This window comes from Pseudomonas sp. NFX98, assembly GCF_047784845.1.
Classification (GTDB): domain Bacteria; phylum Pseudomonadota; class Gammaproteobacteria; order Pseudomonadales; family Pseudomonadaceae; genus Aquipseudomonas.
In genome coordinates, this window is the sequence record NZ_JBLNNF010000006.1 from 1 (window position 1) to 57,671 (window position 57,671).

General features: G+C 59.2%; 51 protein-coding genes (1 of these 51 running past the window's edge). 26 read left to right on the top strand and 25 right to left on the bottom strand.

What is annotated here, in order from left to right:
* Nucleotides 1-507: 507 nt before the first annotated feature.
* Nucleotides 508-1,707, bottom strand: coding sequence for a tyrosine--tRNA ligase (gene tyrS, locus ACM110_RS09195; protein ID WP_416127735.1), 1,200 nt, complete (start codon nt 1,705-1,707; stop codon nt 508-510).
* Nucleotides 1,708-1,920: 213 nt separating this feature from the next.
* Between tyrS and ACM110_RS09200 the strand changes: the two genes are divergently transcribed.
* On the top strand, nt 1,921-3,339 hold the full coding sequence (locus ACM110_RS09200; protein ID WP_416127523.1) for an OapA family protein: 1,419 nt from the start codon (nt 1,921-1,923) through the stop codon (nt 3,337-3,339).
* 3 nt (nt 3,340-3,342) lie between these two features.
* Nucleotides 3,343-4,434 (top strand): anhydro-N-acetylmuramic acid kinase, encoded by a 1,092-nt coding sequence (locus ACM110_RS09205; protein WP_416127524.1) that lies wholly within the window; start codon nt 3,343-3,345, stop codon nt 4,432-4,434.
* A 68-nt stretch (nt 4,435-4,502) separates the two neighbouring features.
* Here the strand turns inward: ACM110_RS09205 and erpA are convergent, their stop codons facing one another.
* Both erpA and argC read right to left on the bottom strand, forming a co-directional pair.
* Complete coding sequence (erpA, locus tag ACM110_RS09210; protein ID WP_007906865.1) at nt 4,503-4,853, bottom strand: iron-sulfur cluster insertion protein ErpA; 351 nt, start codon at nt 4,851-4,853, stop codon at nt 4,503-4,505.
* Nucleotides 4,854-5,020: 167 nt separating this feature from the next.
* Nucleotides 5,021-6,055 carry an N-acetyl-gamma-glutamyl-phosphate reductase gene (argC, locus tag ACM110_RS09215; RefSeq protein ID WP_416127525.1) on the bottom strand — a complete coding sequence of 345 codons (1,035 nt, stop codon included), beginning with the start codon at nt 6,053-6,055 and terminating at the stop codon, nt 5,021-5,023.
* A 135-nt stretch (nt 6,056-6,190) separates the two neighbouring features.
* Here argC and hemJ point away from each other — a divergent pair, with 135 nt between their 5' ends.
* The 6 genes from hemJ to coq7 all read left to right on the top strand — a co-directional run bounded on the left by hemJ (nt 6,191) and on the right by coq7 (nt 10,712).
* On the top strand, nt 6,191-6,619 hold the full coding sequence (gene hemJ / locus ACM110_RS09220) for a protoporphyrinogen oxidase HemJ (protein WP_416127526.1): 429 nt from the start codon (nt 6,191-6,193) through the stop codon (nt 6,617-6,619).
* Nucleotides 6,620-6,652: 33 nt separating this feature from the next.
* Nucleotides 6,653-7,621 (top strand): NAD(P)H-dependent flavin oxidoreductase, encoded by a 969-nt coding sequence (locus ACM110_RS09225; protein WP_416127527.1) that lies wholly within the window; start codon nt 6,653-6,655, stop codon nt 7,619-7,621.
* A gap of 72 nt (nt 7,622-7,693) precedes the next feature.
* Nucleotides 7,694-8,650 carry a DUF805 domain-containing protein gene (locus ACM110_RS09230; RefSeq protein ID WP_416127528.1) on the top strand — a complete coding sequence of 319 codons (957 nt, stop codon included), beginning with the start codon at nt 7,694-7,696 and terminating at the stop codon, nt 8,648-8,650.
* Nucleotides 8,651-8,711: 61 nt separating this feature from the next.
* Nucleotides 8,712-9,500: an SDR family NAD(P)-dependent oxidoreductase gene (locus tag ACM110_RS09235; RefSeq protein WP_416127529.1), complete on the top strand. Its 789-nt coding sequence runs from the start codon at nt 8,712-8,714 to the stop codon at nt 9,498-9,500.
* Nucleotides 9,501-9,578: 78 nt separating this feature from the next.
* Complete coding sequence (locus ACM110_RS09240; protein ID WP_008027110.1) at nt 9,579-9,917, top strand: histidine triad nucleotide-binding protein; 339 nt, start codon at nt 9,579-9,581, stop codon at nt 9,915-9,917.
* 147 nt (nt 9,918-10,064) lie between these two features.
* Complete coding sequence (coq7, locus tag ACM110_RS09245; protein WP_416127530.1) at nt 10,065-10,712, top strand: 2-polyprenyl-3-methyl-6-methoxy-1,4-benzoquinone monooxygenase; 648 nt, start codon at nt 10,065-10,067, stop codon at nt 10,710-10,712.
* 142 nt (nt 10,713-10,854) lie between these two features.
* Here coq7 and speD read toward each other — a convergent pair whose 3' ends face one another.
* Nucleotides 10,855-11,649 carry an adenosylmethionine decarboxylase gene (gene speD / locus ACM110_RS09250; RefSeq protein ID WP_416127531.1) on the bottom strand — a complete coding sequence of 265 codons (795 nt, stop codon included), beginning with the start codon at nt 11,647-11,649 and terminating at the stop codon, nt 10,855-10,857.
* Between the two features lie 238 nt (nt 11,650-11,887).
* Complete coding sequence (locus tag ACM110_RS09255) at nt 11,888-12,310, bottom strand: OsmC family protein (RefSeq protein WP_008061600.1); 423 nt, start codon at nt 12,308-12,310, stop codon at nt 11,888-11,890.
* 231 nt (nt 12,311-12,541) lie between these two features.
* On the opposite strand from ACM110_RS09255, the gene crp reads away from it, so the two are divergent.
* The gene (gene crp / locus ACM110_RS09260) at nt 12,542-13,186 is read left to right on the top strand and encodes a cAMP-activated global transcriptional regulator CRP (RefSeq protein ID WP_416127532.1); all 645 of its coding nucleotides are present in this window, start codon (nt 12,542-12,544) and stop codon (nt 13,184-13,186) included.
* Between the two features lie 9 nt (nt 13,187-13,195).
* Here the strand turns inward: crp and ACM110_RS09265 are convergent, their stop codons facing one another.
* The 14 genes from ACM110_RS09265 to ACM110_RS09330 all read right to left on the bottom strand — a co-directional run bounded on the left by ACM110_RS09265 (nt 13,196) and on the right by ACM110_RS09330 (nt 28,896).
* Nucleotides 13,196-13,897, bottom strand: coding sequence for a biotin/lipoate A/B protein ligase family protein (locus ACM110_RS09265; RefSeq protein ID WP_416127533.1), 702 nt, complete (start codon nt 13,895-13,897; stop codon nt 13,196-13,198).
* Between the two features lie 99 nt (nt 13,898-13,996).
* On the bottom strand, nt 13,997-14,833 hold the full coding sequence (gene trpC, locus ACM110_RS09270; RefSeq protein ID WP_416127534.1) for an indole-3-glycerol phosphate synthase TrpC: 837 nt from the start codon (nt 14,831-14,833) through the stop codon (nt 13,997-13,999).
* Complete coding sequence (gene trpD / locus ACM110_RS09275; RefSeq protein ID WP_416127535.1) at nt 14,830-15,879, bottom strand: anthranilate phosphoribosyltransferase; 1,050 nt, start codon at nt 15,877-15,879, stop codon at nt 14,830-14,832. The genes trpC and trpD overlap by 4 nt, the downstream gene beginning before the upstream one ends.
* A 9-nt stretch (nt 15,880-15,888) precedes the next feature.
* Entirely contained in the window at nt 15,889-16,482 is a 594-nt protein-coding gene (locus tag ACM110_RS09280) for an aminodeoxychorismate/anthranilate synthase component II (protein ID WP_096514722.1), read from the bottom strand.
* Nucleotides 16,483-16,596: 114 nt separating this feature from the next.
* Nucleotides 16,597-18,078, bottom strand: a complete 1,482-nt coding sequence (gene trpE / locus ACM110_RS09285) for an anthranilate synthase component I (protein WP_338583460.1) — start codon at nt 18,076-18,078, stop codon at nt 16,597-16,599.
* A 70-nt stretch (nt 18,079-18,148) separates the two neighbouring features.
* Nucleotides 18,149-18,967 carry a phosphoglycolate phosphatase gene (locus tag ACM110_RS09290; RefSeq protein WP_338583461.1) on the bottom strand — a complete coding sequence of 273 codons (819 nt, stop codon included), beginning with the start codon at nt 18,965-18,967 and terminating at the stop codon, nt 18,149-18,151.
* A complete protein-coding gene (gene rpe / locus ACM110_RS09295) occupies nt 18,964-19,638 on the bottom strand; it encodes a ribulose-phosphate 3-epimerase (RefSeq protein ID WP_053162900.1) in 675 nt (224 codons plus the stop codon). Before rpe ends, ACM110_RS09290 begins: the two co-directional genes overlap by 4 nt.
* An 80-nt stretch (nt 19,639-19,718) precedes the next feature.
* Nucleotides 19,719-20,867, bottom strand: coding sequence for an iron-containing alcohol dehydrogenase (locus ACM110_RS09300; RefSeq protein ID WP_416127536.1), 1,149 nt, complete (start codon nt 20,865-20,867; stop codon nt 19,719-19,721).
* Between the two features lie 215 nt (nt 20,868-21,082).
* Nucleotides 21,083-21,907, bottom strand: a complete 825-nt coding sequence (locus ACM110_RS09305; RefSeq protein ID WP_008084123.1) for an ABC transporter permease — start codon at nt 21,905-21,907, stop codon at nt 21,083-21,085.
* 12 nt (nt 21,908-21,919) lie between these two features.
* Nucleotides 21,920-23,167, bottom strand: coding sequence for an ABC transporter permease (locus ACM110_RS09310; RefSeq protein WP_056853527.1), 1,248 nt, complete (start codon nt 23,165-23,167; stop codon nt 21,920-21,922).
* A gap of 167 nt (nt 23,168-23,334) precedes the next feature.
* The gene (locus ACM110_RS09315; RefSeq protein WP_338583464.1) at nt 23,335-24,378 is read right to left on the bottom strand and encodes an ABC transporter substrate-binding protein; all 1,044 of its coding nucleotides are present in this window, start codon (nt 24,376-24,378) and stop codon (nt 23,335-23,337) included.
* A gap of 44 nt (nt 24,379-24,422) precedes the next feature.
* Nucleotides 24,423-25,547: an ABC transporter ATP-binding protein gene (locus tag ACM110_RS09320; protein ID WP_338583465.1), complete on the bottom strand. Its 1,125-nt coding sequence runs from the start codon at nt 25,545-25,547 to the stop codon at nt 24,423-24,425.
* Nucleotides 25,548-25,866: 319 nt separating this feature from the next.
* Nucleotides 25,867-26,496 (bottom strand): response regulator transcription factor, encoded by a 630-nt coding sequence (locus ACM110_RS09325; RefSeq protein WP_020798801.1) that lies wholly within the window; start codon nt 26,494-26,496, stop codon nt 25,867-25,869.
* The gene (locus tag ACM110_RS09330; RefSeq protein ID WP_416127537.1) at nt 26,497-28,896 is read right to left on the bottom strand and encodes a PAS domain S-box protein; all 2,400 of its coding nucleotides are present in this window, start codon (nt 28,894-28,896) and stop codon (nt 26,497-26,499) included. It lies immediately after the preceding gene.
* A 73-nt stretch (nt 28,897-28,969) separates the two neighbouring features.
* Between ACM110_RS09330 and ACM110_RS09335 the strand changes: the two genes are divergently transcribed.
* Nucleotides 28,970-29,962, top strand: a complete 993-nt coding sequence (locus ACM110_RS09335) for an alpha/beta hydrolase family protein (protein ID WP_416127538.1) — start codon at nt 28,970-28,972, stop codon at nt 29,960-29,962.
* Between the two features lie 111 nt (nt 29,963-30,073).
* On the opposite strand, the gene ACM110_RS09340 is transcribed toward ACM110_RS09335, so the two are convergent.
* From ACM110_RS09340 to ACM110_RS09350, 3 genes are read right to left on the bottom strand one after another with little or no spacing between them, the layout of a single operon-like run.
* The gene (locus tag ACM110_RS09340; protein ID WP_416127539.1) at nt 30,074-30,841 is read right to left on the bottom strand and encodes a TerB family tellurite resistance protein; all 768 of its coding nucleotides are present in this window, start codon (nt 30,839-30,841) and stop codon (nt 30,074-30,076) included.
* Nucleotide 30,842: 1 nt separating this feature from the next.
* Nucleotides 30,843-31,514: an N-acetylmuramate alpha-1-phosphate uridylyltransferase MurU gene (gene murU, locus ACM110_RS09345; protein ID WP_416127540.1), complete on the bottom strand. Its 672-nt coding sequence runs from the start codon at nt 31,512-31,514 to the stop codon at nt 30,843-30,845.
* Entirely contained in the window at nt 31,511-32,530 is a 1,020-nt protein-coding gene (locus tag ACM110_RS09350; RefSeq protein WP_416127541.1) for an aminoglycoside phosphotransferase family protein, read from the bottom strand. Before ACM110_RS09350 ends, murU begins: the two co-directional genes overlap by 4 nt.
* Nucleotides 32,531-32,660: 130 nt before the next feature.
* Between ACM110_RS09350 and ACM110_RS09355 the strand changes: the two genes are divergently transcribed.
* The 11 genes from ACM110_RS09355 (at nt 32,661) to ACM110_RS09405 (ending at nt 46,786) form a co-directional block, all read left to right on the top strand.
* Nucleotides 32,661-35,459: an LPS-assembly protein LptD gene (locus ACM110_RS09355; RefSeq protein WP_416127542.1), complete on the top strand. Its 2,799-nt coding sequence runs from the start codon at nt 32,661-32,663 to the stop codon at nt 35,457-35,459.
* A complete protein-coding gene (gene surA, locus ACM110_RS09360) occupies nt 35,434-36,756 on the top strand; it encodes a peptidylprolyl isomerase SurA (protein WP_416127543.1) in 1,323 nt (440 codons plus the stop codon). Before ACM110_RS09355 ends, surA begins: the two co-directional genes overlap by 26 nt.
* Nucleotides 36,753-37,742 carry a 4-hydroxythreonine-4-phosphate dehydrogenase PdxA gene (gene pdxA, locus ACM110_RS09365; protein WP_416127544.1) on the top strand — a complete coding sequence of 330 codons (990 nt, stop codon included), beginning with the start codon at nt 36,753-36,755 and terminating at the stop codon, nt 37,740-37,742. Before surA ends, pdxA begins: the two co-directional genes overlap by 4 nt.
* Nucleotides 37,739-38,557 (top strand): 16S rRNA (adenine(1518)-N(6)/adenine(1519)-N(6))-dimethyltransferase RsmA, encoded by an 819-nt coding sequence (gene rsmA, locus ACM110_RS09370; protein WP_338583479.1) that lies wholly within the window; start codon nt 37,739-37,741, stop codon nt 38,555-38,557. Before pdxA ends, rsmA begins: the two co-directional genes overlap by 4 nt.
* A 123-nt stretch (nt 38,558-38,680) precedes the next feature.
* Nucleotides 38,681-39,061 (top strand): Co2+/Mg2+ efflux protein ApaG, encoded by a 381-nt coding sequence (gene apaG, locus ACM110_RS09375; protein ID WP_416127545.1) that lies wholly within the window; start codon nt 38,681-38,683, stop codon nt 39,059-39,061.
* The gene (locus ACM110_RS09380) at nt 39,061-39,945 is read left to right on the top strand and encodes a symmetrical bis(5'-nucleosyl)-tetraphosphatase (RefSeq protein WP_416127546.1); all 885 of its coding nucleotides are present in this window, start codon (nt 39,061-39,063) and stop codon (nt 39,943-39,945) included. Before apaG ends, ACM110_RS09380 begins: the two co-directional genes overlap by 1 nt.
* A 33-nt stretch (nt 39,946-39,978) precedes the next feature.
* Entirely contained in the window at nt 39,979-40,308 is a 330-nt protein-coding gene (gene glpE, locus ACM110_RS09385) for a thiosulfate sulfurtransferase GlpE (protein WP_416127547.1), read from the top strand.
* Nucleotides 40,309-40,605: 297 nt separating this feature from the next.
* On the top strand, nt 40,606-42,528 hold the full coding sequence (locus ACM110_RS09390) for a PrkA family serine protein kinase (RefSeq protein ID WP_045059965.1): 1,923 nt from the start codon (nt 40,606-40,608) through the stop codon (nt 42,526-42,528).
* 140 nt (nt 42,529-42,668) lie between these two features.
* Nucleotides 42,669-43,940, top strand: a complete 1,272-nt coding sequence (locus ACM110_RS09395) for a YeaH/YhbH family protein (RefSeq protein ID WP_110754831.1) — start codon at nt 42,669-42,671, stop codon at nt 43,938-43,940.
* Nucleotides 43,937-45,499 carry a SpoVR family protein gene (locus tag ACM110_RS09400; RefSeq protein WP_338583489.1) on the top strand — a complete coding sequence of 521 codons (1,563 nt, stop codon included), beginning with the start codon at nt 43,937-43,939 and terminating at the stop codon, nt 45,497-45,499. The genes ACM110_RS09395 and ACM110_RS09400 overlap by 4 nt, the downstream gene beginning before the upstream one ends.
* Nucleotides 45,500-45,562: 63 nt before the next feature.
* Entirely contained in the window at nt 45,563-46,786 is a 1,224-nt protein-coding gene (locus ACM110_RS09405) for a multifunctional CCA addition/repair protein (protein ID WP_416127548.1), read from the top strand.
* A gap of 87 nt (nt 46,787-46,873) precedes the next feature.
* Here the strand turns inward: ACM110_RS09405 and folK are convergent, their stop codons facing one another.
* Nucleotides 46,874-47,392: a 2-amino-4-hydroxy-6-hydroxymethyldihydropteridine diphosphokinase gene (folK, locus tag ACM110_RS09410; protein ID WP_416127549.1), complete on the bottom strand. Its 519-nt coding sequence runs from the start codon at nt 47,390-47,392 to the stop codon at nt 46,874-46,876.
* Nucleotides 47,383-47,739: a dihydroneopterin aldolase gene (gene folB, locus ACM110_RS09415; protein ID WP_416127550.1), complete on the bottom strand. Its 357-nt coding sequence runs from the start codon at nt 47,737-47,739 to the stop codon at nt 47,383-47,385. The genes folK and folB overlap by 10 nt, the downstream gene beginning before the upstream one ends.
* A gap of 74 nt (nt 47,740-47,813) precedes the next feature.
* On the opposite strand from folB, the gene plsY reads away from it, so the two are divergent.
* On the top strand, nt 47,814-48,383 hold the full coding sequence (gene plsY / locus ACM110_RS09420) for a glycerol-3-phosphate 1-O-acyltransferase PlsY (RefSeq protein WP_416127551.1): 570 nt from the start codon (nt 47,814-47,816) through the stop codon (nt 48,381-48,383).
* A 23-nt stretch (nt 48,384-48,406) separates the two neighbouring features.
* On the opposite strand, the gene tsaD is transcribed toward plsY, so the two are convergent.
* Nucleotides 48,407-49,432, bottom strand: a complete 1,026-nt coding sequence (gene tsaD / locus ACM110_RS09425; protein ID WP_416127552.1) for a tRNA (adenosine(37)-N6)-threonylcarbamoyltransferase complex transferase subunit TsaD — start codon at nt 49,430-49,432, stop codon at nt 48,407-48,409.
* Between the two features lie 199 nt (nt 49,433-49,631).
* Between tsaD and rpsU the strand changes: the two genes are divergently transcribed.
* The 4 genes from rpsU to ACM110_RS09445 form a co-directional block, all read left to right on the top strand.
* Nucleotides 49,632-49,847 (top strand): 30S ribosomal protein S21, encoded by a 216-nt coding sequence (gene rpsU / locus ACM110_RS09430; RefSeq protein WP_002551877.1) that lies wholly within the window; start codon nt 49,632-49,634, stop codon nt 49,845-49,847.
* 480 nt (nt 49,848-50,327) lie between these two features.
* A complete protein-coding gene (gene dnaG / locus ACM110_RS09435; protein ID WP_338583500.1) occupies nt 50,328-52,298 on the top strand; it encodes a DNA primase in 1,971 nt (656 codons plus the stop codon).
* A gap of 67 nt (nt 52,299-52,365) precedes the next feature.
* Entirely contained in the window at nt 52,366-54,213 is a 1,848-nt protein-coding gene (rpoD, locus tag ACM110_RS09440; protein ID WP_416127553.1) for an RNA polymerase sigma factor RpoD, read from the top strand.
* 124 nt (nt 54,214-54,337) lie between these two features.
* On the top strand, nt 54,338-57,671 hold the 5' portion of the coding sequence (locus ACM110_RS09445) for a bifunctional diguanylate cyclase/phosphodiesterase (protein ID WP_416127554.1). Its footprint extends 413 nt past the window's final position; 3,334 of the gene's 3,747 nt are visible here — the first part of the coding sequence; it begins with the start codon at nt 54,338-54,340; its stop codon lies off the right edge, out of view.

Here is a 57,671-nt window from a genome sequence, read left to right on the forward strand (position 1 = left end):
ACTCTTCAGTTCAAACATCTTTGGGTTTTGAGAAAACCCTAAACTTGGCTCAGCAATCGTTGGTTACATCTTTGATTTCTCGCGGAGTAACTTGTGATGCTGATAATCTGTTGACTAGCAGTCTGACTCCACAAGCACCCACACGAATTGCTTGATTCAGTTGTTAAAGAGCGGTTGGTTAAGATCTTTCGTCTCAACCGAGGCGCGCATTCTACAGCAGCCTCATTTGCTGTCAAGTGATTATTTTCAGAAGCTTTCAAGGAATTCCTCAACAACTTCAACCACTTGCGCTTCAGATCTCTCATCAGCGGGAGGCGAATTCTACAGCGTTACACGCTGCTGTCAACACCTCTTTTTCAACTTCCTTTTGGCTTCGATGACCTGAAGCAACCTGCTGCCGAAAACTGCGTAACTCGTTGTTTACCAAGGAGTTTTCCGTTTCGACTGCGCCGGAAGTGGGGCGAATTATAGGCTTCTAAAATTCGCCGTCAACCCTTAATTTCAGGTTTATTCGGATTTGAGCGTAATACGCGCAAATGCCTTCTTGCCGGCCTGGCAAACATGGGTCGCGCCCAGTGCATATATAAAGGTGCGGTCGACAACCTCACCATCTATACGTACACCTCCGGAACCGAGGAGATCCCGCGCAACAGCAGAGTTCTTCACCAGGCCTGCCTTATTAAGGACAGCAGCAATCGGCATGCCCTCGGCAGCAGTCAACTCGATCTCCGGCAGATCATCCGGTAGCTCGCCATCCTTCATACGGTTACCCGCCGCACGATGAGCATTGGCCGCAGCCTCTTCACCATGAAAACGCGCAACAATCTCTTCGGCCAGCTTGATCTTGATGTCACGCGGATTAGCGCCCGCCTCTACATCAGCACGGAAAGCATTGATCTCATCCATGGAGCGGAAGCTGAGCAATTCGAAGTAGCGCCACATCAGCGCATCCGGAATGGAAACCAGCTTGCCGTACATCACGCCCGGCGCTTCCTGGATACCCACGTAGTTGCCCAAGGACTTGGACATCTTCTTCACGCCATCCAGACCTTCCAGCAATGGCATTGTCAGAATGCACTGTGCCTCCTGGCCATAACCACGCTGCAGCTCACGCCCCATCAGCAAGTTGAACTTCTGATCGGTGCCGCCCAGCTCGACATCAGCACGCAAGGCAACAGAGTCGTAACCCTGGACCAGCGGATAGAGGAACTCGTGAATGGCGATCGGCTGATTGGTCGTGTAACGCTTGTCGAAGTCATCGCGCTCAAGCATGCGCGCCACGGTGTACTGCGATGTCAGGCGAATGAAGTCGGCCGGCCCCATCTGATCCATCCAGGTGGAGTTGAAGGCTACTTCGGTTTTCGCCGGATCAAGAATCTTGAAGACCTGAGTCTTGTAGGTCTCGGCGTTTTCCAGAACCTGCTCGCGGGTCAGCGGAGGGCGAGTTGCACTCTTGCCGCTCGGATCGCCAATCATCCCGGTGAAGTCACCAATCAGGAAGATCACCTGGTGACCCAACTCCTGGAACTGGCGCAGCTTATTAATAAGCACGGTATGACCCAGGTGCAAATCCGGCGCGGTCGGATCGAAGCCTGCCTTAATACGCAGCGGCTGGCCGCGCTTGAGCTTTTCAACAAGCTCAGACTCGACCAACAGTTCTTCTGCACCACGTTTGATCAGCGCTAGCTGCTCTTCAACCGACTTCATAACAGACCCGCAAGGCTCAGATTCAAAGGGGACCAACCATACAAGATCGCACGTCAAATACAAGGTTTGCCCGGCGCACGGACGCCAAACCACGGACATAACATCCGTAGACTTGCTTCAGAGATGATTTGGTTATATTTTATACAGTTATTTCATCTTCATCATGTCATTCATCTTTTCCAATTCATCTTTTTCAAAGTCAAAACACTACTTATGACCAAAGAATCGTCTAAAGCGCCACCGCTTTACCCGAAGACCCACCTGCTCGCAGCAAGCGGTATCGCCGCCCTCCTGAGCCTGGCGCTTCTGGTATTCCCTTCCAGTGATGTTGAAGCCAAAAAGACAACCTTGAGTCTTGAACTGGAAAGCCCTGCTGAACAACTGACACAAGAACAAGACGCTGCTGAGGCCATCCAAGCCACAAATGAGCCAGCAGCTTCTCCTTTCGCGCAGATCGATAACAGCGCTGAAGACACCCAGGAAACCGCTCAAACCGAACCAGCACCGGTTGCCGAAGAAAAGAAGGCGCCAAACCACAGGGAAGTGACAGTCGCCAAGGGCGATACTCTCTCCACACTGTTCGAGAAGGTGGGTCTGCCGGCAACGGCGGTGCATGAAGTGCTGGCCAGCGATAAGCAAGCCAAGCAGTTCAGCCAGCTCAAGCACGGGCAGAAACTTGAATTCGAATTGAGCCCCGAAGGCCAGTTGACCAGCCTGCACAGCAAGGTCAGCGACCTCGAAACCATCACCCTGAGCAAGAACGAAAAGGGTTATACGTTCAATCGCATTACCGCCAAGCCAACCGTGCGCTCCGCCTATGTCCACGGCGTGATCAACAGTTCGCTGTCGCAGTCCGCCGCACGTGCGGGCCTGTCCCACAGCCTGACCATGGACATGGCCAGCGTGTTTGGTTATGACGTCGATTTCGCCCAGGACATTCGCCAGGGAGATGAATTCGATGTGATCTACGAGCAGAAAGTGGTCAACGGCAAAGCCGTCGGCAATGGCCCGATCCTGTCTGCGCGATTCACCAACCGCGGCAAGACCTACACCGCCGTGCGTTACACCAACAAACAAGGCAATAGCAGCTACTACACCGCTGACGGCAACAGCATGCGCAAGGCGTTCATCCGTACCCCGGTAGACTTCGCCCGCATCAGCTCGAAATTTTCCATGGGTCGCAAGCACCCGATCCTGAACAAGATCCGCGCCCACAAAGGCGTCGACTACGCAGCCCCACGCGGTACGCCAATCAAGGCCGCTGGCGATGGCAAAGTATTGCTGGCCGGGCGTCGCGGTGGTTACGGCAACACCGTGATCATCCAGCACGGCAACACTTACCGCACGCTGTACGGCCACATGCAGGGCTTTGCCAAGGGCGTTCAGACCGGCAGCAACGTCAAACAGGGTCAGGTCATCGGCTACATCGGCACCACTGGCCTGTCGACCGGCCCGCACTTGCACTATGAGTTCCAGGTCAACGGCGTGCACGTTGATCCGTTGGGGCAGAAAGTGGCAATGGCCGATCCGATCTCCAAAGCCGAACGTGCGCGCTTCCTCGCACAAAGCCAGCCGCTGATGGCGCGCATGGACCAAGAGAAATCCACGCAACTGGCTTCGAGTAAACGTTAAGCCATGGCGCTCTATATAGGTGTGATGTCCGGGACCAGCCTTGATGGCCTGGACATTGCGCTGATCGAGCAGTCACCGGCGATCAGGCTGATCGCCACGCATTACATCCCTATGCCTGAATCCCTGCGCGCTGAGCTGCTTGGCTTGTGCGCAAGTGGTCCGGACGAGATCGCCCGCTCCGCCATCGCCCAGCAGAACTGGGTGAAACTCGCAGCTCAGGGCATTAACGCCCTCCTTGCCCAACAGCAACTCAAACCTGAAGACATTCGCGCGATTGGCAGCCACGGGCAGACCATCCGCCATGAGCCCGCGCGCGGCTTCACGGTGCAGATCGGTAACCCGGCCCTGCTGACCGAGCTCACTGGCATCACCGTGGTCAGCGACTTCCGCAGCCGCGACGTCGCTGCCGGTGGCCAAGGCGCGCCGCTGGTTCCAGCCTTCCACGAAGCCCTGTTTGAAGAACGCGCTGGCAACCGCGCCGTACTGAACATCGGCGGCTTCAGCAATCTCAGCCTGATCGAACCTGGCAAGCCAGTCGCCGGCTTCGATTGCGGCCCGGGGAATGTATTGCTGGATGCCTGGATTCACCAGCAACGCGGTGACAACTACGACGGTGACGGCCAATGGGCCGCCAGTGGCAAGGTCGAACCGACTCTATTGAAGGCGCTGCTCAGCGATCCATTCTTCGTGACCCAAGGTCCGAAGAGCACCGGCCGGGAAGTGTTCAACTTGCCATGGTTGATGCAGCACCTCGCACAATTGCCTGCCTTCCCCGCCGAGAATGTACAGGCAACGCTGCTTGAGCTGACAGCACTGACCATCGTTGAATCACTGCAAAGTGCCCAGACAGACACTCAAGAGGTGCTGGTCTGCGGTGGTGGCGCGCACAACTCGACGCTGATGAATCGCCTGGCCAGCCTGTTACCGAAGGCGAAAGTCAGCAGTACTTCCGCATACGGAGTAGACCCGGACTGGGTCGAAGCCATGGCCTTTGCCTGGCTGGCCCACTGCTGTCTCGAAGGCATCGCCGCCAATCGCCCAAGTGTCACCGGCGCTCGCGGCTTGCGCGTATTGGGCGCCATCTACCCGGCATAAAACCCCGGACAGCAAAACGCCGCAATGCCGTGAGGCCATGCGGCGTTTTGATGAAACTGGCGTTCTGATCAGATCGAGAACGAAGAGCCACAGCCACACGTGGTGGTCGCATTCGGGTTCTTGATGACGAAACGCGAACCTTCAAGACCTTCCTGGTAATCCACCTCGGCACCTGCCAGGTATTGGAAGCTCATCGGATCGACCACCAGACTGACACCCTCGCGCTCGACGATGGTGTCGTCATCGGCCACTTCCTCATCGAAAGTGAAGCCGTACTGAAAACCTGAACAACCGCCGCCCGTAACGAATACGCGCAGCTTCAAGCGATCATTCCCCTCTTCATCGACCAGGCTCTTCACCTTGTGCGCGGCACCGTGGGTGAATTGCAAAGCCGTGGGGGTGAAGGATTCGACGCTCATGCTGACTATCTCCCGGCGTTACGCCGTCATATTGCGTGATGACGCGCATTATCCGCTTCTCCTAGAAAAGCGGTCAACTATTGTTATGGTATATCAACCAATCCAATCGCCAGCCCAAAATGCAAAAAGGCCCGTTCAACGGGCCTTTTTACTGTGCGCAATCAACGTTACGGCAACATGCCCGCGTGGGACAGACCCAGACGTTCATCCAGACCGAACAGGATGTTCATGTTCTGTACCGCCTGACCGGACGCGCCTTTGACCAGGTTGTCGATCACCGACAACACGACCACCAGATCACCATCCTGCGGACGATGCACCGCGATACGGCAAACGTTGGCACCGCGCACGCTGCGGGTTTCCGGATGGCTGCCAGCAGGCATGACGTCGACGAACGGTTCGTTGGCATAACGCTTTTCGAACAGCGCCTGCAAATCCACGGAGCGGTCCACGACAGTTGCGTAGAGCGTCGAGTGAATCCCGCGGATCATCGGCGTCAGGTGCGGAACGAAGGTCAAGCCAACGTCCTCGCCTGCTGCACGACGCAGCCCCTGGCGGATTTCCGGCAAATGACGGTGCCCTTTGACGGCATAGGCCTTCATGCTTTCCGACGTTTCGGAGTACAGCGAGCCTACGGAAGCGCCACGGCCAGCACCGCTGACGCCGGATTTGCAGTCGGCGATCAGGTGCGCAGCATCGGCCAGACCCGCTTCGAGCAATGGCAGGAAACCCAATTGCGTAGCGGTCGGATAGCAACCCGGCACAGCAATCAGGCGCGCTTTCTTGATTTGTTCACGATTGACTTCCGGCAGGCCGTAGACCGCTTCGTCCAGCAACTCCGGCGCACCGTGCGGCTGGCCGTACCACTTGGCCCACTCATCCGCATCCTGCAGACGGAAGTCGGCCGACAGGTCGATGACCTTGGTTCCGGCTGCCAGCAACTCACCTGCCAAGGCATGCGCAACACCGTGCGGCGTAGCGAAGAACACCACGTCGCAAGCGCCCAGGGTCTTGATGTCCGGAACGCTGAACGCCAGGCCGTCGTAGTGGCCTCGCAGGTTCGGGTACATGTCGGCGACGGCCAGGCCGGCCTCGGATCGGGAAGTGATGACAACCACTTCAGCTTGCGGATGTTGCGCCAACAGGCGCAGCAGTTCGACACCGGTGTAACCCGTGCCGCCGACGATACCGACCTTGACCATAAACCTGCCCTCAACGAACCCACTGGAAAGCCGTCGATAATAGGGCCCGTATCGTCCTGCGACAACCGGCAAGGTGACGTGCGGACGCTCAAGCCTCTACTATCCCGGCTACCGTGAACCTGGGAATAACTAAAAATGCTTTATCTATGGCTCAAAGCTTTTCACATCATCAGCGTTGTGTGCTGGTTTGCCGGACTGTTCTACCTGCCGCGCCTGTTCGTTTATCACGCACAAAGTGAAGACTCGATCAGCAAGGAACGCTTCAGCGTCATGGAGCGCAAGCTGTACCGGGGCATCATGGGCCCGGCGATGATTGCCACGCTGATCTTCGGCGGTTGGCTCATCTACCTCAATCCCGGCATCTTCAGCCAGGGTGGCTGGATACACGCCAAACTGACCCTGGTCGTGTTGCTGATCGGCTACCACCACATGTGCGGCGCACAGGTGAAACGTTTTGCCCGTGGCGAGAACACCCGCAGCCATGTCTTTTTTCGCTGGTTCAATGAAGTGCCGGTTCTGATATTGCTGGCAATTGTAATTCTGGTTGTCGTTCGACCGTTCTAACTCCAGGAAACATAACTCATCGGGGTACTTCCAATGTCGCTGCCCGCTCTGCTCGACCAACGTTTGCGTCTGCCCGTGGTGGCGGCGCCGATGTTCCTGATTTCCAATCCGCAACTGGTGCTCGCCTGCTGCCGCAATGGCGTGGTGGGCAGTTTTCCGGCCCTGAACCAACGCGAGAGCAGCGGGTTCAGGGCCTGGCTGGAAGAGATCGAAGCCGGATTGGCGACGCTGGAAAACCCCGCGCCGTACGCGGTAAACCTGATCGTTCACAACAGCAACCCACGGCTGCAAGCTGACCTGGAGATTTGCATCGAGCACAAAGTGCCGATCGTGATCACCAGCCTCGGAGCGGTGAAGGAACTGGTCGATGCGGTCCACAGTTATGGCGGCCTGGTTTTCCATGACGTGACGACTCGCCGCCATGCCGAGAAGGCCGCCGAGGCTGGCGTGGATGGTTTGATTGCTGTCGCTGCGGGCGCTGGCGGGCATGCCGGGACCTGGAGTCCATTCTCGCTGATTGCTGAAATCCGCCAGTTCTTCGACAAGACCCTGCTGCTTGCCGGCTGTCTGAACCACGGCCATGAAATTCTCGCCGCGCAATTGCTCGGTGCGGATTTGGCCTACTTCGGCACGCGATTTATCGGCACTACTGAAAGTCATGCGCCTGAAGCCTATAAAGAGATGCTGCTGACTGCCAGAGCCGCAGACATCGTCCATACTCCAGCGGTGTCAGGTGTGCCGGCGAGCTTCATGCGCCAGAGCCTGGAGGCTGCCGGTTTCGACATGGCCGCGCTGCAAAACAAGGGTGAGGTCAATTTCGGCTCCAAGCTCAAGCCAATCAGCGATGAAGCAAAGGCTTGGAAAACCGTGTGGTCTGCGGGTCAGGGTGTTGGTGAAATCGACGATTTGCCGAGCGTCGATCAACTGGTCGCGCGCCTCGACGCCGAATACCGCAAGGCACTCGAGCAGGCCGAACAACTGCATAAGCGCTGGCCACGTTGAAAATCCGGGCCAGCCACACCAGGCTGGCCTTACACTCCGAATTCATACACTCGCGACAAGGATGCCTCGGCAATGAGCGAAAACCGTTTCAAGATCGTATTCGACGGCACGCTACTGCCGGGTGTTGAGCTCTCCACCGCCAAGCTCAATCTCGCCGCGCTGTACAAGAGCGAAGTCGCCGCCGTCGAACGTCTGTTCAGCGGTCAACCGGTCACACTCAAACGTGAACTGTCGCAGGCCGATGCACAGACATATCTGCAAGCCCTGAAGAACACTGGCATCGACGCCCGTATCGAATCCGAAACCTCGGTTGAGCTGAATCTGGCCGACGTTCAGCATCACGCCCCTGCGGCCGCCCCGTCAGAACCCGAATCCCCTTACGCGCCGCCGCAAGCCCGTGTCGGCGAAAGCTTGCCCGAATTCGCCACGCTCAAGCCCTTCGGTGTTGAAGGCCGCATCGGACGCCTGCGTTTTCTCGCGTGGTCGATGGTGTTGAGCCTGATTACGATTGCAGTCGTCGCCGTATTTGCCCTCGTCGGCCTGGCCCTGGTCAGCAGCGATTCGACTGCCGGCCTGATCGTCGGCGGCATCCTCGCCTTCTTCCTATGCCTCGGGTTTCTGATCGTCAGCATCATGATCAGCGTTCAGCGCTTGCATGACATCGGCTGGTCAGGCTGGTTGTGGCTGCTGAACCTGGTGCCGTTCGTAGGCAGCTTCTTTCCGCTGGTGATGCTGGCGATGCCGGGCACCAACGTCGCCAACCGCTACGGCGCGCCACCGCCGCCCAATAGCACGGCGGTCAAGGTGTTGTCGTCGTTGTGGGTGGTGTTGATCGCGCTGATGATCGTCGGCGCACTGGCGGGCGGGATCTCGGCCATTCAGGACGAATACGAAAACACTCTCGAAAGCAGCTACCAGAGCGGTTCGGTGACCACCGAAGAAATCGACGTCGAGACCGAATCACCGGCAAATTCCGCCGACGATGCAGCCGAAGAAGCCCAGCCCCCTGTAGACTCTGCGCAAGAATGAACAGCGCTCCCCGCCCGCGACACCTGCGTCGCGGTGTGGAGCTGTTGCGATGGAGAACTGCATGACCCGTTACGCTCTGATCACCGGCGCTTCCAGCGGCATTGGCCTGGCCATGGCCGAAGCGCTGGCCCGCCGTGGCCGCAGCCTGATACTGGTGGCCCGACAGCGTGATCAGCTGGAAAGTATTGCGATTGAACTGACTCAACGGTTTGGCGTGGAAGTGTTGTTCCGTGCCTGCGACCTGGGCGAGCCGTTGCGGCTGTCCGGATTCCTGCTGGAGCTGGAAGAAGGTGACCGGCAGATCGATCTGCTGGTGAACTGCGCCGGCATTGGCACCTGTGGCCCGTTCCTGGCTCAGGACTGGATGACCGAACAAGACCTGATCGAAGTGAACATTCTGGCCCTTACTCGCCTGTGCCATGCAATCGGTAACAGCATGGCGCTGCAAGGTGGCGGGCAGATTCTTAACGTTGCCTCGGTCGCGGCTTTCCACCCTGGCCCATGGATGAGCACGTATTACGCGAGCAAGGCGTATGTGCTGCACTTTTCCGAAGGCCTGCGTGTCGAGTTGAAAAAGTGTGCGGTCAAGGTCTCAGTGCTTTGTCCCGGTCCGACCCGCACCGCATTTTTCCGCACCGCGCAGTTGAACAACGACAAACTGGCAAACAGCAATTTGCTGATGAGCCCGGAAGAAGTTGCGCTCTACACCGTGCGCGCGCTGGAGAAAAATCGCGCAATCATTATTCCGGGACGGCGCAACCGCTGGTTCGCCGCCCTGCCCCGGTTCGGCTCGCGCTGGCTGATCCGGACAATCACTGGCATGGTCATCAAGGCGCACTGCCCGCGCTGAACGTTTACAGGTAAAGGCTGGGCTCGGGAACAACCCATGAGTACACTCAGGCCAGCCCAAACAACGGAGAAAACAGCTGTGGATACTCTGTTCACCAAGATCATCAACCGGGAAATCCCGGCCAAGATCATCTACGAGGACGACCAGGTACTGGCCTTCCACGACATCGCCCCACAGGCACCGGTGCATTTCCTGGTAATTCCAAAGAAACCGGTGCGCACCCTCAACGACCTCACTGAGGACGACAAGGCATTGGCCGGGCACATTCTGTTCACTGCCCAGCGCCTGGCCCTGGAGCTGGGTTGCGAAAAAGGCTTCCGCGTTGTCATGAACTGCAATGAAGAAGGTGGGCAGACGGTCTATCACATTCATATGCACGTGCTGGGTCAGCGTCAGATGCACTGGCCACCGGGCTGATTGCAGCAAGCCCGATGGGAACGGCGCAGCGTCGTTCCCATTGGGGTATCACAGCATTGTCATGACAACTGCATCACAATGACCCAGCGCAAACCTTCCCCGGCCGATTGCGTTAAACTGGCCGCCGAGATTCCTCCGGAGGTCAGCATGACTACCCAACGTCACTACTCGCCGATTGACCGTCTTCTGCTGCAAGCCGATGCCGCGATGCGTACCTTGCTGCCCTCCAGTGGCCAACCGTACCGTCCGTCGCCCGCCATCGTGCAGCCGGATGTGAAGATGAGCGACGAAGACACCCGCCACGTCGCCGGTCTGATGCGCATCAACCATACCGGTGAAGTCTGCGCCCAGGCGCTGTATCAAGGTCAGGCCCTGACCGCCAAGCTGCCGCAAGTGCGCGCCGCCATGGAACATGCCGCCGAAGAAGAAATCGACCATCTGGTCTGGTGCGAGCAACGCATCCATCAGTTGGGCAGCCACACCAGCATTCTCAACCCGCTGTTCTACGGCATGTCATTCGGGATTGGCGCCGTTGCGGGACTGATCAGCGATAAGGTCAGCCTGGGTTTTGTCGCGGCGACGGAAGATCAGGTCTGCAAGCACCTGAATGAACACCTGGAGCAACTGCCGGCCGAGGATGAAAAGTCCCGGGCGATTCTTGAGCAGATGCGCATCGATGAAGAGCAGCATGCCGAAAGCGCGTTGGACGCCGGTGGTTTCCGTTTTCCGGCGCCGGTGAAGTTCGGAATGAGCTTGATGGCCAAGGTGATGACCAAGAGTACTTATCGGATCTGAGCACTGCGGATTTTTGTAGGAGCATGGCTTGCCCGCGATGACGGTCTCAAGGACGCTATCGCGGGCAAGCCATGCTCCTACAAAGATTTGCGGCGGACATGAAAAAGGCGACCGAGGTCGCCTTTTTTTGTGCTCGAGATTCTTAGTTCGGCATGTTGCGTGCGTAGAAGATTTCAAGCATTTCGTGCTTCACACGATCGGTCACCTGGGCACGCTGCTCAGACGACAGACTGCTGGTGGCGTCGCCGAACAGGTAGTTATCCAGTTCGAAGTTCTTCAGCAGCATTTTGGTGTGGAACAGGTTTTCCTGGTACACGTTCACGTCGGTCATCTGGTACGCGTCGCGGGTGTCTTCGGAGAGGTAGTTCTGGATCGAGTTGATCTCGTGGTCGATGAAGTGTTTCTTGCCTTCAACGTCACGGGTGAAGCCGCGCACACGGTAATCCACGGTCACGATGTCCGAATCGAACTGGTGAATCAGGAAGTTGAGCGCTTTAAGCGGTGAAATGACCCCGCACGTCGACACATCGATATCCACACGGAAGGTCGCAATACCGTCGTCCGGATGGATTTCCGGGTAGGTGTGCACCGTGATGTGGCTCTTGTCGAGGTGGGCCAGGATGATTTCGGGCAATGGGCCCGGGGATTCTTCGATCTGGCTTTCAGTCGGGGTCACCGGCTCTTCCGAGATCAGAATCGTGACGCTGGCGCCCTGTGGCTCATAGTCCTGACTGGCAATGTTCAGGATGTTGGCACCAATGATATCGACAACTTCTGTGAGGATCTGCGTCAGGCGCTTGGCGTTGTACTCTTTATTGATGTACTCGACGTAAGCCTGTTGGTCTTGCGGGGTTTCCGCGTAGCAGATGTCATAGATGTTGAAGCTCAAGGTCTTTGTCAGGTTATTGAACCCGTGGAGCTTGAGTTTGCTTTTCACCGTTAAAAACTCTCTATGTATTGCGGCCCGGCCGCGTGATCAAGCATGCCCGTCAGATGCGAACGACGCACCTGCGTAGGACGGTTAACACCTCTTCGCGATGGCGATTTTGGTTGTCTGTTCGGGTGTGCGGCCTGTCGGCTGACGGGCCACCACCCTGAAAAAAGTGGCGCATTATGCAGACGTCAGCTGGGGATCGCCAGAGTCTGCACTGCTTTTATGATAGTTGAATGTCGATTCAACCGAGTTCGATGATTTCGTAGTCGTGGGTAATCTCGACACCGGCCGCGCCCAGCATGATCGAGGCCGAGCAATACTTCTCGGCGGACAGCTCGATAGCGCGCTTGACCTGGGCTTCTTTCAAGCCACGGCCCTTGACCACGAAGTGCATGTGGATCTTGGTGAACACCTTTGGATCTTCGGTCGCGCGCTCGGCTTCGAGGAAGGCTTCGCAGCTCTCGACCGCCTGACGGGACTTCTTGAGGATGCTGACCACGTCGAAATTGCTGCAACCGCCAACACCCAGCAGGAGCATTTCCATCGGACGGACACCCAGGTTACGACCGCCGGCATCGGGCGGACCGTCCATGACCACGACATGACCGCTGCCGGATTCGCCGAGGAACATGGCTTCGCCAGCCCATTGGATGCGTGCCTTCATCGCCAAGACTCCACTGTATAAAAAAGGGTCGCCAGCTTAGCACAGGCCCCTTGATTGACAGCGTTTGCCTTCCTAGGACATAACCATCCGCCTTGTAGGTAATTTCTCGAATATTGCAGGAAGTGTCTGGTAAGCTGACGCCAATTCGCTGGCGCATAGCCAGCGTTGCCGCATCTTCCGAAACTCATAAAAAAATCCAAACACACCGTGCAGTCTTTTCGGGATACAACCATGGTTGCTATTACCCCCACACCCAAGATCAAGAACCTCGACAAGTTGCTGATGCATTGCCAGCGCCGTCGCTATCAGGCCAAGAGCAATATCATTTGTGCCGGCGACCGCTCGGAAACGTTGTTCTTCATCATCAAGGGTTCGGTCACGATCCTGATCGAAGATGATGACGGTCGGGAAATGATCATCGCCTACTTGAATGCCGGGGACTTCTTTGGCGAGTTGGGGCTTTTCGAGCAGGCAGGTCTGGAACAGGAACGCAGCGCCTGGGTGCGGGCCAAGATCGAATGCGAAGTCGCAGAGATCAGCTACGCGAAATTCCGTGAATTGTCGCAGCAAGATCCAGACATTCTTTACGTGCTCAGCGGACAAATCGCACAGCGCTTGCGCAACACCACCCGCAAGGTCGGTGACCTGGCATTCTTTGACGTGACCGGTCGCGTCGCGCGCTGCCTGCTGGAACTGTGCAAGCAACCTGACGCAATGACCCACCCCGATGGCATGCAGATCAAGGTGACCCGTCAGGAAATCGGACGGATTGTCGGGTGTTCGCGGGAGATGGTCGGTCGCGTGCTCAAGGATCTGGAGGAACGCAACCTGGTGAACGTCAAAGGCAAGACCATGGTGGTTTTCGGTACGCGATAAGCTCGAAACCTAGCCGCTGAACATTTGCGCCAGCATCAACCGGTAGAGTTCATCCAGACGCGCCAACGCATGTGGCGCTGTGAACTTCTCATGCAGGGCGATGTGGCTTTCAGCACGCACTCGCTGCTCCAGCCCGCAAGCCTCGTTGAAGCGATTGACCGCCGCGACCATCGACTCACGCTCGTCATCGATCAACATTGCACCGTGCACCAGCCCAACCGGGCGCGAGCCGCCCTGGCTCTGGCGCCAGCGCTGGGCAGTGCCGACCATCTTGCGCCCGTCGAGATTGACGTTGAAGCGGCCATCGCAGAATGCGCCATCGATTTCGCCCAGCGACGAAGTACCACCCAACTCGTCCAGCAACTGGCAGATCGGATCACATAGACGCCGATAACCGGATTCGATGCGATTCAGGTCGCCTTCGCTGCGCGGCGGTGCGTACACCAGTGCGATGTTGATGGTTGTGGCTGATTGGGGCACCGGTTCGCCGCCGGTATCGCGCAACAATACGGGCCAACCCGCCGCAGCCGAGACTTCACAGGCGGATTCAAAGCCTGGCAGGCGATTCAAGCGACGCGGCATCACTAATGCCTGGTCATTCGGTTGCCAGAACAACAGGCCGAACTCGGCGTCGCCGGCACAGACCGAGGCCAGCAGATCCTGTTCGGCTTGCAGGCCGGCTTCGATGGTCATAGAGATTGGCAGCGACATAGACGACTCCGGCAGATATGAAGTCTTTAGGGAATTTGAGGGCCTCATCGCGGGCAAGCCCGCTCCCACAGGGAACCGGGTTGCCTGCAATGGTAGGGGTCAGTCGAGGGTCGAGCCGCTGACGGGAATACCGCGCTCAGGGAAGAACAGGCGCTGCAACTCGGTGCCCGGGCTTTCGGCGCGCATGAATGCTTCGCCGACCAGGAACGCGTAGACGTCGCTGATTTCCATCAGTTCGACATCGGCGCGATTGAGGATGCCGCTCTCGGTGATCACCAGTCGATCGCGCGGGATACGCGGCAACAGGTCGAGGGTGGTTTCCAGGCTGACATCGAAGGTGTGCAGGTTGCGGTTGTTCACTCCAACCAGCGGAGTGTCCAGGGTTTTCAAGGCCCGCTCCAACTCGTCGCCATCGTGGACTTCCACCAGCACATCGAGGTTGACGCTTTTGGCCACGGCCGCCAACTCGGCCATCTTCACGTCATCCAGTGCGGAGACGATCAACAGCACGCAGTCAGCACCGAGGGCCCGGGCTTCGACGATCTGATAGGGATCGATCATGAAGTCCTTGCGGATCACCGGTAGCTGGCACGCCGAGCGGGCCTGTTGCAGGTACGCATCGGCACCCTGGAAATAGTCGATGTCAGTGAGTACCGACAGGCAGGTCGCGCCGCCCTTCTCGTAGCTCTTGGCGATGTCGGCGGGAACGAAGTTCTCGCGGATCACGCCTTTGCTCGGCGAGGCTTTCTTGATTTCAGCGATGACTGCCGGCTGTTTCAGCTTGGCCTGAGCCAGCAACGCCTTGGCGAAACCACGGGGTGCATCGGCCGCCTTGGCCAGGTTTTCCAGCTCGGCGAGGCTTACGCGAGCGCTACGCTCGGCAACTTCTTCAACCTTGCGCGCCAGAATCTTTTCCAGAACCGTCGGTACACTCATCCCTCATTCTCCACTTTGAATACCGCGGTAAACGCACCCAGTTCCTCGAGCTTCTCCCGAGCGAGACCGGTGTGCAGCGCATCGTGCGCCAGGGCCACGCCCTCTTTCAAACTGCTGGCATGGTCAGCGGCGTACAGCGCCGCGCCGGCATTGAGCATGATCATCTCGGCGGCTTTCTGACCGTTCTCGGTCTTGCGCTTGCCCAGTGCATCGCGAATCAGTTCCAGAGAGGCTGCCGGGCTTTCCACCGCCAGGCCGTGCAGGCTCTGGCTCTTCATGCCCAGGTCTTCCGGCTCGACCCAATACTCGGTGATCTGATCGTTTTTCAGTTCCGCGACAAAAGTCGGGGCAGCCAGGCTGAACTCGTCCAGGCCATCTTTCGAATGCACCACCAGCACATGCTTGCTGCCCAGACGTTGCAACACTTCCGCCAGTGGACGGCACAGGGCCTGAGTGAATACGCCCACCACCTGATGTTTCACACCGGCCGGATTCGTAAGCGGGCCGAGCATGTTGAACAGCGTACGCAAGCCCAGATCCTTGCGCGGTCCGGCGGCGTGCTTCATGGCACTGTGGTGAGTCTGGGCAAACATGAAACCTATACCGACGTTATCGATGCAACGCGCCACTTGAACCGGGGTCAGGTTCAGGTAGATGCCGGCCGCTTCCAGCAAGTCGGCACTGCCACTCTTGCCCGAGACCGCACGGTTCCCATGTTTGGCCACGGTGCAACCGGCCGCCGCTACGACGAATGCGGAAGCAGTCGAAACGTTGAAAATATTGGCACCGTCACCGCCGGTGCCCACCACATCGACCACGCCGTCGAGGGTTTTGAGTTCGACCTTGTCCGCCAACTCGCGCATCACCGACACGGCGCCGACGATCTCGTCGATGCTTTCGCTCTTCATGCGCATGGCCATCATGAACGCGCCGATCTGCGCGTCCGAGCATTGCCCGGTCATGATTTCGCGCATCACATCGCGCATTTCATCGGTGCTGAGATCGAGGTGATCGACGATACGGCCCAGGGCTGTCTTGATATTCATGAGTAGTCCTTAGCGCGTGCCGCCGGTTTGTTTGAGGAAGTTGGCAAACAGTTCGTGGCCCTGCTCGGTCAGGATCGACTCAGGGTGAAACTGCACGCCTTCGATGTTCAGGGTCTTGTGACGCAGGCCCATGATCTCGTCGACCGAGCCGTCTTCGAGTTGGGTCCATGCGGTCAGCTCGAGGCAATCCGGCAAGGTTTCGCGTTTGACGATCAATGAATGATAGCGCGTGACCGTCAGCGGGTTGTTCAGGCCTTCGAAGACGCCTTTGTCTTCGTGGAACACCGGGCTGGTCTTGCCGTGCATGACCTGACGGGCTCGGACCACATCACCGCCAAAGGCCTGGCCGATGGACTGATGGCCCAGGCACACACCGAGAATCGGCAACTTGCCGGCGAAGTGTTTGATCACGTCAATCGAGACGCCGGCTTCGGTCGGGGTGCAAGGGCCGGGCGAGACGACGATGCGCTCTGGGTTGAGGGCTTCGATTTCGGCAACGGTAAGTTCATCGTTGCGCACGACTTTGACCTGGGAGCCCAGCTCACCGAGGTACTGCACAACGTTGTAGGTAAAAGAGTCGTAGTTATCGATCATCAGCAACATGGCGTTAAGAACCTCTTGAATTCACTGACTACTAATACGGCCTTCGAATGAATGGCCCGCCGCGTCCAGCGCTTGATCACTCAAGACGGCCGGCAGATGGGCAACGTTCATCGGTCAGCCTTGCGGAGTTTGTTCAGCCAGCGCCACGGCGCGGAACATCGCGCGGCGCTTGTTCAGGGTTTCTTCCCATTCCAGCGCCGGCACCGAGTCGGCGACGATGCCGCCACCGGCCTGCACGTGCAGTTCGCCGTTCTTGATCACCGCCGTGCGGATCGCAATGGCGGTGTCCATGTTGCCGTTCCAGGCGAAGTAGCCGACCGCACCGCCGTAGACGCCACGCTTGACCGGTTCCAGCTCGTCGATGATTTCCATCGCGCGAATCTTCGGTGCGCCGGACAAGGTGCCCGCCGGTAGAATCGCCCGCAGTGCATCCATCGCCGTCAGGCCAGCCTTCAATTGGCCGGTGACGTTGGACACGATGTGCATCACGTTGGAATAACGCTCGATGACCATCTTCTCGGTGAGTTTCACCGAACCGATTTCCGATACGCGACCGGTGTCGTTACGGCCAAGGTCGATCAGCATCAAATGCTCGGCGATTTCCTTGTCATCCGACAGCAGGTCTTTTTCCAGCGCCAGATCGGCTTCTTCGTTGGCCCCACGCGGGCGAGTGCCGGCAATCGGGCGCACGGTGATCAGGTTGTCTTCGACCCGCACCAGCACTTCCGGCGAACTGCCGACGACGTGGAAGTCGCCGAAGTTGAAGAAGTACATGTAGGGCGTCGGGTTGAAGCAGCGCAGTGCGCGGTACAAATCGATCGGTGCAGCCTTGAAGTCGATCGACATGCGTTGCGACGGCACGACCTGCATGCAGTCACCGGCCAGGATGTATTCCTTGATGGTGTCGACGGCTTTTTCGTAATCGTCCTGAGTGAAGCTGGAACGGAACACCGGATCGGCCGCTTGCTGCTGGCTGAAGTCCAGGCCACGGCGCGGGGTGATCGGCTGACGGAGTTTTTCCAGCAACTCTTCCAGGCGCGCGCGACCTTGTTCGAAGGCGTCTTCCTGCGCCGGATCGGCGAGGACGATCGCGTGCATCTTGCCGGCGAGGTTGTCGAATACGACGACCGCGTCGGAAACCATCAGCAGAATGTCCGGCACGCCCAGCGGATCCGGGTTCGGGCACTTGCCCAGACGCTTCTCCACATAACGCACGCAGTCGTAACCGAAGTAACCCACCAGACCACCATTGAAGCGCGGCAGGCCGGCGATGGTCGGTACGTTGTAGCGCGCCTTGAAGGCTTCGACGAAGGCCAACGGGTCTTCCACGTCATGGCTTTCGGTCTCGACGCCATCGACGGTCACGCTGACATGATGGTCATGAACCCGCATCACGGTGCGGCACGGCAGGCCGATGATCGAGTAACGGCCCCACTTCTCGCCGCCCTGTACGGACTCCAGCAAGTAGGAATTGGGCTCGTCAGCCAGTTTCAGGTAGATCGACAGTGGAGTGTCGAAGTCGGCCAGGGTTTCGCAGGCAAGCGGGATGCGGTTGTAGCCGGCAGCGGCCAAACGCAGGAATTCTTCGCGGATCATGATGTGCCTCGTGGCTTGAGGGTCTAACAGTCAGGTATGCAAACGCGCCGGGGAACCGGCCAGGTAAAAGTCAGGCGCGCCAACGCCAGCGGGCCAGGGCCTTGATGACTTTCATCCAGAGTTTGCGAGTGACCACCACGATGGGATTTCCAGGAGGGGATTGAACAGCGTCGGGCAACGTTATCTCAGCGGCCGGATCCAGGCAACCGGGAATTAACTTGCGCAGATCGTCGATCACCAGTGTCGGCGACTCTTCGGCGATGGGCCGGCCATGGTTATAGCCATAACTCAACGCCACGCACTTGACCCCCGCCGCTTTCGCCGCCAGCACATCGCTGCGCGAATCGCCGACGAACAAGGACTGCGAGGCCGGAATGTTGGTCATTTTCATGACGAAAAACAGCGCCGCCGGGTCAGGCTTTTTCTGTGGCAGGGTGTCGCCGCCGATGATCAGGCGGAAGTAACGACCGATTTTCATCTGATCCAGCAGCGGTGCGACGAAGCGCTCCGGCTTGTTGGTGATCAGTGCCATTTCGACGCCCTGCTTGTGCAGCCATTTCAGGGTATCGCGCACACCGGGATAGACCACGGTCAGCTCATGGCTTTCGCCGTAAGCCTGCATGAAAATCTCCAGCGCCCGTTCGGCTTCGCTGTTATCGACCTGCGAATGGTCGAGACCACCGGCCAGCGCACGTCGTACCAGCACCGGAGCGCCGTTGCCGACCCACTCGCGTACCGACTCGATGCCAGCCGGTGCGCGACCGAGTTTGAGCAGCATGTTATCCACCGCCGCCGCAAGGTCCGGGACCGAATCGATCAGCGTGCCATCCAGATCGAACATCACCAGCCTTGGCAGGCTTCCCGGGAACAGCTGCTCAAAGCCGCTCATGGGCGAGCCAGCGCCAGTTCGGAACGCATCTTGTCGATGACTTCCTGATAGTTCGGCGCATTGAAGATGGCCGAGCCGGCGACGAAGGTGTCGGCGCCCGCCGCGGCGATTTCGCGAATGTTGTTCACGTTCACGCCGCCGTCGATTTCCAGACGAATGTCGCGACCGGAAGCATCGATCAATGCCCGCGCTTCACGCAGCTTGTCGAGGGTGCCGGGGATGAACTTCTGCCCGCCGAAGCCTGGGTTGACGCTCATCAGCAGGATCATGTCGACCTTGTCCATCACGTACTTGAGTACGTCCAGCGGGGTCGCCGGGTTGAACACCAGGCCCGACTTGCAGCCGCCTTCGCGGATCAGTTGCAGGGAACGGTCGACGTGCTGGGTGGCTTCCGGGTGGAAGGTGATGTACGTGGCGCCGGCTTCGATGAAGTCGCCGACGATGCGGTCTACCGGGCTGACCATCAGGTGCGCGTCGATTGGCGCAGTCACGCCGTACTTGCGCAGGGCCGCGCAGACCATCGGACCGATGGTCAGGTTGGGCACGTAATGGTTGTCCATGACATCGAAATGCACGAAATCGGCGCCAGCGGCCAGAACATTGTCCACTTCTTCACCCAGGCGGGCGAAGTCGGCGGAGAGAATCGACGGAGCAATTACGAAGGGCTGCATGACGCACCTTTTCTGAGCTAAATCACGATGGCGCGCATTGTATACCTCATGCTTTGGCGCGCGCACCGTGAGCGCGATGATCAGTAGGCCGCGCGGTAGATCTTCTCGATATCAATCGCGCTCAATTTGCGTGGATTGTTGCGCATCAAGCGCTCAATGCCCGCCGCTTCCACTGCCATGGCGGGGATGGCGTCTTCGGGAACCCCGAAACTGCGCAAGCCTTTGGGGATTTCCACGGCCGCACACAACTCGGTCATGGCCTCCACGGCTTTGTCGGCCGCTTCGTTGGCACTCAGATGAGCGGTCTTCACCCCCATGGCCTCGGCGATATCCTGCATGCGTTCGACGCAGGCCATCTTGTTCCAGGTCATGACATAGGGCAGCAGCAAGGCGTTGCTCACGCCATGGGCGATGTTGAAACGCCCGCCCAGCGGGTACGCCAGCGCGTGCACCGCGCCGACCCCGGCATTACCGAACGCCATGCCGGCCATCAGGCTGGCGGTGGCCATGTCTTCCCGTGCCTGCAGGTTCGATGGATTGGCGTAGGCCTTGGGCAGAGCCTTGGCGATCAGCTTGATCGCGCCGATGGCCAGGGCATCGGTAATCGGCGAAGCATTGACCGACAGATAGGATTCGATGGCATGCACCAATGCATCGACACCGCTGGCGGCCGTGACACCGCGCGGGCAGGTCAGGGTCATCTGCGGACTGACCAGCGCCACGTCCGGCAACAGATAGTCGCTGACGATGCCCTTCTTCAGTTGCGCGACCTTGTCGGAGAGGATCGCCACGTTGGTCACTTCCGAACCGGTGCCGGCAGTGGTTGGAATCGCAATCAGCGGCGGGCCTTTACGCGGCACCTGGTCGACACCGAACAAATCCTCCAGCGCGCCGTGGTAGCCGGCATATGCCGCGACACTTTTGGCGATATCGATGGCGCTGCCACCGCCCAGACCGATCAAGCCGTCATGCCCGCCTTCGCGGTAAACGCGCATGCAGTCTTCGACGATGGCGATTTCCGGATCAGGCAGCACGCGGTCGAAGATTTCGTAGCTTCGGCCACCCAGCTGCGCCAGCGCCAGCTCTACCGTGCCGGACTTGACCAGCGCGGCGTCGGTGACGATCAGCGGATTGTCAATGTCCAGCCGTGACAGCTCAGCAGACAGTTGCTCGATGGCCCCTGCGCCGGTGATCAGTTTGTGAGCGATTTTGAAAGAGGAAAGACTCATGTGCGCAGCCTCTTATAGATGTGGGAGCTGGGCACAATAGTAGCTGGGGTTTTTGGGTTGTCTTGTATTCAGGTCGTGAATGACCGGACTCCCCAAAAACACCACAAATCCACTGTAGGAGCTGCCGAAGGCTCGGGCCGCGATCGGACGATCTTTTGACTTTGATTTTAAGATCAAAAGATCGCAGCCTTCGGCAGCTCCTACAGTGGATTGCATTAAACCTGTGCGGTACGCAGTTTCTCGCTGCGACCACGCAGCCATTCCAGCGTCAGCAGCAGGATCACCGAGAAGGCGATCAGCAGCGTTGCGGCGGCGGCGATGGTCGGGCTGAGGTTTTCGCGGATGCCGCTGAACATCTGCCGAGGCAGCGTCGCTTGCTCGGGGCCGGCGAGGAACAGCGTCACCACCACTTCATCGAAGGAGGTAGCGAAGGCGAACAACGCACCGGAAATCACGCCCGGTGCAATCAGCGGCAAAGTCACCCGGCGGAACGCGGTCAGCGGCGAAGCGCCGAGGCTGGCAGCAGCGCGCACCAGATTGTGGTTAAAGCCTTGCAACGTTGCCGACACCGTGATGATTACAAACGGCACACCCAGCACCGCATGCACCACGATCAACGAGAAGAAGCTGTTGCCCAGCCCCAACGGCGCGAAGAACAGATAACTGGCCACACCGATGATCACCACCGGCACCACCATCGGCGAAATGACCAGCGCCATCACCAGCGCCTTGCCGGGGAAGTCGCCACGGGTCAGGCCGATGGCCGCCAGCGTGCCGAAAATCATCGCCAGCACCGTGGCCGCCGGGGCGACGATGATGCTGTTCTTCAGGGCGCGCATCCACTCCGCCGAGGCGAAGAAATCGTGGTACCACTGCAACGAGAAGCCTTGCAGCGGGTACACCAGGAAACTGCCGGAGTTGAACGACAGCGGAATGATCACCAGCACCGGCAGGATCAGGAACAACAGAATCAAGCCGCAGAGAATCCGCAAGCTGTAGAACCACACCCGTTCGATGGGCGACATGTAAGGACTCAGCATTTCGTTCTCCCCTTAGCTCAGGCGCAGGCGGCTCGCGCCCACCAGCCAGCTGTAAATCAGATAAAGCACGACCGTCGCGAGCAACAGCAGCCCGCCGAGTGCGGTCGCCATGCCCCAGTTGATGCTGGTGTTGGTGTAGAAGGCGACGAAGTAGCTGACCATTTGATCGTTCGGGCTGCCCAGCAATGCCGGAGTGATGTAGTAGCCGATGGCGAGGATGAACACCAACAGGCAACCGGCGCCGACACCGGCATAGGTCTGCGGGAAGTACACTCGCCAGAAACTGGCGAACGGGTGGCAACCGAGGGAAATCGCGGCACGCATGTAAGTCGGCGAGATGCCTTTCATCACGCTGTAGATTGGCAGAATCATGAACGGCAGCAGGATGTGCACCATCGAGATGTAGACACCGACACGGTTGAACACCAGCTCGATCGGCTTATCGATGATGCCCATGGCCATCAGGCCGCTGTTGATCAGGCCACCGGATTGCAGCAACACGATCCACGCGGCGACCCGTACAAGAATCGAGGTCCAGAACGGCAGCAGCACCAGGATCATCAGCAGGTTGCTTTGGCGCGACGGCAGGTTCGCCAACAGGTAAGCCAGTGGATAGGCCAGCACCAGGCAGATCACGGTGATGATCAGGCCCATCCAGAAGGTACGGGCAAAGATGTCGAGGTAGATCGCCTGGTCAGGAGTGGCCGGGGCGATTTCGCCGAGATCGTCGATGCGATGATCGACGGCCGCCAGCAGGTAATACGGGGTGATGCTGCTGGTGTTGCGGCGTACCGCTTGCCAGTAGGCCGGGTCGCCCCAGCGCTCATCGAGACCTTCCAGCGCTTCTTTATAGGAGGCCGGTTCAGTGGCGAGCGGCAAGGCGCGGGCAGTTTTGGTCAGCAGGCTGCGGTAGCCGGCCAGTTCCATGTTCAGGCGCTTGGACAAATCGCCCAGTGTTTGATTCTTGCGGGCTTCGGCGAGGTCTTCGGCGGCCGCTTTGTAAACCGGTTCAGCAGGCAGGCCGCGGCCGTCCCAACTGGCGATGGCGGACACAGTGCGCGGCATGCCGCCGACCACTTCCGGGTTGCCCACGCTTTTGTAGAGCAGCGCCACGATCGGCACGAGGAACACCAGCAACAGAAACAGCACCAGCGGCGCGATCAGGGCCTGGGCCTTCCAGCGGTTGACCCGCTCGGCATGCTTGAGCCGCTGCTTCAAGGTGGGGTCAGTGCCCGCGTTCACGGGAACGGCGATAGCCATGGCGTACTCCGGAAATCTTTGATCGTTACAGAGGCATACAAATAACCTGTGGGAGCGAGCTTGCTCGCGATGGGGGCAGAACATTCAACATCAATGCTGACTGACCCCCTGCTATCGCGAGCAAGCTCGCTCCCACAAGGATTGCGGTGTTCAAACCACAGGTTTACTTATTTAGCAGCCCAGGAATTGAAGCGCTGTTCCAGTTGCTCGCCGTTGTCAGCCCAGAAGCTGACGTCGATCTGCACCTGGTTGGCGATATTTTCCGGGGTGGTCGGCATGTCTTTCAGGACATCCTTGGCCAGCAGCGGTACGGCTTGGGTGTTGGCCGGGCCGTAGGCGATGTTTTCCGAGTAGGTCTTCTGCTGCTGTGGCTGTACCGAGAAGGCGATGAATTTCTTCGCCGCTTCGGCGCGCTTGGCGTCCAGACCTTTTGGAATGGCCCATGCGTCGAAGTCGTAGATGCCGCCGTTCCACACCACTTTCAGGTTGCTTTCTTTCTGTACGGCAGCGATGCGACCGTTGTAGGCCGAGCTCATGACCACGTCACCGGAGGCGAGGTATTGCGGCGGTTGTGCGCCGGCTTCCCACCACTGGATGTTCGGCTTGAGTTCATCGAGTTTCTTGAACGCGCGGTCCTGACCGTCTTTGCCGGCCAGCACTTTGTAGACGTCTTTCGGCGCAACGCCGTCGGCCATCAGTGCGAATTCCAGGGTGTACTTGGCGCCCTTACGCAGGCCGCGCTTGCCCGGGAATTTCTTGGTGTCCCAGAAATCGACCCAGCTGGTCGGCGCGGAAGCCAGTTTGTCGGCGTTGTAGGCCAACACGGTCGACCACACAAAGAAGCCCACGCCGCATGGCTGGATAGCGCCTTTGACGTAATCTTCGGTCTTGCCGAACAGTGCCGGGTCCAGTTGCTCGAACATGTCTTCGTCACAACCACGGGACAGCTCCGGCGACTCAACTTCTACCAGGTCCCAGGACACGCTCTTGGTGTCGACCATGGCCTTGACCTTGGCCATTTCACCGTTGTATTCGCCCGCCACGATCTTGCCGTTGCCTGCCGCTTCCCACGGTGCGTAGAAGGCTTTGACCTGCGCCGCCTTGTTCGCCCCGCCAAAGGACACCACGGTCAGGTCCGGGCCAGCGGCCATCGCATGCGAGGCACCGATCATGCCCATGACCAGAGCTGTGAATTTCAGGGATTTCAACATTGATATTGTTCTCCACGTGCAGGGTTGGTGAAGCAGAAGGGCGATCAGTTCGCCTCTAGAAGTGGGTCGAGCGCACGAACGTGTTCGACCTGCCAGCCAAGCGGAACCACGTCACCGACGGCGAGCGCAGGATCGAGCTCGGCAATCGGTTGTTTCACGAAGAAGTCGGTCTTGCCACAGACTTCCAGGCGAACCCGGACGTGGTCGCCCAGATAGATGAATTCCGCCACCCTTCCCGAGAAGCGGTTGACGCACGACTCGCTGGAACCATTGAGGCTCACGCGCTCCGGGCGAATAGACAAGGTGACGGGTTCGCCGGTCTTGCCGACATTCACCGCCAGCGCTTCAACTTTTTCACCACGCCCCAGTTCGACCACGCAGCGGTCGCCGGTCTGGCTGTGCAGACGGCCATTGAGACGGTTGTTTTCGCCGATGAAGTTGGCGACGAAGGTGTTTTTCGGCTCTTCGTAGAGCGTGCGCGGCGGCGCGATCTGCTGGATTTCGCCTTGATGGAACACCGCCACACGGTCGGACATGGTCAGGGCTTCGCCCTGGTCGTGGGTCACGTAGACCACGGTCACGCCCAAGCGCTGGTGCAGGTGCTTGATTTCCATCTGCATGTGTTCACGCAGTTGTTTGTCGAGTGCGCCGAGAGGTTCGTCCATCAGCACCAGTTGCGGCTCGAACACCAACGCGCGGGCCAATGCCACACGTTGCTGCTGACCGCCGGACAGTTGCGCCGGGTAACGCTGCGCAAAGGTGTCGAGCTGGACCATGCTGAGGACTTTTTTCACCCTGTCGCTGACGTCGCTTTTGTTCAAACCGCGCACGGTCAGAGGGAACGCCAGGTTCTCGGCGACCGTCATGTGCGGGAACAGCGCATAGTTCTGGAACACCATGCCGATGTCACGCTTGTGCGGCGGCACGTTGTTGATGGAGCGCCCGGCCAGCAGAATTTCACCCGCAGTCGGTGTTTCGAAACCGGCGAGCATCATCAGGCTAGTGGTCTTGCCGGAGCCGGACGGCCCGAGCAAGGTGAGGAATTCGCCTTTGCGAATGTCCAGGTTGAGGTCTTTGACGATCAGGTTCTCGCCGTCGTAGCTCTTCTGCACTCCACGAAAGCTGACCAGAACATCATTGGCCCCTGCACTTGAATCGACCTGGCTCATACCCACACCTTTGTTGTTGATGACTGCTGTGGACTAAGCCTAGTGGACGCTGCGGACCACGCAAATCGGGGCGCAGGAGAGAATCGCCTCAGCCGGATGGAAGGTTGGGGGTAGGGATTGCCCTACAAGGATGGCGGGATTGGATAAAGGCAGTGGCAAGCGATCAGCTGCAAGCCGCAAGTAAAGGCAAACGCTGTGTTTTGAGGTGTCGCAAATGGATATGCGAACACGAAACCCTGTAGGAGCACAGCTTGCTGGCGATGGCGATTTCAAGGACGCCATCGCCGGCAAGCCGTGCTCCTACAGGAATTGGCAGAATTCAGAGGAGCTTGTGTTCCATCGCGTACTTCACCAACTCGGCCAGCGAGGTGATGTTGAGCTTCTGCATCAGCCGCGCCTTGTGGGTGCTGATGGTCTTGCTGCTCAAGGCCAGTTGCTGGGCGATGTCGTTGACATTGGCGCCCTGGGCCAGGCGTTCGAACACGGAGAACTCACGCTCTGACAGCAGCGAGTGCAATGGCCGCGAATCGGTCAGGCCGACTTCGAAGACCATGCGGTCGGCGAGGTCCGGGTCGATATAACGCCCGCCCGCCGCGACCCGGCGAATGGCTGTCAGCAATAGCGCCGGATCACTGTCCTTGGTCGCATAACCAGCCGCACCGACCTTCAAAGCCCGGGCCGCCATCTGCGCTTCGTCGTGCATCGACAGCACCAGAATCACCGGAGGATTGTTCAGCGCACGGATCCGTGGAATCGCTTCCAGGCCGTTAACGCCCGGCATGGAGATATCCAGCAACACCACTTCGCAGGGCACATGCCGCAAGGTTTCGAGCAACTGCTCACCATTGCTCGCCTCCCCCACCACCAGCAGATCCTTGGCCAGGCCGATCAATTGCTTGATGCCTTCGCGGACGATGGTGTGGTCTTCGGCTACCAGTACACGGATCACTTACTTCTCCTCATCCAACGGCACTCGCACGATAAGGGTCGTGCCCTCTCCGGGCTCACTTTCAAGCGACAACTGCCCGCCCATGATCAACACCCGCTCGCGCATGCCGACCACGCCAAAGGAAGTCGGCCTGCCCGCCGCAGCGACAAATCCTACGCCATCATCACTGACGGTCAGACACAACTCGTCGCCTTCAAGGGCCAGCGTCAGTTCAACAGTATGCGCCTGGGCGTGGCGCATGACATTGGTCAGTGCCTCCTGAAGGATGCGAAACAGACCGATCGCCTTGGCATCGCTGAGCACCGGCAAATTGTCCGGCACCTGCACCAGACACGGAATCTGCGTGCGCGCCTCGAAGCGGCGGGCCTGCCATTCGATGGCCGAGGCGATGCCGGCATCGAGAATCGGTGGTCGCAACGCCGTCGCCACATCCCGCACCAACTGGAATAACTGCGCGATCAAGCGTTTCATGCTGTTCAAGCGGTCGTTCAGCCCAGGGTCCAGTTGCGCGTAGGCAAGTTCGCACATGGACGTCTCCAGCTTCAACACGGTGAGCATCTGGCCCAACTCGTCGTGAACTTCACGGGCGATGCGTGCCTTTTCCTCCTCTCGTACGCTTTCCAAGTGCGCGGACAGTTCCCGCAACTGTTCGCGGGAGCTGGCCAGTTCCAGCTCGATGCGCTTGCTCTCGCTGATGTCCCAGACAATGCCGTCCCAGACGTAGGCACCGTCTTCAAGTTGACGGGTAATCGCCTTGATTTCGGCCCAGCGCTGTTCGCCCTGACGCGTAAGAATTCGCCCTTGCCACGACCAGTCGCTGTCGGTGTCCAGCGCATGATCCTGGGTCTGGTGATAATTGGCTTTATCGTCCGGATGCACAAGGCTGCGCAGGCCTTTGTCACGATGAGCCAACGTTGCCGGCGAGTAACCCACCAGACTTTCGCTGCCCTCGCTGATGTAGGCAAAGTCGATCTGCCCTGTCACCGGCGCGCGTTCCAGGCGAAAGACCAATCCGGGAACGTTCGCCGCGATCCCTTGCAACCGCGCTTCACTTTCCTGCAACGCCGCGAGGGCGCGACGGCGCTCGGTGACGTCAGTGAGGTAGACCACCAGATATTCGCCATCGCGAAAACGCAAGAAGCTCAGCGAGACATCCGTCGGCAGGATGCTGCCGTCGGCCCGCAGGCAATTGGTTTCGAAACTTTGCGGTGACTCGTCGCTGGCCCTGGCGCGCTTCCACAGGTTCAACCAGCGATCCATGTGCAGGCCGGGTTCGAAATCGATCAATGGCCGGTCGATGATCCCGCCCGGTGGGTAACCGAGCATGGTTTCCGCAGCGCGGTTGGCATAGCGCACGTGACTGTCCCAGTTGACCCAAAGGATGCCGACGGTGCTTTGATCGATGGAAAACTGCGTCAGCCGCAACGCTTCTTCACTGGCTGCGCGCAAGGCAATGTCTGCCTGCGCCGCCGCCAGTCGTTGCTCCAGGCTGTGCTGCTGGCGGCGCTGCCAGAACACGATCGCCATGCTGCTCAGCGCCAGCACCACCAACAGCAGGCAGAGGTTTTGCCAGAAGCCCGGCGACTCGGTGAGCCGCGGGTACTTGGGTTGCAGCCATTGGTTGTGCAGCGTTTCCAGATCCTTGGCCGGGATCGCTCGCAGCGCGCTTTCGATGATGCCAGCCAGCTCCGGCTTGTCGCGCCGCGTGGCCACCCGCAACAGTTGCGGCAAACCGATGTCACCCACTACCACCAGCCCGGCGAATTCCGGCTCGACGGACAGCCGCCCCAATTGCGCTTCGTCGACCACGGCGTAACCGGCCTGCTGGCTCAACAACAATTGCAGCGCCTGACGCTCCATCGGTACGCCCTGAAGGTTCAGGTGCGGATAATTGCCGCGCAGGTAGTCGGCGGTTGCGCTGGGCATGCGCACGGCGACGCGGGTCTGGCTGTCGAGTTTCTCCAGCTCCACCGCGCCGGTGCTTTTCTGGTCGCTGACCACCAGTTGCGGCACCCGCATGTACGGATCGGAAAACTGCCAGAGGCGCAGCCCGCCAAGGGTTTGGGTCAACCCCGGGGCGATGTCGATTTGACCCGCGCGTGCGGCGGCTTCCAGCTGTTCAAGATCGGGAAAGTTACGCCAGCTCAGCTCGACCTTGAGCGATTTGGCCAGCCATTTCATCAGCTCGACGTTGACCCCGGACAACCGCTGCAAGCGGCGATCGTATTGCGCATAGGGCGCCTGCAACACCAGACCGACGCGCAACTCGCCCTGTTGCGCCAGCCATTGTTGCTGGCCCGCGGACAGCGGTGCGATGTGCGCCGGTGGCGCGGCCGCCGCCCAGCCCATCAAGGGAAACCACAACCAGCCGATAACCCACAGGCAGTGAAAACGCATCATCGAACTCTCACACACTGACAAATACTGACCAACCCATTAGGCTGCCGGAATCACTTCTGGCCTGGAATATCCGATGCCCCCTGTCTACCGCCTGGCACTGCCAGCATTGTGCCTGTCGCTGATCCTGCCATGCGCTTTTTCCGTCGAGGCTGCCGATCCGGCGCCTGCCGCCGCGGAACAACCCGCGCAAGAAAAACCGGTTGAACGCCAGCCGTTGCCTGAGCGTAGTCAGGATGAAGCGGCAGCACTCGAACGAAAAATCCCGGCCCAGGAGCAGCAGCAACTGCAAGCGGGCGGCGATACTTTCCTGGCCTTGTGGAAACCGGCCAATACCGCAGAACCCAAAGGCGCGGTGATTATCGTCCCGGGCGCTGGCGAAACCGTTGACTGGCCGCAAGCAATCGGCCCGTTGCGCCGCCAACTGCCGGACGCGCAATGGAGCAGCCTGAGTATCACCTTGCCGGACGTGCAAAGCGATGCCATTGCGCCACGCGTTACCGAAGTGCCGCCAACGCCCAAGACGCCGGACGCTGGCAGTAAGGACTCGACCACCGCTGCCCCCATCGAACAGGCAGCCGGCGGTGAAGCCGAAGTGGCGGACAAACCCGTCGCCGAAACCAGTGAAGAACAGTCCAAAGCCGATGCCGAGCGAATCTTCGCGCGCATCGACGCGGCGATTGCATTCGCCGAACAGCAAAGCGCTCGCAGCATCGTCGTACTGGGTCATGGCACTGGCGCTTATTGGGCCGCACGGTATCTGAGCGAGAAGCAGACAGCGCAAGTCGAGCGGTTTGTCATGGTTGCTGCGCAGACACCTGCCAAGGCGAAACCGGAACTGGACGAGCTCGCCCCAACCTTGAAACTGCCTACCGCCGACATCTTCTACATGGACAAACCGCTGGACCGCAACGCGGCGCTGGCGCGGTTGCAGGCCAGCAAACGCTTGAAGACTTCGGCCTTCAGCCAGGTTTCGCTCAAGGCCTTGCCGGGCGACAGCAAGGCACAACAAGAGCAACTGGTTCGCCGGGTGCGGGGTTGGTTGAGTCCGCAGAATGCGGCGGACTGAGAGTCCGAGTCGCCCCCATCGCGAGCAAGCTTGCTCCCACAGGATTTGCGTCGTACACAAATTTTGCAATCGACATAAACCTTGTGGGAGCGTGGCTTGCCCGCGATGCGGTTAGCGAAAATCCCGCCGCTGCCGAATCAGCGTATAGGCAGTGTGCAGCTCCCGGGTTTTCTCGGTCGCCTCACGAACCTGCGACACCGTCGCCCCGCTGCCGGCAATCTTGTCCGGGTGATGGCGACTGAGCAGACGCCGATAGGCGCGTTTGATCTGCGCCGGCTCACTGGTAGCCGACACCCCCAACAGTCGCAACGCGTCCTGATACGTCACCGCGCCGCTGACCTGCGGTCGCTTATGCGGCTCATAGTCGTGGGCCAGTGCCTGCACTTGATGTGGCGTCCAGCCCAGCCACTTGCCCCACAGGGCAATCAGCTCGCGCTCACTACTGCCAGCCCGACCATCAGCCCAGACCATCCGCCAACAGGCGCGTAACACGCCTTCGGCCGCATGGGGCTGAGCACTCAGGCGACGCAGATAACCGCGCAATCGGTCATTGCCCGTCTTGCCGCGATTGAATGCGGCAATCGCCCGCCGCTGGGCCGGTTCGTTCATTTCCAGCGAGCGCATTTCCTGGCGCGCCTGCTGGATATGCCCCTCCACCACTCGTCCGTCACACTTGGCCAGCCGGCCGAGCAACACGAACAGCAGTTCATCGTTGCGCAGTACCGGACGACCGCCGAGTTTTTCACGCAGATGCGCCCAGCTTTGCAGGTGCAGGCGTCGATCCAGCGCCTGTCCCAACAAGGCACCGAGCATGGCCCCCGGAATGCTGGCAATGGCAAAGCCCGCTCCGGCTCCGATCAGAGTCCCTGGCCACAGCATGTCAGCGGCTCGCTTCGATGAGGGTTTCTGCTTCGGCCAAGCGCTCGTGAGTGCCGACATCCACCCACTGCCCGTTCAGGTGTTCGCCCGACACCTGCCCGTTCGCCATCGCGGCACGCAGCAACGGCGCCAGTTTGAACGCCCCGGCGGAGCAACCGTCGAACAGCTGCGGATGCAGCACGGCGATGCCGCTGTAAGTCAGGGTTGCTGCATCCTTTTGACCGTCGCGGACCTTCCCTTCGATCAATTGGAAATCGCCGCTCGGGTGATGAGCCGGGTTGTTCGCCAGCACCAGGTGAGCCAGGCCGACAATCGGCTGATGCAACACACTGAAGTCGTAATCGGTCCAGATGTCGCCATTGACCACGACAAAGGCCTCATCACCCAGCAACGGCAATGCACGGAAAATCCCGCCACCGGTTTCCAGCGGCTCGCCCTCCGGCGAGTACTGGATGCTGACGCCATAGCGCGAACCGTCGCCCAGATAATCTTCGATCTGCTGACCGAGCCAGGCATGGTTGATCACGATCTCGGTAAACCCGGCAGCAGCCAGCGCACGCAGGTGATACTCGATCAGCGGCACCCCGCCGGCGCGAACCAGCGGCTTTGGCGTGGTCAGGGTCAGCGGGCGCATGCGCTCGCCTTTGCCGGCCGCCAGAATCATCGCCTTCATGCCTTCACTCCAGCGCGCAGACTGGCCAGCAACACATCCAGTTCAGCCAGCTCAGGACGGCGAGCGATCACAGCCTCTATATAGGCGAAGAAACGCGGCACATCGCCCAGATAACGCGGTTTGCCATCGCGATGGCAGATGCGCGCGAAGATACCGATCACTTTCAGGTGACGCTGAACGCCCATCAGGTCGCTGGCGCGCAGGAAGTCTTCGAAGTCCGGCTGCACCGGAATGTTCAACGCAGTGGCCTGCTGCCAATAGCTGTCCAGCCAACCGCGCACGCGCTCCTCGGGCCAGCTGAGGAAGGCATCCTTGAACAGGCAAGTCACGTCGTAGGTCACCGGACCATAGACCGCATCCTGGAAATCCAGCACACCGGGGTTCGGCTCGCTGAGCATCAGGTTGCGTGGCATGTAGTCGCGGTGCACAAGGACTTTTGGCTGGGCCAAGGCGCTGTCGATCAACAAATCGCTGATTTGCTGCCAGAGCACTTGTTGCGCGGCGTCGAACTCGATACCCAATTCACGCTTCACGTACCACTCAGGGAACAGTTCGAGTTCGCGACGCAACAACGCCACGTCATAACTCGGCAAGGGCGCAACCATCGGCAATTGTTGAAAAGCCAACAGTGCTTGCAGGGCATCGTTGAACAAATCGTCGGCATTTTCGCTGTCGATCACGTCCAGATAGGTCTTGTTGCCCAGGTCATTGAGCAAAAGAAATCCGCGTTCGAGGTCTTCGGCATAAATTTTCGGCACATTTATTCCGGATTTCGCCAGCAAAAAAGCGATATCCACGAAGGGTTTGCAGTTTTCCTGGGGCGGCGGCGCATCCATCACGATGAAACTTCTACCCGCGCCTTCCCAACGGAAATAACGCCGGAAACTCGCGTCGCTGCTGGCCGCGGTCAATGTGGCCGGGGGTACGGAGCCCCAGCCCTGGTCCGCAAAAAGGGTCGCCAATTGTTCATCGAGCCAAACTTTCAGGTGTTGCAAACGTACATCTTGGTCAGGCATTGCAAGGGTCTCCGACGGCGCTAGCCGTCAAGCGGGTCATGCTTTATTATCCAGCATCTTTTTCAGACCATCGAGAGGCGTGCGGCCCACACCGCGGGCAGATGGCACGCAGGAAGCCCGGACTAATAAGATGGCATTGAAATCCCCCGCGTTTCGTAAAAAATTTCCGTTGTTGGTAACCGGCAGTCTGCTGGCCTTGCAACCTCTAGCCACTTCCTTCGTGGTCGCCGCGGAACAGTATGACTGCTCAGTCTCTGCTTCGGGTGCCTGGGACTGTGCGCCAAAGGCGCCGGCGGCTGCATTGCCTCCGCGTCCCGTCCATGACGGCAGCGCAGTTTCCGCAACCGGCGAAACTCCGGCCGAGGAAGGCTCCAGCGAAGACACTGGTGCCAAGACTGCACTGGTTACCGAGTCCAAGGGCCGCGGCCTGAAGTCGCGTAGCGAAGACTACAGTCACCTCGACTGGGTTCCCCGTGAGCAGCTCACTGCAGCGCAACTGGCCGAAACCGGTCCTTATTGCTCTGGTTCCTATATCGAACCGATTCGTCCTGGCATGAATGACAAGACGAACAAAAGTGACGCGCCTACCTTTATCGGCGCCAAGGCCTCCCGCTATAAGCAGGATGAGCAAGTCGCCACCCTGGCCGGTGACGTGGTCATGCGCCAGGGCAGCATGCAGGTCGAAGCCGACGAAGCCAACCTTTACCAGGCCGAGAGCCGTGGTGAGCTGAGCGGTAACGTGCGCATTCGCGACAACGGCGCTCTGATCGTGGGCGACCATGCCGACGTGCAACTCGATACCGGTGAAGCCAAGGTCGACAACGCCGAATACGTGATGCACAAATCCCGTATCCGCGGTAACGCGCTGTACGCCAAGCGTGCCGAGAACGCCATCATCCGCCTCAAGGATGGTACGTACACCACGTGCGAACCGAACAGCAACGCCTGGCAGCTCAAGGGCAATAACATCACCCTGAACCCGGCCACCGGCTTTGGTACCGCGACCAACGTGACACTGCGGGTCAAGGACATTCCGGTCCTGTACACGCCGTACATCTATTTCCCGATCGATGACCGTCGCCAGTCCGGTTTCCTGCCGCCGACCATCGGTACCGGCAGCGATACCGGTTTCCTGCTGGTCACGCCGTACTACTTCAACCTGGCACCAAATTACGATGCCACGTTGTACCCGCGCTACATGAGCAAGCGTGGCATGTTGGTGGAAGGCGAATTCCGCTACCTGACCAAATCCAGCGAAGGTCAGTTCGGCGCCGCCTACCTCAACGACGAGGACGACGAGCGCAAGCTGCAGACTGACTACGAAAAAACCCGCTACATGTACAACTGGCAGCACAAGGGTGGTCTTGATTCGCGCGTCCTGACCCAGGTCGACTACACAAAGATCAGCGATCCTTATTACTTCCAGGATCTGCAGACTGACCAGATCGGTGTGAAGAGTGCCGATTACGTGAACCAGCAGGGTTCCGTCACTTATCGCGGCGACAGCTACACCGCTCGCGTGAATGCCCAGGCTTATCAGCTGGCGACCGTGTCGAACATCACGCCGTACGACAAACTGCCGCAGATCACTTTCGATGGTGCGCTGCCGTACCATCCAGGTGGCCTGGATTTCGCCTACAACAGCGAAATCGTGCGGTTTGACCGGGATCTGAAAACCGGCAACTTCAGTGATGAAGATGGCAACCTGTCCCCGCGTCTCGACACCAACGTCCAAGGCCTGGCCCGCGCCAATGGCGATCGCCTCAACCTGGCCCCATCGGTCAGCCTGCCACTGGAATGGACCTACGGTTTCCTGAAGCCAAAGCTCAAGTACCAGTACACGCAGTATCAACTGGACCTGGACAGCATCGGCAAATCTCAGATTGCCCTGCAGAACGCAGAACAGGATCAGCTCAACGGCACATTCGACAGCAACCAGAATCGTGGCGCGCCGATTGCCAGCATCGACAGCGGCCTGTACTTCGACCGCAATACCAACTGGTTCGGCAAGGACTACCGTCAGACCCTGGAACCGCGCCTGTTCTATCTCTATGTACCTGAGAAAAACCAGGAAGACATCCCGGTTTTCGATACCGGCGAAATGACGTTCAACTACTCGTCGCTGTTCCGTGACAACCGGTTCTATGGCTCCGACCGCGTCGGTGACGAGAACAAGCTGTCCCTGGGCGTGACCAGTCGTTGGATCGAAGACAATGGCTTCGAGCGTCAACGTATCAGCGTTGGTCAGGCTCTCTACTTCAAGGATCGCAAGGTTCAGCTGCCGGGCGTCAACTTCGAAGATCGCGACGACGCCAAGTCCGACGTATCGCCGTACGCACTCGAGTACGAATATCGCTGGAACCGCGACTGGCGCACGACTGCCGATTACAACTGGGATCCGGACAGCCACAGCCCTCGCTCGGGTAGTGCGATGTTCCACTACCAGCCTGAAGACAATCCGAACAAGGTCATCAACGCCGGCTACCGCTACCGTAATGACCAGGTCCGCTACGACCAGAACACCGGCAAATGGCAAGTGGGTGGCGGCGACTACGGCGTCCCGGGCCAGCCTGGCTACGTAAAGGATTACTACAAGATCGTACAGCACGACTTCTCGGTGATCTGGCCGATCGTGCCGCAGTGGAATGCCATCAGCCGTTGGCAGTATGACTACAACCGCAACCGTACCCTGGAAGCCTTCGGTGGTTTCGAGTACGACAACTGCTGCTGGAAACTGCGCCTGATCAACCGTTACTGGGTCGACTATGAAGAGTTCAGCCAGGAAGCACCGCAAAACGAAAAAGGCGACCATGGCGTCTTCCTCCAAATTGTTCTGAAGGGACTCGGCGGCCTTACCGGCTCCAAAGTAGAGAGTTTCCTCGACAAAGGCATTCAAGGTTATCGTGAACGTGAAGACCAAGCTTTCTGATTGTCTGCGCCCGCTGCTGCTGGGCGCGCTGTTCCTGGGTACCGCGGCCAACGCCGCGGTACAGTCCATCGATAAAGTGGTGGCCATCGTCGACAACGACGTGGTCATGCAGAGCCAACTGGACCAGCGCGTTCATGAAGTTCAGCAAACCATCGCCAAGCGCGGCTCTGCCGTGCCTCCGGCCAGCGTGTTGGAGCAGCAGGTGCTTGAGCGCCTGATCGTCGAAAACCTGCAACTGCAGATCGGCGAACGTTCCGGCATCCGCATTACCGATGAAGAACTGAACCAGGCTGTCGGCACCATCGCCCAGCGCAACAACATGACGGTCGACCAGTTCCGTGCAGCCCTGACTCACGACGGTCTGTCCTACGACGACGCCCGTGACCAGATCCGTCGCGAAATGGTCATCAGCCGTGTACGTCAGCGCCGTGTGGCCGAACGCATCCAGGTCTCCGAGCAGGAAGTGAAGAACTTCCTCGCTTCCGACCTTGGCAAGATGCAGCTGTCTGAAGAGTTCCGCCTGTCCAACATCCTGATTCCTACGCCGGAAAGCGCCAACTCCGACGCGATTCAGAACGCAGCCAAACAGGCCGACGCGGTTTACCAGCAGCTCAAGCAAGGCGCTGACTTCGGTCAGTTGGCCATCGCCAAATCCGCCAGCGAAACCGCACTGGAAGGCGGCGACATGGGCTGGCGTAAAGCCGCTCAACTGCCACCTCCGTTCGATCGCCTGTTGAGCACCATGACTGTTGGCGACATCACCCAGCCAATGCGTACGCCGGGGGGCTTCATCATCCTGAAGATCACCGACAAGCGTGGCGGTCAAGCGCAGGTGCGTGACGAAGTACACGTGCGTCACATCCTGGTCAAACCGAGCCCGATCCGCGACGAAGCAAAGACCAAGGCCTTGGCTGAATCGCTCTACGCACGGATCGAAGCTGGCGAAGATTTCGGCGAACTGGCGAAAAGCTTCTCGGAAGACCCGGGCTCCGCTCTCAACGGCGGCGACCTGAACTGGATCGATCCGAACGCACTGGTTCCGGAGTTCCGCGAAGTGATGGCCAAGACCCAACAAGGTCAACTGTCCAAGCCATTCCAGACTCAATATGGCTGGCACGTCCTGGAAGTCCTTGGCCGCCGCGCCACCGACAGCACCACCCAGGCTCGCGAGCAACAAGCCATGACCGTACTGCGTAACCGCAAATACGACGAAGAGCTGCAAACCTGGCTGCGTCAGATCCGTGACGAAGCGTACGTAGAAATCAAACTCCCTGGCGCCGACCAGGCAGCGCAGTGAAACCCAAACGTTTCGCGCTGACGCCCGGCGAACCGGCCGGCATAGGTCCCGACCTGTGCCTGCTGCTCGCCTCGCAAGCCCAGCCACACCCCCTGATTGCCATTACCAGCCGCGACCTGCTCCTTGAGCGGGCCGCGCAGCTGGGCGTGGTTGTCGATTTGCTGCCGGTCACACCGGACAGCTGGCCGGATGTACCCGCGCCTGCCAACAGCCTGTATGTCTGGGATACACCACTCAATGCCAAGGTCGTCGCCGGCCAACTGGACAAGGCCAACGCGGCTTTTGTCCTGAAAACCTTGACCCGCGCCGGCCAAGGTTGTCTGGATGGGCATTTCGCCGGGATGATCACCGCGCCCGTGCATAAGGGCGTGATCAACGAATCCGGAATCGCCTTTTCCGGGCACACGGAATTCCTTGCCGACCTGACCCACACCGCACAAGTGGTGATGATGCTGGCCACCCGCGGCCTGCGCGTGGCGCTGGTCACCACCCACCTGCCGCTTCGCGAGATCGCCGACTCGATCACGCCCGAGCGTCTGGAACGGGTTACGCGAATCCTGCATGCCGACCTGCAAGAAAAGTTCGGCATCGCCCAGCCACGCATTCTGGTGTGTGGGCTCAACCCCCATGCCGGTGAAGGCGGACATTTGGGCCATGAAGAAATCGATATCATCGAACCCACATTAGAGCGCCTGCGCGGCGAAGGCATGGACCTGCGCGGTCCCCTGCCCGCCGACACTCTGTTTACCCCCAAATATCTGGAGCACTGCGACGCAGTGCTGGCGATGTACCACGACCAGGGACTGCCTGTGCTGAAATACAAAGGCTTCGGCGCTGCAGTCAACGTAACGCTGGGCCTGCCGATCATCCGCACTTCGGTCGACCATGGCACCGCCCTGGACCTGGCCGGCAGCGGCAAGATCGACACCGGCAGCCTGCAAGTCGCCCTGGAAACCGCCTACCAGATGGCCGAGACCCGTTTATGAACGAGCAATACCAACACAAGGCGCGCAAACGCTTTGGCCAGAATTTCCTGCACGATGCCGGTGTTATTGACCGCATCCTGCGCTCCATCCATGCAAAAGCCGAAGACCGCCTGCTGGAAATCGGCCCGGGCCAGGGTGCGCTCACCCAAGGCCTGCTGAGCAGCGGCGCTCAACTCGACGTGGTGGAGCTGGACAAGGACCTGATCCCGATCCTCAACCAGCAATTTGCCGGCAAGAGCAATTTCAACCTGCATCAGGGTGATGCGCTGAAATTCGACTTCAATAGCCTGAATGCGGCCCCCGGCAGTCTGCGCGTGGTTGGCAACCTGCCGTACAACATCTCCACGCCGCTGATTTTCCACCTGCTGCACAACTCACACCTGATTCGCGACATGCACTTCATGCTGCAAAAGGAAGTGGTCGAGCGTCTGGCGGCAGGACCTGGCGGAGGTGACTGGGGCCGGTTGTCGATCATGGTTCAGTATCACTGCCGGGTCGAGCATCTGTTCAACGTCGGTCCGGGTGCATTCAATCCGCCACCGAAAGTCGATTCGGCCATCGTGCGCCTGGTGCCTCACGCCGTGCTGCCGCACCCGGCCAAAGACCACAAACTGCTGGAACGCGTTGTGCGCGAAGCTTTCAACCAGCGTCGCAAAACCCTGCGCAATACCCTCAAGTTGCTGCTGAGCAACGCTGAAATCGAAGCCGCCGGCGTCGATGGCAGCCTGCGTCCCGAGCAACTCGATCTGGCCGCCTTCGTGCGCCTGGCTGACAAACTCAGCGAACAATCCCTACAGAAGCCAGCGGACGTCTGACAGAACTGAAGCGTGATCGGGTAGGACACCAGCGCCCATGTCTGGTTTACTACCCGGTACTTGGCCTAGACTGATCCCAATCAGCTACGCCCCGCGTCCCGCTTCGTTTTTAAGGCCTCTTGCATGTCCGATCCTCGTTATCAGGTCGACGTCAGCGTCGTCACTCGCTATCTGGCAGAACAATCGCAACCCGAACACGACCGCTTTGCCTTCGCCTACACCATCACCGTGCAAAACAATGGCCTGATACCAGCCAAACTGTTGTCACGGCACTGGGTGATCACCGATGGCGACGGACATGTCGAAGAGGTTCGCGGTGCGGGCGTCGTTGGCCAGCAGCCGTTGATCGACGTGGGCAAGAGTCACACCTACAGCAGCGGCACGGTCATGACCACCAGGGTCGGCACCATGCAAGGCACTTATCAGATGATTGCCGACGACGGTAAGCATTTCGACGCCATCATCGCGCCATTCCGTCTGGCGGTGCCCGGAGCCTTGCACTGATGGCGACGTATGCCGTCGGCGACTTGCAGGGCTGCCTGGAAGCCCTGCAATGCCTCCTCAAGCAAGTCGCGTTCGATCCGGAAAAAGATCGTCTGTGGCTGGTCGGCGATCTGGTCAACCGTGGCCCACAATCGCTCGACACCCTGCGCTTCCTCTATAGCATGCGCGAATCGCTGGTTTGCGTACTCGGCAACCACGACCTGCACTTGCTGGCCGCCGGGAAAAACATCGAACGCCTGAAGAAAGCCGATACCCTGCGCGAGATTATCGAAGCCCCCGATTGCGCCGAACTGCTGGAGTGGCTGCGCCAGCAAAAACTCCTGCATTACGACGAGCAACGCAACGTTGCGCTGGTGCATGCCGGCATTCCACCGCAATGGTCGCTGCGCAAAGCCCTGAAGTACGCCGACGAAGTCGAAACCGCCCTGCGCGACGACAACCTGCTCCCGCCCTACCTCGACGGCATGTACGGCAACGACCCGGCGAAATGGGACAGTGAGCTCAAAGGCGTGACGCGCCTGCGCGTCATCACCAACTATTTCACCCGCATGCGCTTCTGTACGGCCGAAGGCAAGCTCGATCTCAAGAGCAAGGAAGGCCTCGGTACCGCACCGGCAGGCTACAAGCCCTGGTTCCAGCATAAGGAACGCAAGACCAAGGACGTAAAGATCATCTTCGGTCATTGGGCTGCGCTGGAAGGCAAGGTTCAAGAGCCGGGCATTTTCGCCCTCGACACCGGTTGCGTCTGGGGCGGCGCCCTGACCCTGATGAATGTCGACACTGGCGAACGCCTGTCCTGCAAATGCGACGAACATGGCAATGCCGCCACGTCACCGCTCACCCCACAGATTTCCGAACCATCGTCAGTCAGCGCCCCGCGCTAGACTGCGCTTTCAGCCGAGCCACAGGAGCCCGCCATGAGCGAATTCAAACGTATTCCCCCGGAACAGGCCCATACCCTGCGCGAACAAGGCGCAGTGGTGGTCGATGTTCGTGATCCCGCCACTTTCGCCGCCCTGCACATCGCCGGTTCGAAGCATCTGGACAATCATTCCCTGCACGCTTTCATCCAGGGGGCCGACCTTGATGCACCGACCGTCGTGGTCTGCTACCACGGCAATTCCAGCCAGGGCGCTGCGGCCTACCTGATCAGCCAGGGCTTCTCCGACGTCTACAGCATGGATGGCGGTTTTGAGCTGTGGCGTGCGACGTATCCTTCAGAAACGGCGCAAGGCACCTCTGAATAATTTTTTTGTAACACGCCAGCCCCCGGCTCACGCGGGCTAGCGCGGTGGCAGACGAACGGTCTGCCACAACTAATTACGTATCTCGCCTTTACCTCCCGAATTCCCAACTATCCTTAAGCGCAGGCCATCCAAAACAGGGGAGAGCCGGTACACCGGCGCGCGGATCATCGGGAGTAGCTTTCGCAGTAGTCAGCTGCGAAAGGTTTCTGGGGGGTAAACAGCGACTGCCTGTTCGGTTGCTGCCAGCATCGACTGAATGATCCGGCGTCGGCTCCACGTATCGAGCGAGGTGACGTCATGAGTATCTTTAGCCACTTCCAACAACGTTTCGAGTCCACACGCCAGGAAGAACTCTCGCTGCAAGAGTATCTGGAACTGTGCAAACAGGACCGTAGCGCCTACGTTTCCGCCGCCGAGCGTCTGCTCCTGGCCATCGGTGAACCGGAGCTGCTCGACACCTCGACCAACTCGAGACTGTCGCGAATCTTCTCCAACAAGGTGATCCGCCGCTATCCGGCCTTTGAAGACTTCCACGGGATGGAAGAATGCATCGACCAGATCGTTTCGTATTTCCGCCATGCCGCTCAGGGCCTGGAAGAGAAGAAACAAATCCTCTATCTGCTCGGTCCCGTCGGTGGCGGTAAATCGTCCCTGGCCGAGAAGCTGAAACAGCTGATCGAGAAAGTCCCCTTCTACGCGATCAAGGGCTCGCCGGTATTCGAATCGCCTCTGGGTCTGTTCAACGCCACTGAAGATGGCGCGATCCTCGAGGAAGATTTCGGCATTCCGCGTCGCTACCTCAACACCATCATGTCGCCATGGGCCACCAAGCGCCTGGCCGAATTCGGCGGCGACATCAGCCAGTTCCGCGTGGTGAAACTGTACCCGTCGATCCTCAACCAGATCGCCGTGGCCAAAACCGAGCCGGGAGATGAAAACAACCAGGACATCTCGGCACTGGTGGGCAAGGTCGATATCCGCAAACTGGAAGAATTCCCGCAAAACGACGCCGACGCCTACAGCTATTCGGGCGCACTGTGCCGGGCCAACCAGGGCCTGATGGAATTCGTCGAAATGTTCAAGGCGCCGATCAAGGTGCTGCACCCATTGCTGACCGCCACCCAGGAAGGCAACTACAACAGTACCGAAGGCCTGGGCGCGATTCCGTTCACCGGGATCCTGCTGGCCCACTCCAACGAATCGGAATGGCACACCTTCCGCAACAACAAGAACAACGAAGCATTCATCGACCGGATCTACATCGTCAAAGTGCCGTACTGCCTGCGGGTCAGCGACGAAGTGAAGATCTACGACAAACTGCTGTTCAACAGCTCGCTGGCCAAGGCCCATTGCGCGCCCGACACCTTGAAGATGCTGGCGCAGTTCACTGTGCTTTCGCGCCTGAAGGAGCCGGAAAACTCCAACATCTATTCCAAGATGCGCGTGTATGACGGCGAGAACCTCAAGGACACCGATCCGAAGGCCAAGTCGATCCAGGAATACCGCGACAACGCCGGTGTCGACGAAGGCATGAATGGTCTGTCGACCCGCTTCGCCTTCAAGATCCTGTCGAAGGTCTTCAACTTCGATCCGCACGAAATCGCCGCCAACCCGGTGCATCTGCTCTACGTGCTGGAACAACAGATCGAACAGGAACAGTTCCAGGCCGAGACCCGCGAACGCTACCTGCGCTTCCTCAAGGAGTACCTGGCACCGCGTTATATCGAATTCATCGGCAAGGAAATCCAGACTGCCTACCTCGAGTCTTACAGCGAGTATGGCCAGAACATCTTCGATCGCTACGTGCTGTACGCCGACTTCTGGATCCAGGACCAGGAATATCGCGACCCGGAAACCGGCGAGATCCTCAACCGTGTGGCACTGAACGAAGAACTGGAGAAAATCGAAAAACCGGCCGGCATCAGCAATCCGAAGGATTTCCGCAACGAAATCGTCAACTTCGTACTGCGCGCCCGGGCCAACAACAACGGCAAGAACCCGACCTGGCTCAGCTACGAAAAACTGCGGGTGGTCATCGAGAAGAAAATGTTCTCCAACACCGAGGACCTGCTGCCGGTCATCAGCTTCAATGCCAAGGCCAGCAAAGAAGACCAGCAGAAACACAACGACTTCGTCACACGAATGGTCGAGCGGGGCTACACCGACAAACAGGTACGACTGCTGTCCGAGTGGTATCTGCGGGTCAGAAAATCACAGTGAGGCAGCGGCAAGCGGCAAGCTACAAGCCTCAAGCACACCGAGTGGGTGCTTGAGGCCCGTTTTTCCAGCCACCGCTTGCTTTGAAAGCTTTGAGCTTGCGGCTTGAAGCTTGTAACTGGAAGCTGCCCGGAGGGCTCCCTATGAGCTATGTGATCGACCGACGTCTCAATGGCAAGAACAAGAGCACGGTGAACCGTCAGCGGTTTCTGCGGCGTTACCGTGATCACATCAAGAAGGCTGTCGAAGAGGCGGTCAGTCGGCGCTCCATTACCGATATGGAGCACGGCGAGCAAATCAGCATTCCCGGCCGCGACATCGACGAGCCGGTGCTTCACCATGGTCGCGGTGGCAAACAGACAGTCGTGCACCCCGGCAACAAGGAATTCACCAGCGGCGAGCACATTGCCCGACCACCGGGAGGTGGCGGTGGTAGAGGGCCTGGCAAGGCCGGTAACTCGGGCGAAGGGATGGACGAGTTCGTCTTCCAGATCACCCAGGAAGAATTCCTCGAGTTCATGTTCGAGGACCTTGAACTGCCGAACCTGGTCAAGCGCAACCTGACCGGCACCGACACCTTCAAGACCGTGCGTGCCGGCATCAGCAACGAGGGCAACCCGTCGCGGATCAACATCATCCGCACTCTGCGTTCAGCCCATGCGCGACGAATCGCCCTGTCCGGCAGCAGCCGGGCGAAACTGCGCGAAGCCAAGGAAGAACTTCTGCGATTGAAGCAGGAAGAGCCAGATAACTTCGGCGATATACAGGACCTTGAAGCAGAAATCGAAAAACTCAGCGCGCGCATTCATCGCGTACCGTTTCTCGACACCTTCGACCTCAAATACAACCTGCTGATCAAGCAACCCAACCCCAGCTCGAAAGCGGTGATGTTCTGCTTGATGGACGTCTCCGGCTCCATGACCCAGGCGACCAAGGATATCGCCAAGCGCTTCTTTATCCTGCTGTACCTGTTTCTCAAGCGTAACTACGACAAGATCGACGTTGTGTTCATCCGTCACCACACCAGCGCCCGCGAAGTGGATGAGGAGGAGTTTTTCTACTCCCGTGAAACCGGCGGCACCATCGTCTCCAGCGCCCTGAAGCTGATGCAGGAGATCATGGCCGAGCGCTACCCGGCCAACGAATGGAACATCTACGCCGCCCAGGCTTCCGACGGCGACAACTGGAACGACGACTCGCCCATCTGCCGCGACATCCTGATCAACCAGATCATGCCGTTCGTGCAGTACTACACTTACGTTGAGATAACCCCACGCGAACATCAGGCCCTGTGGTTCGAGTACGAACGCATTGCCGAAGCCTTTTCTGACACTTTTGCCCAGCAACAACTGGTCTCGGCCGGGGATATCTATCCGGTCTTCCGTGAACTCTTCCAGCGCAGGTTAGTGACATGACCGCCAAAGAGCAGAAGCGCCAACCCATATCCACCGGCTCCGAATGGACGTTCGAGCTGATCCAGGCCTACGACCGCGAGATCAGCCGTATTGCGGCCGGTTACGCGCTCGATACCTACCCTAACCAGATCGAAGTGATCACCGCCGAACAGATGATGGACGCCTACGCCTCCGTCGGCATGCCGCTGGGTTACCACCACTGGTCCTACGGCAAACACTTCCTAAGCACCGAAAAATCCTACAGCCGTGGCCAAATGGGGCTGGCCTACGAGATCGTGATCAACTCCGACCCGTGCATCGCCTACCTGATGGAAGAAAACACCATCTGCATGCAGGCGCTGGTTGTGGCGCATGCCTGCTATGGCCATAACAGCTTTTTCAAAGGCAATTACCTGTTCCGCACGTGGACTGACGCCAGTTCGATCATCGATTACCTCGTATTCGCCAAGCAGTACATCATGCAGTGCGAAGAGCGCCACGGCATCGACGCGGTCGAGGACCTGCTCGATTCCTGCCATGCCCTGATGAACTACGGGGTCGACCGCTACAAACGCCCCTATCCGATTTCCGCCGAAGAAGAACGTCGCCGGCAAAAGGATCGCGAGGAACACCTGCAGAAACAGATCAACGACCTGTGGCGTACCATTCCAAAGGGCGCGGACAAGTACAGCGACAAGGACAACGCACGCTTCCCTGCCGAGCCGCAGGAAAACATCCTGTATTTCATCGAAAAACACGCGCCACTGCTGGAGCCGTGGCAACGGGAAATCGTGCGCATCGTGCGCAAGATCGCCCAGTATTTCTACCCGCAACGCCAGACCCAGGTGATGAACGAGGGCTGGGCCACGTTCTGGCACTACACCCTGATGAACGACTTGTACGACGAAGGCCTGGTCACCGACGGCTTCATGATGGAGTTCCTGACATCCCACACCAGCGTGGTATTCCAACCCGGCTTTGACAGCCCCTACTACAGCGGCATCAACCCGTATGCACTGGGTTTTGCCATGTACCGTGACATCCGGCGCATGTGCGAAGAGCCTACCGAAGAAGATCGCCGCTGGTTCCCGGACATTGCCGGAACCGACTGGCTGGCAGCCATCAAGTTCGCCATGAGCAGCTTCAAGGATGAGAGCTTCATCCTGCAGTACTTGTCACCGAAGGTGATCCGCGACCTCAAGCTGTTCAGCATTCTCGATGACGATCAAAAGGACGACCTGCTGGTCCCGGCGATTCACGACGAAGGTGGCTACCGGATCATCCGTGAAACCCTGGCCGCCCAGTACAACCTGGGCAACCGCGAACCCAACGTGCAGATCTACAGCATCGACCGTCGAGGCGACCGCTCGCTGACCCTGCGCCACCAGCAACACGACCGCAAACCGCTGGGAGAGTCCACCGAGGAAGTGCTCAAGCATCTGCATCGTCTCTGGGGCTTCGACATTCATCTGGAAACCCTGCAAGGGGATCAGGTGATGAAAACCCACCATGTGCCGCCCAGAAGCGAACACAGTGAAGGCGATTACGGCCGGCTGGACCTGGCCGTCATCCATCTTTGATTCTGTTTGTGCCTCCGAAAGCCCGACGCAACGGTTATCCTGTCGAGCTAACGGAGGTTTTTTATGCGGATTTATAAAGTTGGCGGTGCGGTGCGTGATCGCCTGCTGGGCATCCCGGTCACCGACGTCGATCGCGTCGTGGTCGGCGCCACTACCGAAGAGATGCTCGCCAAGGGATATCGCCCGGTAGGCGCGGATTTCCCGGTTTTCCTTCATCCAAAAACCGGTGAGGAATACGCCCTCGCCCGAACCGAACGCAAAAGCGGACGCGGTTATGGCGGGTTCACGTTCCACGCCAGCCCTGAAGTGACCCTCGAAGAAGACTTGATCCGCCGCGACCTGACGATCAATGCCATGGCCGAGGATGATCAACAGAACCTGACCGACCCCTACCACGGCCAGCGCGACCTTGAAGCCCGCATTCTTCGCCACGTATCCCCCGCGTTTGCCGAGGATCCACTCAGGGTTCTGCGCGTTGCGCGCTTTGCCGCACGCTATGCCGGGCTAGGTTTCACCGTTGCCCCCGAAACCCTGGAACTGATGCGTCAGCTCAGTGAGTCCGGCGAACTGGAAGCGTTGACGGCGGAGCGGAGCTGGAAAGAGATTTCCCGCGCCCTGATGGAAAACCAGCCTCAAGTATTCATTGAAGTGCTGCGTGCTTGCGGCGCACTAAAGGTGCTGATGCCAGAGGTCGATGCATTGTTCGGCGTACCGCAACCGGAGGCCCACCATCCGGAAATCGACACAGGCGTACATACCCTGAGCGTGCTGGAACAAGCCGCGCTGCACAAACAACCGCTGACCGTGCGCTGGGCCTGCCTGCTGCACGATCTCGGCAAAGGCCTGACACCGGAAGAAGAATGGCCCAGGCATATTGCCCACGAGTTCAAAGGACTGAAGTTGATCAAAGCGGTCAACGAACGTTTCAAGGCACCGAGGGATTGCCAGGAACTGGCGCTGTTGGTGGGCGAATATCACACGCACGGCCATCGTGCGCTGGAACTGAAGCCCTCGACCTTGCTGGAGTTGCTGCAAAGCTTCGACGTTTACCGTCGGCCGCAACGATTCGAAGAGTTCATCGCGGCGTGCGAGATGGACGCGCGCGGACGCAAAGGATTGGAAGAGCGAAGTTATCCACAGGCGGATTACTTGCGCGGAGCGGCAACTGCGGCTCGCAGTGTCGCGGTTCAGCCGTTGCTGGAGAAGGGATTCAAGGGGCCGGAGTTGGGTGAGGCGATCAAGCGTGAACGGCTTAAAGCGTTGAAGGCCTACAAAGAAAAAGGCTAAACAAGATCAAAAGATCGCAACCTTCGGCAGCTCCTACAGAACACATCAGTCCATGTAGGAGCTGCCGAAGGCTGCGATCTTTTCGCTTTAAAGTAAATCAGAGGGCGTCAGCTGCTTTCCGCGCCATTCGAATGCCACCGGCACCAACACCTGATCGATCTGCGCCTCACCCCACAGCGTCGCAAAGCTTTTGCCTACACCTGGGTGTACGCGATCCGGCGCAATCCACGACAACGGCCACAATACAAAGGCATTTTTCAGAATTTCCGCCCGTGGCAGGATCAATCCGTCGAAATTGCCCACCAGATCACCAAATAACAACACGTCGATGTCCAGCGGCAAACCCTTGCGGTCCGGTGCGTAGCGGCCATTGTCGGCCTCGATGAATTTCAGCCGGCGATCCAGCTCCATCAGCGGCAGATCGGTGTAGGCCGATACCACGAAATTGAAGAATGGCCCGCTCTTGATCCCCACCGGTTGGCTTTCGAAGACCGGCGAACAATGGATATCCACCAGGAAACCCGCCAAGGCATCCAGGCCCGCCTGCAAATGGGTTTCGCGCTCGATATTGCTACCGAGCCCGAGATACACCTGAGTCAGCGACATCCGCGCTCGATCTCCACACCCACGCCGCCGGTAGCGGCAGGAACTGCGCCTGGCTTGGTCAGCTTGAGACGCATCCAGGTGATCCTGAATTCGCTCATCAGCACTTCAACCAGACGCTCGGCGAAGGTTTCGACCAGCTGGAACTGCGCCTGCTCGGCAAAGGCCTGGATGCGCGACGAAACACTCGCGTAATCGAGGGCCAGGGTCAGGTCGTCACCGTCGGCTGCCGGACGATTGTCCCAGGCGAAACTCAGATCAAGACGCAAGCACTGTCGGATGCCTCGCTCCCAGTCGTAGGCACCGATCACGGTGTCGACTTCCAGGCCCTCGATAAACACTCTGTCCAAGCACTTTTCTCCGCTACACGACAAGGGCGCATTGCGCCGTTAGAATCAGGGCGTCCTCGCCCGGAATAGTTAGCATGTTTTGGTTATTGGCGATCCTCGCCTACCTGCTCGGCTCTCTGTCCTTCGCCATTTTGCTCAGCCGCCTGACCGGTAACCCCGATCCGCGAATGAGTGGCTCGGGCAATGCCGGTGCCACCAACATGTTGCGCCTGGCCGGCAAGAAACTCGCCGTCCTGACCTTGCTCGGCGATCTCTGCAAAGGCTTGTTGCCCGTACTGATCGCCGCTGTTGCGGGCCTTTCGCTGCAAGATCAGGCCTGGATCGGCGTCTGCGCCGTCATCGGTCACCTGTTCCCGCTGTACTTCCGCTTTCGCGGTGGCAAGGGTGTCGCCACCGCTGCCGGGATGTTGCTGGGCCTGTACCCGCCGGCAGCACTGTTGGCGGTTTGCGCCTGGTTACTGACGTTCTACCTGACCCGCACCAGTTCGCTCGCCGCCCTGATCGCCACACCGCTGACCCTGCCGCTGCTGGCCTGGCAAGAACCGGCAGCGCTGCTGCCCATGACCACGCTCACCGGGCTGATCGTCTGGCGCCACCGCGGCAATCTACGCGACCTGTTTGCCGGGCGCGAACGGCATTTTTAGATGCCCGACATGAACCCGACTCATCACAACGCCGACAGCTGCTCCATCGGCCAACGCGCCTGCACAGTGATCGCCAGGCTTTCCTGCTGACCCGCCTGCAAACGCTGGCAGCCGGCAAACGCAATCATCGCGCCGTTATCGGTGCAAAACTGCGGACGGGCATAAAAAACATCGCCCTTCATGTCGCCGAGCATTTTTTCCAGCGAAGTGCGCAAAGCCTTGTTGGCACTCACGCCGCCTGCAATCACCAGACGCTTCATGCCAGCCGCCTTGAGGGCACGCTTGCACTTGATGGTCAAAGTCTCCACCACGGCCTGCTGGAACGCCAGCGCGATGTCGCAACGGGCTTGCTCACCGTCGTCCCCGGCGCTGACGCACTGCTGCCAGGTATTCAGCGCGAAGGTTTTCAGGCCGCTGAAGCTGAAATCCAGGCCAGGGCGGTCGCACATCGGACGCGGGAAGGTGAAACGTCCCGCAACGCCCTGCTCTGCCATGCGCGCGATTTCCGGGCCGCCCGGATATTGCAGGCCCATCATCTTCGCGGTCTTGTCGAAGGCTTCGCCTGCAGCGTCGTCGAGTGTCTCGCCCAGCAGCGTGTACTGACCGATTCCATCGACCTGAACCAGCTGCGTATGCCCACCCGACACCAACAAAGCGACGAACGGAAATTCCGGCGGTTGCGACTCCAGCATCGGCGCCAGCAAGTGACCTTCCATGTGGTGCACGCCCAGCGCCGGAATGCCCCAGGCAAAGGCCAGCGCCTGAGCGCAGGAAGCACCCACCAGCAACGCCCCGACCAGGCCGGGACCCGCGGTGTAGGCGATCGCGTCGATCTCGGTCGGCACGCAGTCGGCTTCGGCCAACACCTGACGAATCAAGGGCAGCATGCGTTTGACGTGATCACGCGAGGCCAGCTCCGGCACCACGCCACCATAGGCACGGTGCAGGTCGATCTGACTGAACAGCGCGTCTGCCAGCAGGCCGCGTTCACTGTCATATAATGCGACACCAGTTTCGTCGCAGGAGGTTTCTAATCCCAGTACTAGCATGGGTTTGCGCCTTGTTTAGGCTGAATTCGAAGGCGCGCATAATAGTCGTCGCGTGATGCCCCGACCAGCGGTTTTCGATCAGAGGCTTTGCATTCCGTGCGATGAGGGGTTAACATCCGCAACCCTTAAAAACCGACGTCTTCAAGTGCTCTTTTGCCGCGAGGATGTTGACCCCGGTAATGAATGAAGGTAGCTCTGGATGCCAGCCGTCAAAGTAAAAGAGAACGAACCCTTCGACGTAGCTCTGCGTCGTTTCAAGCGCTCCTGCGAAAAAGCCGGTGTACTGGCTGAAGTTCGTAGCCGCGAATTTTACGAGAAGCCAACTTCTGAGCGTAAGCGCAAAGCAGCAGCCGCTGTTAAGCGTCACGCCAAGAAAGTTCAGCGCGAACAGCGCCGCGCCGTTCGTCTGTACTAATACACAGACGATCGTAGCAAGCTTCTGCCAAGCCCGGCTCTGAGCCGGGCTAATGGCATTTGCGTAAAACGCTTGATGCTTCACTGTCGAAGCCGCAGACGCGACCAAGACAAATCTGCTTCACCGCGTCAGACCTGGCTCTTTTGCCAGCGGTGCACGTCTTTTCTGACGAGCCTTTCAAGGCTACTGACGAGCACACCCACTGATTCCTCTCACGACGATCAGCCCAAGGCATCTCTTGCATGCCAAATGATGAGCTATCCGAGACCCTTGACGGGCCGCAGCCGGATTCAGCGCAACACTTTCAAATAGTCGAATACTGATTGGAATTAACGTCAGTGGATTTTCGGCAGATACACTTCCCGATAGCGATTACGCAGACGACACTGGTCGAGCCGCACAGCTTGCGCGCCTCAAATCATGACCCGCGTCCGGCCGCCCTTCGTTTCGGACCCTTTCAGCGCAGATGACGAGAACGCCATGGCCGGGCTAATTCCCCAGAGCTTCATTGACGACCTTCTGAACCGCACCGACATCGTCGATGTGGTCAGCTCGCGCCTGCAAATGAAAAAAGCCGGCAAGAACTACACCGCCTGCTGCCCGTTTCACAAAGAGAAAACCCCGTCCTTCAGCGTCAGCCCCGACAAACAGTTCTACTACTGCTTCGGCTGCGGCGCTGGCGGCAACGCCCTGGGCTTCATCATGGACCACGACAACCTGGATTTCGTCCAGGCTGTCGAAGACCTGGCCAAAGCGGCCGGCATGGAAGTCCCACGGGAAGAAGGCGGTCGCTCGCACAAACCGCGACAGCCGACCGATTCGCCGCTGTACCCGCTGCTCACGGCCGCCGCCGACTTTTATCGTCAGGCCCTCAAAAGCCATCCATCGCGCAAAGCCGCCGTGGATTACCTGAAGGGTCGCGGCCTGACCGGGGAAATCGCCCGGGACTTCGGCCTCGGCTTTGCACCACCCGGCTGGGATAACCTGTTCAAGCATTTGAGCAGCGACACCCTGCAACAAAAAGCCATGATCGATGCCGGCCTGCTGATCGAAAACGCCGAAACCGGCAAACGCTACGATCGCTTCCGCGACCGGGTGATGTTCCCGATCCGCGACAGCCGTGGGCGCATCATTGCGTTCGGCGGCCGGGTGCTGGGTGATGACAAGCCGAAATACCTGAACTCCCCGGAAACCCCGGTATTCCATAAAGGCCAGGAACTCTACGGCCTGTATGAAGCGCGCAAGAACAATCGCAATCTTGACGAAATCATCGTCGTCGAAGGCTACATGGACGTCATCGCCCTTGCCCAGCAAGGCTTGCGCAATGCCGTCGCGACCCTGGGCACCGCCACCAGCGAAGAACACTTGAAGCGACTGTTTCGTGTCGTGCCCAGCGTTCTGTTTTGCTTCGACGGCGACCAGGCTGGTCGCAATGCCGCCTGGCGAGCCTTGGAAGCAACGTTATCGAGCCTGCAAGACGGTCGCCGTGCACGCTTCCTGTTCCTGCCCGAAGGCGAGGATCCGGACACTTTGGTCCGCTCCGAAGGCACTGACGCCTTCCGCGCGCGCATCAACCAGCACGCCCAGCCACTGGCGGATTATTTCTTCCAGCAACTGACCGAAGAAGCCGATCCACGCTCGCTCGAGGGCAAGGCCCACATGGCCACCCTCGCCGCACCGTTGATCGACAAAATCCCCGGCGCCAACCTGCGCATCCTGATGCGCCAGCGACTGACGGAAATCACGGGTTTGAGTGGTGAAGCGGTCAGCCAACTAGCGCACAGCGCGCCGCAAGACGCACCGCCGGTGTATGACCCCGGGATGGATTACGACGCCATGCCGGACTACTCCGACTTCCATCAACCTCAAGAGGCCTACGCGCCCCAGCAGGAATGGACGCCGAAGAAACCCGGTGCCGGCGGAAAGAAATGGGACAAGAAGCCATGGAGCAAAAACGGCAAGCGCGGTGACCGCGACGAAGCCTATGCCCCACGCACGCCAGTAGCGGTAGAAGCGCCAACGCTTATCGCATTGCGCACGCTTATCCACCACCCGCAATTGGCTGGCAAGGTTGAGAGTGCGGAACATTTTGCCAACGAGAGCAACACGTACGCTCAGGTACTAATCGCCCTGATCGAGGCGGTGCAGAAAAATCCTAAGCTAAACTCTATTCAGTTGATGGCCCGTTGGCACGGCACAGAGCAAGGACGTCTGTTGAAAGCACTTGCAGAAAAGGAATGGCTAATTGACGGCGACAACCTTGAACAGCAGTTTTTAGACACCATTACTAGGTTATCTGCGGGTCAACATACGCAGACCCTCGACGAACTCATCAAAAAAGCAAGGCAGCCGGGATTGTCGGCTGATGAGCAAATACAGATAGCGAAACAGATGCGCGACCTTCTAAAACAGAATGTTTCCGCATCAAACCCGACCTCAACTGGCGCGTGAGGTCATAGCTCAGGTATAATCCTCGGCTTGTTTTTTGCCCGCCAAGACCTTCAGTGGATAGGGTGTTATGTCCGGAAAAGCGCAACAGCAGTCTCGTATTATTGAGTTGATCAAACTGGGTCGTGAGCAGAAGTATCTGACTTACGCCGAGGTCAACGACCACCTGCCTGAGGATATTTCAGATCCAGAGCAGGTGGAAGACATCATCCGCATGATTAATGACATGGGGATTCCCGTACACGAGAGTGCTCCGGATGCGGACGCCCTTATGCTGGCCGACGCCGATACCGACGAGGCCGCTGCGGAAGAAGCAGCCGCCGCGTTGGCAGCGGTCGAGACCGACATTGGCCGCACCACCGACCCAGTGCGCATGTACATGCGCGAAATGGGTACGGTAGAGCTCCTCACACGTGAAGGCGAAATCGAAATCGCCAAACGTATTGAAGAGGGCATCCGTGAAGTGATGAGCGCAATCGCGCACTTCCCTGGCACGGTTGACCACATTCTCTCCGAGTACACTCGCGTCACCACCGAAGGTGGTCGCCTGTCCGACGTCCTGAGCGGTTATATCGACCCGGACGACGGCATTGCGCCGCCTGCGGCAGAAGTGCCACCGCCGATCGACCCGAAGGCCGCAAAAGCGGATGACGACACCGACGACGATGAAGCCGAAGCCTCGGATGACGAAGAAGAAGCCGAAAGCGGTCCAGACCCGATCATCGCTGCGCAGCGTTTTGGCGCCGTGTCCGATCAGATGGAAATCACCCGTAAGGCGCTAAAAAAGCACGGTCGCAGCAACAAGGCAGCTATCGCTGAATTGTTGGCCTTGGCCGAGCTGTTCATGCCGATCAAACTGGTGCCGAAGCAATTCGAAGGCCTGGTCGAGCGTGTTCGCAGTGCCCTGGACCGTCTGCGTCAGCAAGAGCGTGCAATCATGCAGCTCTGCGTCCGTGATGCGCGCATGCCGCGTGCCGACTTCCTGCGCCAGTTCCCGGGCAATGAAGTCGACGAAAGCTGGTCCGACGCACTGGCCAAAGGCAAAAGCAAATACGCTGAAGCCATTGGTCGCGTTCAGCCGGACATCATTCGTTGCCAGCAGAAGCTGACCGCGCTGGAGACCGAAACCGGTCTGACCATCGCCGAGATCAAGGACATCAACCGTCGCATGTCGATCGGTGAGGCCAAGGCCCGCCGCGCGAAGAAAGAGATGGTTGAAGCGAACTTGCGTTTGGTGATCTCCATCGCCAAGAAGTACACCAACCGTGGCCTGCAATTCCTCGATCTGATCCAGGAAGGCAACATCGGTTTGATGAAAGCGGTAGACAAGTTTGAATACCGCCGCGGCTACAAATTCTCGACTTATGCCACCTGGTGGATCCGTCAGGCGATCACTCGCTCGATCGCCGACCAGGCCCGCACCATCCGTATTCCGGTGCACATGATCGAGACGATCAACAAGCTCAACCGTATTTCCCGCCAGATGTTGCAGGAAATGGGTCGCGAACCGACCCCGGAAGAGCTGGGCGAACGCATGGAAATGCCTGAGGACAAGATCCGCAAGGTATTGAAGATCGCTAAAGAGCCGATCTCCATGGAAACCCCGATCGGTGATGACGAAGACTCCCATCTGGGTGACTTCATCGAAGACTCGACCATGCAGTCGCCAATCGATGTCGCCACCGTTGAGAGCCTTAAAGAAGCGACTCGCGAAGTGCTGTCCGGCCTCACTGCCCGTGAAGCCAAGGTACTGCGCATGCGCTTCGGTATCGACATGAATACCGACCACACCCTCGAAGAGGTTGGTAAGCAGTTCGACGTGACCCGTGAACGGATTCGTCAGATCGAAGCCAAGGCGCTGCGCAAGCTGCGCCACCCGACGAGAAGCGAGCATCTGCGCTCCTTCCTCGACGAGTGATACCAGAACCCCCGGCCCAGGCCGGGGGTTTTGTTTTATGGCAGATTAATATCTCCGCACGCCCCCCTCCGCTCCATAGCCCGTCTACACTCGAAACATTCCCCAGAGCCATAACGAGACCGTTATGCCCAGACTGCCGACCGTGCTTTTTTTGCTGTCGCTCATGACCTGGACCGCAACGGCTGGCGCGCTGACTCTAACCGACGAAGAACGTAGCTGGCTTGCGGCCCACCCGGACTTGCGCCTGGGTGTCGATGCGTCCTGGCCGCCCTTTGAGTTTCGCGACGATCAAGGGCGTTACCAGGGCCTTGCGGCAGACTATATCGACCTGATTCGCCAACGGTTGGCCGTCAAACTGACGCCCATCGAACCGGTCAGCTGGACGGTTGTGCTCGAACAGGCCAAACAAGGCAAGCTCGACTTGCTGCCGGGCATCATGTCGACCCCGGAGCGTCAGGCTTTCCTGTCGTTCACCCGACCCTATCTGGACTTCCCGATTGTCATCCTCGCGCACGTCGGCGGTCCTCAGCCGCGCAAAATCCAGGACCTGTACGGTCTGAAAATCGCCGTGGTGGAAAACTATGCACCCCACGAGCTGTTACGCACGCACCACCCTGACTTGAATCTGGTGGCCATGCCCAACGTCAGCTCGGCTTTGCAGGCACTGGCGACCGATGAAGTGGACGCCGTGGTCGGTGATCTCGCTTCCAGCGTTTGGAGCCTGCGCCAGCTTAAGCTCGACGGGCTTTATGTCAGCGGCGAAACACCCTATCGCTATCAACTGGCCATGGGCGTGCCGCGGGACAACAAGGTGCTGGTTGGCATCCTGGACAAAGTCCTGGCGGACATGTCCCCGGCCGAAATCAGCGCCATTCAGGAACATTGGGTCGGCAACGTCCTCGATCATCGAACATTCTGGTCCGACCTGCTGGTCTATGGCCTGCCGGGACTACTGCTGTTGATTGCGGTGCTGGTGGCGGTGATCCGGATCAACCGCCGCTTGAGTTCGGAAATTGCCCGCCGCGTTGATCTGGAGCAGGAACTGCGCAGCAGCGAGTATCACTACCGCGGGCTGGTTGAGAGCCTGTCGGCCATCGCCTGGGAAGCGCGGATGAGCGACTTCACCTACAGCTATGTGTCGCCCCACGCTGAAGACCTGCTCGGTTATCCCCTGTCCCACTGGCTGATTCCGGGCTTCTGGCGCAACATCATTCACCCCGCCGACCTCATTCGCGCGCAGAGTTTTTGCGATCACGAAGTGCTGGCCGGGCGCGATCACAGCCTCGATTACCGGGTGATCACCGCCGACGGGCGCTGCTTGTGGGTGCGCGACATCGTCAGCCTGATCGAACACGGCCATGAACCGGTGATGCGCGGGCTGATGATCGACATCAGTGAGGCCAAGCGCACCGAAGAAGCGCTGCGCCTGTCGGAACAGAAGTTTGCCTCGGTGTTCCAGCAATGCCCGGACATTCTGGTCATCGCGCGCCTCTCCGACGGTTGCCTGCTGGAAGTGAACGAAGCGTTCGAAGAACAGATCGGCCTGCGTGCCGAAGACGTCATCGGCCAGACCGCCACCGACCTCAATATCTGGGGCATTCCCGGTGTGGGGCCGGGCTTGTTGCAGCGCTTGCAGGCCGGCAGCATCCGCAACCTGGAGATGCCCTTTCGCCGCAGCAATGGCCAGGTGTTTACCGGCCTGATCTCGGCGGAACCGTTCGACCTCGATACCACTCCGGCACTGGTGGTGGTCGTGCGCGACATCACCCAGCTCAAGGAAACCCAACAGCAACTGCAAACCTCCGAAGAGAAATTCGCCAAGGCCTTCCACGCCTCGCCGGACGGCTTGTTGCTGTCCCGACAGAGCGATGGCTTGCTGCTTGAGGTCAACGAGGGGTTCAGCCGCATCACCGGCTTCAACAGCGCAATGTCGGTGGATCGCTCGGCGCTGGATCTGGGAATCTGGGTCAATCTCAACGAACGCAAACAGATGCTCGATCTGTTGCACCGCGACGGTTTCGTCCGCGACTTCAGTTGCCATATCCGCCGCAGCGACGGGCAGATCCGCCTCTGCGAGGTGTCCAGTCGTCCACTGCCGATTGGCGACGAAGACTGCATGCTGACCATCGCCCGGGACATCACCGAGCGCCACCTGATGCAGGAAAAACTGCAACAGGCCGCTACCGTATTCGAGAGCACCGCCGAAGGCGTGCTGATCACCGATACCCAGCAGCACATCAGCGCGGTCAACCGTGCGTTCACGGAAATCACCGGCTACAGCGAAAGCGAAGCGCTGGGCCACACCCCGCGCCTGCTCGCCTCAGGCCTGCATGACAGCGCGTTTTACGCCGCGATGTGGCACCAATTGACCGCCGAAGGTCACTGGCAAGGCGAGATTTCCAACCGGCGCAAGAATGGCGAACTTTATCCGAGCTGGCTGACCATCAGCGCTGTGCGCAACCGCGACAAATTCATCACTCACTTTGTGGCGGTGTTCGCCGACATTTCCAGCCTCAAGCACGCCCAGGCCAAACTCGATTACCAGGCGCACCACGATCCACTGACCGGCCTGCCCAACCGCACGCTGTTCGAAAGCCGCTTGCTGACCGCGCTCAACACCCAGAAAGAAAACGGTGGCCAGGGCGCGGTACTGTTCCTCGACCTCGACCGTTTCAAACACATCAACGACAGCCTCGGCCATCCGGTCGGCGACCTGCTGCTCAAGGGCATTGCCGTGCGTCTCAAGGAACAGCTGCGCGACATCGACACCGTCGCGCGTCTGGGCGGCGACGAGTTCATCATTCTGCTGCCAGGCCTTCAGCAACCCAGCGATGCCGACAACATCGCGACCAAGCTGCTCAATTGCTTTACCGCGCCGTTCCAGGCCGGTGAGCACGAGTTCTTCATCAGTTCCAGTATCGGCACCAGCCTTTATCCACAGGACGGCTGCGACGTCGCCACCCTGATCAAGAACGCCGACGCGGCGATGTACCGTTCCAAGGCCAAGGGCCGTAACCGGGTCGAAAGCTACACCCGTGACCTCACCGCCCAAGCCAGCGAACGCGTGGCGCTGGAACATGAGCTGCGCCGCGCCATCGAGCGCAACGAACTGCACCTCTACTACCAGCCGAAAATCAGCCTCGACGACTATCGCCTGGTGGGCGCCGAAGCGCTGATTCGCTGGCGTCACCCGACCTTTGGCGACGTGCCACCGGAACACTTCATTTCCCTGGCCGAAGAAAACGGCATGATCCTGCAGATCGGCGACTGGGTACTGGAAACCGCCTGCCGGCAAATGCACGAATGGAGCAAAACCTACGAGGGCCTTGGCCCGCTGTCGGTCAACCTCGCCGGCGCGCAGTTGCGCCAACCGAACCTGCTCGGGCGCATCGAACAGTTGCTCAAGGACTACCGCCTCAAACCCGATTTCCTGCAACTGGAAATCACCGAAAACTTCA

Bases quoted from the DNA above. Each gene is read 5' to 3' on its own strand.
- tyrS (WP_416127735.1), bottom strand. From the start codon at position 1,707: ATGAAGTCGGTTGAAGAGCAGCTAGCGCTGATCAAACGTGGTGCAGAA.
- ACM110_RS09200 (WP_416127523.1), top strand. From the start codon at position 1,921: ATGACCAAAGAATCGTCTAAAGCGCCACCGCTTTACCCGAAGACCCAC.
- ACM110_RS09205 (WP_416127524.1), top strand. From the start codon at position 3,343: ATGGCGCTCTATATAGGTGTGATGTCCGGGACCAGCCTTGATGGCCTG.
- erpA (WP_007906865.1), bottom strand. From the start codon at position 4,853: ATGAGCGTCGAATCCTTCACCCCCACGGCTTTGCAATTCACCCACGGT.
- argC (WP_416127525.1), bottom strand. From the start codon at position 6,055: ATGGTCAAGGTCGGTATCGTCGGCGGCACGGGTTACACCGGTGTCGAA.
- hemJ (WP_416127526.1), top strand. From the start codon at position 6,191: ATGCTTTATCTATGGCTCAAAGCTTTTCACATCATCAGCGTTGTGTGC.
- ACM110_RS09225 (WP_416127527.1), top strand. From the start codon at position 6,653: ATGTCGCTGCCCGCTCTGCTCGACCAACGTTTGCGTCTGCCCGTGGTG.
- ACM110_RS09230 (WP_416127528.1), top strand. From the start codon at position 7,694: ATGAGCGAAAACCGTTTCAAGATCGTATTCGACGGCACGCTACTGCCG.
- ACM110_RS09235 (WP_416127529.1), top strand. From the start codon at position 8,712: ATGACCCGTTACGCTCTGATCACCGGCGCTTCCAGCGGCATTGGCCTG.
- coq7 (WP_416127530.1), top strand. From the start codon at position 10,065: ATGACTACCCAACGTCACTACTCGCCGATTGACCGTCTTCTGCTGCAA.
- ACM110_RS09255 (WP_008061600.1), bottom strand. From the start codon at position 12,310: ATGAAGGCACGCATCCAATGGGCTGGCGAAGCCATGTTCCTCGGCGAA.
- crp (WP_416127532.1), top strand. From the start codon at position 12,542: ATGGTTGCTATTACCCCCACACCCAAGATCAAGAACCTCGACAAGTTG.
- ACM110_RS09265 (WP_416127533.1), bottom strand. From the start codon at position 13,897: ATGTCGCTGCCAATCTCTATGACCATCGAAGCCGGCCTGCAAGCCGAA.
- trpC (WP_416127534.1), bottom strand. From the start codon at position 14,833: ATGAGTGTACCGACGGTTCTGGAAAAGATTCTGGCGCGCAAGGTTGAA.
- trpD (WP_416127535.1), bottom strand. From the start codon at position 15,879: ATGAATATCAAGACAGCCCTGGGCCGTATCGTCGATCACCTCGATCTC.
- ACM110_RS09280 (WP_096514722.1), bottom strand. From the start codon at position 16,482: ATGTTGCTGATGATCGATAACTACGACTCTTTTACCTACAACGTTGTG.
- trpE (WP_338583460.1), bottom strand. From the start codon at position 18,078: ATGATCCGCGAAGAATTCCTGCGTTTGGCCGCTGCCGGCTACAACCGC.
- ACM110_RS09290 (WP_338583461.1), bottom strand. From the start codon at position 18,967: ATGAGCGGCTTTGAGCAGCTGTTCCCGGGAAGCCTGCCAAGGCTGGTG.
- rpe (WP_053162900.1), bottom strand. From the start codon at position 19,638: ATGCAGCCCTTCGTAATTGCTCCGTCGATTCTCTCCGCCGACTTCGCC.
- ACM110_RS09300 (WP_416127536.1), bottom strand. From the start codon at position 20,867: ATGAGTCTTTCCTCTTTCAAAATCGCTCACAAACTGATCACCGGCGCA.
- ACM110_RS09305 (WP_008084123.1), bottom strand. From the start codon at position 21,907: ATGCTGAGTCCTTACATGTCGCCCATCGAACGGGTGTGGTTCTACAGC.
- ACM110_RS09310 (WP_056853527.1), bottom strand. From the start codon at position 23,167: ATGGCTATCGCCGTTCCCGTGAACGCGGGCACTGACCCCACCTTGAAG.
- ACM110_RS09315 (WP_338583464.1), bottom strand. From the start codon at position 24,378: ATGTTGAAATCCCTGAAATTCACAGCTCTGGTCATGGGCATGATCGGT.
- ACM110_RS09320 (WP_338583465.1), bottom strand. From the start codon at position 25,547: ATGAGCCAGGTCGATTCAAGTGCAGGGGCCAATGATGTTCTGGTCAGC.
- ACM110_RS09330 (WP_416127537.1), bottom strand. From the start codon at position 28,896: ATGATGCGTTTTCACTGCCTGTGGGTTATCGGCTGGTTGTGGTTTCCC.
- ACM110_RS09335 (WP_416127538.1), top strand. From the start codon at position 28,970: ATGCCCCCTGTCTACCGCCTGGCACTGCCAGCATTGTGCCTGTCGCTG.
- ACM110_RS09340 (WP_416127539.1), bottom strand. From the start codon at position 30,841: ATGCTGTGGCCAGGGACTCTGATCGGAGCCGGAGCGGGCTTTGCCATT.
- murU (WP_416127540.1), bottom strand. From the start codon at position 31,514: ATGAAGGCGATGATTCTGGCGGCCGGCAAAGGCGAGCGCATGCGCCCG.
- ACM110_RS09350 (WP_416127541.1), bottom strand. From the start codon at position 32,530: ATGCCTGACCAAGATGTACGTTTGCAACACCTGAAAGTTTGGCTCGAT.
- ACM110_RS09355 (WP_416127542.1), top strand. From the start codon at position 32,661: ATGGCATTGAAATCCCCCGCGTTTCGTAAAAAATTTCCGTTGTTGGTA.
- rsmA (WP_338583479.1), top strand. From the start codon at position 37,739: ATGAACGAGCAATACCAACACAAGGCGCGCAAACGCTTTGGCCAGAAT.
- apaG (WP_416127545.1), top strand. From the start codon at position 38,681: ATGTCCGATCCTCGTTATCAGGTCGACGTCAGCGTCGTCACTCGCTAT.
- ACM110_RS09380 (WP_416127546.1), top strand. From the start codon at position 39,061: ATGGCGACGTATGCCGTCGGCGACTTGCAGGGCTGCCTGGAAGCCCTG.
- glpE (WP_416127547.1), top strand. From the start codon at position 39,979: ATGAGCGAATTCAAACGTATTCCCCCGGAACAGGCCCATACCCTGCGC.
- ACM110_RS09390 (WP_045059965.1), top strand. From the start codon at position 40,606: ATGAGTATCTTTAGCCACTTCCAACAACGTTTCGAGTCCACACGCCAG.
- ACM110_RS09395 (WP_110754831.1), top strand. From the start codon at position 42,669: ATGAGCTATGTGATCGACCGACGTCTCAATGGCAAGAACAAGAGCACG.
- ACM110_RS09400 (WP_338583489.1), top strand. From the start codon at position 43,937: ATGACCGCCAAAGAGCAGAAGCGCCAACCCATATCCACCGGCTCCGAA.
- ACM110_RS09405 (WP_416127548.1), top strand. From the start codon at position 45,563: ATGCGGATTTATAAAGTTGGCGGTGCGGTGCGTGATCGCCTGCTGGGC.
- folK (WP_416127549.1), bottom strand. From the start codon at position 47,392: ATGTCGCTGACTCAGGTGTATCTCGGGCTCGGTAGCAATATCGAGCGC.
- plsY (WP_416127551.1), top strand. From the start codon at position 47,814: ATGTTTTGGTTATTGGCGATCCTCGCCTACCTGCTCGGCTCTCTGTCC.
- tsaD (WP_416127552.1), bottom strand. From the start codon at position 49,432: ATGCTAGTACTGGGATTAGAAACCTCCTGCGACGAAACTGGTGTCGCA.
- rpsU (WP_002551877.1), top strand. From the start codon at position 49,632: ATGCCAGCCGTCAAAGTAAAAGAGAACGAACCCTTCGACGTAGCTCTG.
- dnaG (WP_338583500.1), top strand. From the start codon at position 50,328: ATGGCCGGGCTAATTCCCCAGAGCTTCATTGACGACCTTCTGAACCGC.
- rpoD (WP_416127553.1), top strand. From the start codon at position 52,366: ATGTCCGGAAAAGCGCAACAGCAGTCTCGTATTATTGAGTTGATCAAA.